Raw genomic sequence first — 56,347 nt, 5'->3', positions numbered from 1 at the left:
TGCCAGCAGTAAAGGAAGGGTAATGACCAGCAAGAAGAAAAGGTAAAGCAGCACAAAGTAACCGCCGCCAAACTGACTGGCCAGCCACGGGAAGTGCCAGAGATTACCCAGACCGATGGTTGCGGCCGCAGCTGCCCAGAAGAAGGTACTGCGCCCGGACCAGAGCCCCAGTGTTGTCTTTGGTGGTGTTGGCATTGGCATCCTTGTTGACTACGTCGACATCAGTCCTCTCTCCGGCCATCTGGACCTTGTCGCCGGAGAAGGCACAGGGGATTGTAGCTGAATTCCGCCGGCCGGGGCCCGGCTGGTGACCCCATATCGCCAACTGGGTTATCCACCACACCGTAAAGCCCGGTCATTCATGGCGGGGATATAAGGTGAGAGCGGCATCGCCGCTCCATGGGTCAATGTGGTGTTTGCTGTTGCTCGATGTACTGGCGAATGATCTCTATCGGCGCGCCACCACAACTGGATGCAAAGTAAGACGGCGACCAGAGGACGCCTTTGTAATAGAACCTCGACGCGATATCGGGTCGCTCCTTTCGTAGTACGCGACTGGAAGCGCCCTTTAAGCTGTTCACCAGAGATGATACCGCCACCTTGGGCGGATAATTCACCAGCAGGTGAACATGATCGGCCTCGCCATCCATTTCCTTTAGTTCTGCATCAAAACCGGCACAGATGTTTGTGAACAGCTCCCGCAAGCGATCTATGGCGTCCTTGTCGAAGACGGTTTTGCGGTATTTGGCCACAAAGACCAAGTGAACGTGCATCACAAAAATGCAGTGGCGACCTTTTCTTATATCGTTGCTTTGTTTCATAGACCAAACTATAGTGTGGTTATGCAACGTCTACAAGCCTTTAAATACGAACTCAGACCCAACGGCCGGCAACAGCGCCTTATGCGCCGTTTCGCTGGCTCCTGTCGGTTCGTGTTTAACAAGGCGTTGGCGTTGCAGAAAGAGCGTTACGAGCAAGGGGACAAAAAGCTGGGTTACGCCGGATTGTGCAAGCAGCTCACGCAATGGAAGCTGGACAGCAAAACCGAATGGTTAGGTGAAACGCCTTCGCAGGCTTTGCAGCAAAGCCTGAAGGACCTGGACCGCGCCTACGCCAACTTCTTTGCCCGGCGAGCCGAGTTTCCTTGCTTCAAGAAAAAGGGAATGTCTGACAGCTTTCGCTACCCACAAGGCACAAAACTGGAACAGGCCAACAGCCGTTTGTTTCTGCCAAAGCTCGGCTGGTTGCGGTACCGCAACAGCCGTGAGGTTCTGGGTACGGTGAAGAACATCACCGTCAGCCAGTCGTGTGGCAAGTGGTTTGTCTCGATCCAGACCGAGCGTGAAGTTGAACAGCCCGTGCCCAAGGGCGATGCCATTGGCATCGATATGGGCGTAGCCCGTTTCGCCTCATTTGACCGGCCCCTGCCAGCGTTTGAGGGCGATGACCACCTGAACCCCCTTAACAGCTTCAAGACGCATCAGGACCGGCTGCGCAAAGCGCAGCAGGCACTGAGCCGTAAGACCAAATTCAGCAACAACTGGAAAAGAGCCAAAGCCCGTGTCCAGCGCATTCACGCCCGGATCGGCCATGCCCGCCGCGACTATCTGCACAAAGCCACGACCACGATCAGCCAAAACCACGCGATGGTGTGTATCGAGGATTTAAAGGTGCGGAATATGTCGACGTCGGCGGCAGGCACGGTTGATCAGCCGGGAAGAAGCGTTCGACCCAAATCTGGATTAAACCGAAGTATTCTGGATCAGGGCTGGTTCGAGTTCCGCCGCCAGTTGGACTACAAGCTCCAATGGAACGGCGGTTGGCTGGTGGCCGTGCCACCACGCAACACCAGCCGCACCTGCCCGGCCTGCGGCCATGTGTCGGCGGACAACCGCCAGACACAAGCGCAGTTCCACTGCTTGGATTGCGGCTTTAAGGAAAACGCCGACACGGTTGGCGCGATCAATGTATTAAGGGCGGGGCACGCCCGGTTCGCCTGTGAAGTGAGCAATGCTACAAGGTCGCCAGCAGCAGGAACCCACCGAGGTGAGTCAGCCCTGTAGGCTGAACACGGTAGGAATCGCCTTCCTTTAGGTGGGCAAGGATGTCAAAATTCGCCACTTGTCTGCAGCCGGATCGATCCCACAGCCAGACACCGAATATCCAACGGAAAGACTTCATGAGCAAGAAAAAACCGGCAAACTCCGGGGGCACCATCGCCCTCAACAAGAAAGCCCGGCACGAGTACCACATTGAAGAGCGCATCGAAGCCGGTGTGCAGTTGCTGGGCTGGGAGGTCAAATCACTACGGGAAGGCAAGGGCCAGATCACCGAGGCCTACGTGCTGTTCCGTGAAGGCGAGGCGTTTCTTTTCAACGCCCAGATTACGCCCCTGAACACGGCTTCCACCCATGTGATTGCCGACCCGACCCGCACCCGCAAGCTGCTGCTGCACGCCAAGGAAATCGCACGACTGGTGGGCAAGGCGGAACAGGTCGGCCATACCTGCGTGCCCCTTGCCCTGTACTGGAAAAAGAACAAGGTGAAGTGCGAGATTGCCCTGGTAAAAGGCAAGAAGCTGTACGACAAGCGCGCTACCGAGAAAGAGCGGGACTGGAACCGCCAGAAGCAGCGCATCATGCGGGACCACACATAAATGGCGGGCAACACGGTTAGGGGTAACTACCAACGGGCTTTTGCGGAAAGAGCTTGAAGTCCGGCCAACCGGCCCCATATACTGATCACACAAGGGGGGCGACATGGCTTCGACGCTGGTAGCGAACCCTTGGGTGCATGTCGAGATGGCAGCCAATCTCGTTAATCCAAAGCTGCAAGCAATAGTCGCAAACGACGACAACTACGCACTGGCGGCGTAAGCCGCTGGTCGTCCTGACCCGGGTGCCTGTAAACGGGTATTTCAGGACGTCATAGCTAACAGGCTGCTCCTTTAACCAGAGCTCACTGGTTGAAGGCTAAGATTCAAAGAGCTCGCCTTTTGCACCCTGACCTTCGGGTCGCTCAAGGTTAAACGAATAGAAGGACACTAAACATGTAGATCTCAAGGCAGAGTACTGGCGGACGCGGGTTCAATTCCCGCCGCCTCCACCAAACAACCGCGAAAAGCCCCGGACCTCCGGGGCTTTTTTCGTTTCAGGCCTTCCCGATACCCACACTTACCCACTGGCCCCACACTTGCCCACTGGCAAGGGACCGCCACCTCACCTGGACAGAAACACTTCGTAACCAAACGGTGTCAAGAAATACACCCGCTTGCCGTTACGCTTCTCTATAGTGGTCATCACTGATAACAACAGAATCTGGAGTCCCCCTGTGAAGCGTTTCCTTTCCCTGTCGTGGCGACAGAAATTCGGGTTGTTGATTGCGGGCACCCTGATTGGGCTGGTCCTGGTGGCGCTGGCCGCCTTGCGAGGGCTGGACCAGGTCTCCGAGTCCTATGAAGACCGGTCATCGGCCAACCAGTATCAGAATGCCTCCCTTACCCTCTGGGGCGAATGGTTGCGGGTAGAAACACTGAGTAACGGGCTGGTCGCAGATGAGGTTGACCAGTACCAGGGACAGCTGGATGCACTGGAAAGCCAGGCCAGGCAACTGGTGGCCCAGGCAGAAGTCATCTCGGATGAGGGCATCCAGGCGACAGCCACCGAGATCCGCGAACAGGTGTCTGCCTATGTCGCTCTGCGCCGCCAGTGGCTGGAACAACGTCAGGCCCTGGGCCTTGACTCATCGTCGGGCATCCACGGCGAGCTGACCAAGGCCATGGATGAAGGGCTGCGCCAGATCAGTATCTCGATAATGAATGAGGATATCGAGCTGGCCATGACAACCTATTCCGATTACCTGAACAACTTTACCCCGGAATCCGCCGAGCAGACCCACCAGGCCATTGATGGCATGCAGGAAGTCATCACGAACATGGACTGGGAGGAGAATGATCTCGGCCTGGCGGTGAAGACGTTTGCGAAAGCCTTCGAGCGGGCAGAAAGCCAGATCAACGCCATCCAGGACACCCAGCAGCAGCTGGCGACCCTTGGCGGCGAGCTCGAAGCGGTGATTGAGCGCCAGAACCAGTCACTGGAGACCGGACTCGTAGCCAGCACCACCGCCCGTGCCGAGCAGGCAAGGGACGCCTCCGCCTGGCTGGTGATCATCGTCTCTGCCGTGGTGCTGGTTGTACTGATCGTCACCCTTACCCAGGCCTCCCGCACGCTGGTAGGCCGGCTCAAGGATGCGGCCAGGCTGCTGACCCGGGTCGCCGCCGGTGATCTGAGTGAGCGCCTGCGTGTAGGCCACAATACCAATGACGAGTTCAACGCCCTTGGGGGTGCATCCAATCAGATGGTAGAGGACGTTTCCGGTGTTATCCGGGAGGTACTCGACGGCAACCGGGACCTGGACCGACTGCAGGGCGAACTGCAGCAACTGGTCAGCCAGATGAGCGCCAACAGCGAACAGGTGGAAGCCCAGACCGAGCAGGCTGCCGCGGCCGTTCAGGAAATCTCCCATACCGCCTCCGACATCGCCAAGCTGACCAATACGGTGAACGAGTCCACCCAACAGGCCAACGAGGCCGCCAGTCATGGCGCCACGGTGGTTCGTAGCAATGGCGAAATCATGCAGGACCTTTCCGGCAAGATCCGCCAGACCCACGAGCAGGTGAAGAGCCTGAGCAAGACCGGCGAGAAGGTGAATACCATTGTTGACACCATCAACAGCCTGGCGGAACAGACCAACCTGCTGGCCCTGAACGCGGCCATCGAGGCCGCCCGTGCCGGCGAAGCTGGCCGGGGCTTCTCGGTCGTCGCCGATGAGGTGCGCTCCCTTGCGGAGAAGACCGTTTCCGCAACCGCAGGCATCGCCGACATCGTCGACGCCCTGAACCGTGAGACCCGGGAAATCGGCTCCCTGATGGAGCAGGGCCTGCAACAGGCCAACGCCGGTGAAGAGAGTGCGGGCGAAGCAGTGGCGGTCATCGAACGGATTACCCAGTCAATCCAGTCCCTGGCTGGCGACATGGAACAGGTAGTGTCCTCGGTCGAGGGCATTTCCACCACCACTGAAGAGATCGCCCAGAAGGTGGAACACATCCACGGCAGCGCCCTGGAATCCCGCACCATCCGCGGCCACCTGGAGGATCACGCCAGGGCCCTTGGTAACTGCTCGGAGTCCCTCAACCAGGCCTCCTCGGGCTTTCGCCTGACCTGAAGCCCATTGCCGCCGGGGCCCTCTGTTCCGGCGGCAATCCCCTTTTTACGGAAATTACTGCCCTTTCAAGTGATACAAAACCGGCTTTCTCCTCTATCCTTGCGGGTAATCCCAAAATTGACGGAAAGAGGAGCCTGACGTGATCAAATCCCGAGCCGCCGTAGCGTTCGAAGCGAACAAACCCCTGGAAATCGTTGAAGTGGATGTGGAGCCACCCAAAGAGGGTGAAGTCCTGGTGCGCATCGTCGCCACCGGCGTGTGCCACACCGACGCCTACACCCTTTCCGGTGCCGATCCGGAAGGTAACTTCCCCGCCATTCTTGGCCATGAAGGCGGTGGTATTGTCGAGCAGGTAGGGCCTGGCGTGACCGGCCTTGAGGTGGGCGACCATGTCATCCCGCTGTATACCGCCGAGTGCGGTCAGTGCAAGTTCTGCACCTCCGGCAAGACTAACCTGTGCGGCGCCGTGCGGGCGACCCAGGGCAAGGGCGTGATGCCTGACGGCACCTCCCGCTTCTCCTATCAGGGCAAGCCCATCTATCACTACATGGGCACTTCCACGTTCTCTGAATACACCGTGCTGCCTGAAATATCGCTGGCGAAGATCCCCAAGGAAGCACCGCTGGACAAGGTTTGCCTGCTGGGCTGTGGCGTAACCACCGGCATTGGCGCGGTGCTCAACACCGCCAAGGTCGAAGAAGGCGCCACCGTGGCGATCTTCGGGCTGGGCGGCATTGGCCTGGCCGCGATTATCGGCGCCACCATGGCGAAGGCGGGTCGCATTATCGCCATCGACATCAACCCGTCCAAGTTCGACCTTGCCAGGCAGCTGGGTGCGACGGACGTGGTCAACCCCAACGACTACGACAAGCCGTTGCAGGAGGTCATCATTGATATGACCGACGGCGGCGCCGACTACACCTTCGAGTGCGTCGGGAACGTCCAGCTGATGCGGGCCGCCCTGGAAGCCTGTCACAAGGGCTGGGGCGAAAGCACCATCATCGGCGTGGCCGGTGCTGGCGAGGAAATCAGCACCCGACCCTTCCAGCTGGTGACCGGCCGGGTATGGCGTGGTTCCGCCTTCGGTGGCGTGAAAGGTCGTACCGAGCTGCCCGGCTATGTCGCCAAGGCCCAGTCCGGGGAGATTCCGCTGGACGTGTTCATCACCCATGAAATGCAGCTGGAAGACATCAACAAGGCCTTTGAGTTGATGCACGAAGGCAAGAGCATTCGCTCAGTAATACATTTCTGATCGGGTGACCTGTCCTGCAGCGGCTCGGGTCAGCCCGGCCCGCTGTCCGCCTGCAGGGCAGCCCCTGGCACCCGGTCTGCACCCCAGCTGCGATAGACCATCTCGCTGATACCCTGGATGTCCTCCGCAGGGACAGCCTCCGGGTCGCCACGCTCCAGCGGGTCGAAGTGGAAGATGTACAGCCGCGAGGCGAACTCCCCGAACGGCAGGGAGGCCTCCCCGAAACGCTCCCCGTTACCCGACGTACTCACCACGATCTCGTCACCCCAGTTCTGACCACTGTCGTTATTGGGGTTGAAGAAGTACACCCGCATCTCATCCTGCTGATCCAGCCCGACCCGCAATATGGTAATGGCATGCCAGCCGATAAACCGGGCTGCACTGTCGGTGACGGCGATGCCTGCCGGCTGGGGGTGGATCAAGGGCTGGTTGCCGTTGTAATAGGGGTGGTAGCTGACGTAGAAGTGGCGGAGAAATCCGTCCAGGTCATCCAGCTGACCCGTCGCCACATCGACATTGATACGGAAGCCCCGGCCGGACCACCAGCCATGGAATTCAGGGTTTACCCAGCGATGGGGGTCCCCTTCCCGACCGATGCACATGCGCCCCATTTCTGCGTAGATACGGTCCAGGTGGGGCACCACCAGCAGGGACACCGGGTCCAGGTCGAGGGTGACTTCCGTCGCAACGCCGGACTCGCTCAGCCTTGAGGACACCGGCTGCCCTTCAAAATGCATGATGATTTCGTCATCCCTGGCGGCCCAGGCAACCATCTGCAGCAGGTAATCCGGGTCATTGTAGGCCCACATGGACAGGGCCCGCGCCGACTGGCAGGTGGGGTTATTCCCCTGCCCCACACCCAGCGGCTGGCCCAGCATCGACAACACACCCTGGATCAGCCAGGCCCGGGGCCCCGGTGCCGGGCCAAAGGCCATTCGCAAGCGCTCCTCGGAATAAGGCGATACCGGCAGCAGCACCTGGCGCCAGAGCGCCGGTGCGACGGGGGGCTGGTACAGGATGCCACGCTCAAGCATCAGCGCCAGGCCGTACACGCCCTGACAGGTTTCCGGATGAATGCCTTCGTGGATCAGGGCATGCACCAGGTCCTGGTAGCACAGCAGGCAGTCCCGCCCGGTACTGGACAGGCCAAGGGCCTCGCCCACCAGGCTGGGACTGGTGTTCAGCAGGTACCGTATAAGCACCGCATGATAGGGCGAAACCAGGCCAGTATCGTGCATGGCCCGGGCACAGCCCGTGGCTTCGCTTTGCAGGGCCACCGAGTCCATGGTGCGCAGGTGCTCCTGGTAAACCTCCACACCGGGGTCTTCCCGACAGGCCTGGGTCGGGCCAAACAGGCTGCTGATCAGCCGGTCCGCACCCTGGCCACTGCCGCCCAGGTCAATTTCGGGGTTGGCGCGGCAGACAGCAATCTGGGTAATCATCTGCCGGACATCACCCACCTGGATGGGACGCTGGTTGAGCATCCGCCAGATCTCGTCGATTAACTGATCGATGACGTGCTCATAGCCGATACGTTCGGCCAGGTGGCGAATGACGTTGCGGCTGATGGTGGCCAGTTTTCCCTGCTGCTCGCGCTCCGCTTCAGACGGGACACCAAACAGCAGCTCCAGGTTGATAGCCAGCACCTGCGCCAGGTAGTGGTGGGCCTGCTCCTTCGAGATATGGGGATGCAGGTAGAGCCCCTTGGCCACCGCAAGTAATCTCAGTTCACTGAGCGCCTCGACGACCACAGTCTCCATCTGCGGGCTGCGCAGGGAGTGGCTGGTCAGTGACGGAATCAGGATCTGCGGGTAGGCCCAGTCGGAACCCTCAAAAACGCCGCACTGCTCGATTGCCTCGGCCCGTGCCTCTGCCTCGGCGCACCCACCATCAACCATCAGCACCTGCCGGGCACTGTCCAGCAGGCGGGGTATCTTCGACAACCGGGTAAACTCGGGGCTTGCCGCTACCAGCTCAACAGCGTCATCCAGACGCTTGACCCTGACGGCGAGCTTCCTTGCCACGTCACCGGAAGCGGCCTGTTCGTTATTGTCAGTCAAACCCGAAATCCTCAGGGCGCGCAGCCCGTAGCCAGTTCAGGTTGATTATACATAGAAGTCCAGGTCTTCCTGATGTTTCAGCAGATCCCGCATGCGATAGGGATCATCACCAAAGAAGTAGATCAGCCCCCAGTGGGTACCAAAGGCGGTTCGCTTGGTGACGGTTTCTTCCATCGGCGGCGTCAGCTCGTGGGACTCGAAGTATTCGTGGTCTTCGGTCTCTTCCGGCATTTCCAGGCGGCTGACCACACGGCGGCGGGGATAGACGCCAAAGCACCCTGCGTAGCCCTTGGCATCCACCACTTCTTTCGGGAAGAAAGCGGTAATCTCTTCATCCGTGGTTTTCGGATCGAAGGCCAGGATCAGGCCCTGGTAGGCGTTGAAACCGTAGGCCCGCTCGAGCAGCTCGAACACCTTGAAGCCCGGTGGGCGATAGGCTACCTCGCCGAAATACATAGTGCCGTCGCTGGTCACAAAGTACTCGGGGTGCACAAAGCCAAAGTCGATATCGAAGGTCTTGATCAGTTTTTCGATCTCGGCCGTGATCTGTGAGCGGTACTTTTCAAGGTCCGGGGTCGCCGGCACAAACACCGAGTAGCCCAGAGTGACGTACTCGGAGATGTTCAGGAAACGGATCTTGCCGTTATGAATCCACGCTTCTACCGCAAACTCCCAGCCGTCCAGGTGGGACTCCATCAGCACCGGGAATTCTTCCTCGGGGATGGTATCCACCTCGTCAGGAGTCCGGATAACACGGTGACCAAGGCAGCCGGCCTTGTCGAAGGCCTTCAAGTGGATCGGGTCGTTGGGGTCGCCGTCCAGTTTCAGCAGGGTCTGGTTCACGCGCTTGAGAAAGCGGATGACGTCTTCCCGGTCGTGGGCTTCCTCGAAGATGCCCACCCGGATACCGCCCAGCTGGGCGCGACGCTTCATCAGCGCCTTGTCCCGCAACAGCATGGCCTGGCCGAACAGGCGGGGGTTATCCAGCAGCACCGAGTTGATGGCGCCGGCCCACTCCACGGTTTCCTCGAACAGGGGGATGGCCACATTGACACCCATGTCTTTCAGGGTCTGGGCAATCTCTACCGAGCGGTCATTGAGGCGCTCGAAGTTCCAGGGCACGTAGGGAATATCGTGTTCTTCGCAGTAGGGTTCCGCCCAGTCCGGCGCGACCACCACATACTGGCGATCAAAGGATTCAGCCGCTTCCACCGCGTTGAGGCTCCACCCCAGTAACGCCACATAGCCCTTGTCGGGATTAAACTTGCGTTCACGCTTTGCCATGATCACTCCTTGAGTGTGAGATATTTCACATTTCTAAAGAGTATACTCGTCAACGATCAGAGAAGTTCACCGCCTTGCACGGTGAGTTGACAGACAACTTGCTGGAATATAAAGAAATTATCGGGTGAGAACAGAGGCAGACCGATTAGGTCTTAAAACAACTGAAACAGATCGGAATCGAATATGCTGATGGGGGACGGGGTCCGGCGGAACCTGCGCAGCCTCGACCACGCAGATTCCGGGCGGATAACCCGTCAGGCTTGTTCTTTAAGGCCCAGGGTCGACAACGTCCGTTCACGCACCTTGTTGAGTAGCGCCTCATCATCCACCAGGGACTGCCCGTAGGACGGGATAATCTCCCTCAGGCGTTCCTGCCACTCGGCGCTTTGCGCCCGTTCGCCGAAGCACCGGTGAATCACATCCAGCATCGCGTGGGCCGCGGTGGAGGCGCCCGGGGAGGCACCCAGCAGGGCCGCCAGGGAGCCGTCCTTCGCGGCAACGATCTCGGTGCCGAACTCCAGTTTGCCGCCGCCTTCCTTGGTCTTCTTGATAATCTGCACCCGCTGACCAGCGTTCTGCAGCTTCCAGTCTTCCTCACGGACATCCGGGAAGAAGTTGCGCAGCGACGCTACCCGGTCACTGTGGGACTGGAACACTTCGCCAATCAGGTAACGAGTCAGGTCCATATTGGTGCGACTGACAGACAGCATGGGGCGCAGGTTGGTGGGGTTCACCGAACCGAACAAATCGAAGATGGAACCCTGTTTGAGGAACCGGGTGGTGAAGCCTGCAAAGGGGCCAAACAGCAGGGCCGGCTCGCCGTTGATGATACGTGTATCCAGGTGCGGCACGGACATGGGCGGTGCACCGATCGGCGCCTTGCCGTAGACCTTGGCATGGTGCTGGGTCACGATGTCCTGCTTCTGGCAAACCAGCCACTGGCCACTGACCGGGAAACCGCCGTAACCATGGGCCTCGTCAATATCGGACTTCTGCAGCATGGGTAGCGCACCGCCACCCGCACCCAGGAAGACAAAGTCCGACTGAATCTTCTGGACGGCACCGGTCTTCTGGTTCTTGACCCGGATCTTCCAGGGGCCCTTGCCTTCCTTGCGGCTCAGATCCTGTACCGGGCAGCTCAGCATCAGTTCAAAGTTGGGAGTGCCTTCCAGGTACTTGACCATGCTGCGGGTCAACGAGCCGAAATCCACATCGGCGCCGTGACCAATACGGGTGGCTGCCACTCGCTGCATGGGGTCACGGTTCTTGACCACCAGCGGCATCCACTCCTGCAGGGTTTCCGGGGACTCGGTATATTCCATCTCCCGGAACAGGTAGTGGGCCTTGAGCTTTTCGTAACGGCGCTTGAGGAAGGCCACGCCATCGTCACCCCAGACAAAGCTCATATGGGGCGTGCGGTTGATAAAGCTCCTGGGCTCCGGCAGCATGCCCTGCTCCACCAGCCACGACCACAGTTGCAGGGATATTTCGAAGGACGAGTTGATGGTCAGTGCGCGATCAATGCTCACGTCGCCATCGTCGGTTTCCGGGGTGTAGTTGAGTTCGCAGTAGCCGGCGTGGCCGGTACCGGCGTTATTCCATCCGTCAGTACTTTCATGGGCCACGTGATCGAGACGCTCCACCATGACGATGTCCAGGGACGGATCCAGCTGCCTGAGCATCATGCCGAGAGTGGCGCTCATGACGCCACCGCCGACCAGCACTACGTCTGCCTTTCTTACAGCCATTTGCTAGTCACCTTAGCGAGTTATTGAACCTGTCGGGCCCGCCACGATCAGCAGCACTGCCCGGAAAGTGTGACATTATCCCCGTTTTGGCGGGGATAATAAAATGCTGAGCATGCCAACTATTCAAACCTTGAAGTGGCAGACTCGCGGGAATTCTGATGGTATTTGCGGCATTATGATGCGCACTATCCCGTACGCAGTCACCGCAACTTTAGTCGGATATTGAGGTAAAAGCGCCGTCACAGCCATAGGGGATTACCGGGTGCTTACCTTTGAAACCGTTTTGCGGTAACGTCCACGCCCGCGTGGATACGAACGGGACGACGGCCCCGTTCAGTCATGGCCACTGTTGTTTTCCCTGCTGAGGAATATCGGATGTTGCTTGCCCTGCTCGCCATTGCTGCCGGCCTGGTCCTGCTGGTCTGGAGTGCTGACCGTTTCGTGGATGGCGCTGCGGCCACCGCCGCCCACCTGGGAATGTCGCCCCTGCTGATCGGTATGGTGGTGATCGGCTTTGGCACCTCGGCGCCAGAGCTCGCGGTGTCTGCCATTGCCGCGACCGACGGTAACCCCGGGTTGGCCCTGGGTAACGCCTACGGCTCCAACATTACCAACATTGCCCTGATTGTGGGCCTGGTGGCGCTGATCAGTCCGATCCAGGTTCACTCCCAGATCCTGCACAAGGAACTGCCGATCCTTATCGGCATTACCCTGCTGGCCGGCTGGCAGCTACTGGATGGCAACCTGTCCAGGCTGGATGGCTGGATACTGCTGGCCGTGTTCGCCGTAGTGATGGGCTGGTCCATCGTGCAGGGTATCCGGGGTAAGGGTGATGCACTCGGGGGCGAAACCGAGTCAGAGCTCGCTTCACATCCCATGCCCCTGAAACGGGCGCTGATGTGGCTGGTGATTGGCCTGGTGCTGCTGCTGGTCAGCTCCCGCATGCTGGTATGGGGCGCGGTCTACGTGGCCCAGGCGCTGGGCGTCAGCGACCTGATCATCGGGCTGACCATCGTGGCCATCGGCACGTCACTGCCGGAGCTGGCCGCGGGTATTGCCTCCGTTCGCAAGAACGAACACGACCTGATCCTCGGCAACATTCTTGGCTCAGGCATCTTCAATACCCTGGCCGTAGTCGGCATGGCCGCGGCTATCGAGCCGATGGCTGCTGAGAGCACCATCCTCTACCGGGACTGGTCCGTTATGGCGGCGGTTACCCTGGGCCTGTTCCTGATGGCCTTCGGCCTGTTTGGCGCCAAGCGGTTGATCCGGCGCTGGGAAGGTGCGGTGCTGGTGGCCGTTTACATCGGCTACACCGGTTACCTGGCCAGTACAGTGGTCAGTGCCGCAAGGGCCAGCGGCGTGCCAGGCCTGTAACCGGCTCGACGGTGAGGCCTGCCCCCTATCAGGCCTCACCGTCGCCCAGTAATTCTTCCAGCTGGCGTCGTACCTGCGTCATCAGCTCCGGTAACTGCTCCTTCGTCATACCGGATGTATCAATGGGCGTGCCCACCTGAACCTCGACCGGCTGGCCCAGGTTGATCTTCCAGCTTCGGGCCTGCAGCACATGGTGAACCCCGCGAATGGCCATGGGGACCACCACCGCCTCGGTATCCAGGGCCAGGTGAAAGCAGCCCTTCTTGAACGGTTGTAGGCGGGCATCACTGGAGCGGGTACCCTCCGGGGCTGCCCAGAGTACGATCCCGCTTTCCATCATTGCCCTGGCGCGGGCCAGGTCCTGCACTGCCCGGTTGCGGTTATGGCGGTCAATGGACGGGAATTCCGCCGCCTTCATGGCGCCACCCAGCAAGGGGATCCTGAACAGCTCCTTCTTGGCCAGCATGCGAATGGAACCGGGCATGGACACGAAGGTGATCGGGATATCGTAATGGCTGGCGTGCGTACTCACGATGATATAGCGCCGGCCATCACCAAAGTCCGGTACCTCACCCCTGACCGTCAAGTTGGCCCGGACCATCCGTAACAGGGTGGTGGACCAACCCCGGGTGTATGCGTCCACGGTGCTCCGGTCCAGTCGCCTCACTGCCGCCCTGCCAAGCACCAGCAGACTGTAGATCGCGGTCAGGCCGAAGGACCCCAGGATGACGGCAACTCGCCGCAACAGGGTCGCTGATTCGGTAAGTGGGTTGGCTCTGAGTCGAATCATGCAGGTCCGGGCTCCATCGGTTCAGTGGGACAAAGCGGCGGATTATAGCGCCCCGGGCCTGGCGCGACGCAAATTGCAGGTGCCGGAATGCGGACGGTACGCAGCAATCTGCGCCGCAGGGATACCCGGATTACCGGAACTGGAATGCCCGGGTATCAGCCGTTCTCATTCAGTGCGAAAGGTCAAGGCTACCGAGTTGAGGCAATAACGCTGGCCAGTGGGAGGCGGGCCGTCCGGGAATACGTGGCCCAGGTGGCTGTCACAGCGGGGGCACCGGACCTCGGTGCGGGTCATGCCGAGGCTGCTGTCTTCCAGGTAGCGGATATGGTCCTTGTCAAAAGGCTCGAAAAAGCTCGGCCACCCGGTGCCTGAATCAAACTTGGAAGACGAACTGAACAACGGCAGGTCACACAGGCGGCAGTGATAGACACCGTCCTGCTTGTTGTCCAGCAATGTGCCGCAAAAGGGGCGCTCCGTGCCATGGTCAAGCAATACCGTGCGCTCCTCAGGGCTCAGGTCGGCCGCGAGTCGGTCGATCTCCGCGGGAGAAAGTGGCGTCAGGTCGTAGCCTGCTTCAGATGTGGTCATGGACAAACCTCCGGAACGGGGCGGCGGCCGTGCTTAAAGGCTGAAGCCGGTCAGACCGGTTTCAGCCTGTCCGGATACACTTCCCTGACTTTCTTCAGCTTGGGCTCGGCGACCGCCATGATGTAGGGCTGCCGGGGATTCCTGCCGGCAAAGTTCTGATGATACTCCTCCGCCGCGTAGAAAGCCCGGAGCGGCTCGAGGCTGGTGACCACAGGGTCCGGGAAAACACCGGCTTCGTCAATCTGGCGGATATAGTCTTCTGCGACCTGCCTTTGCTCAGGTGTTGCATAGAAAATGGCCGAGCGGTATTGCGACCCCTGGTCGTTGCCCTGACGGTTCAGCTGTGTGGGGTCGTGGGCCACCGAGAAAAACACCCGCAGCAGCTCACCGTAACTGATGACCGCAGGGTCGTATTCGATTTCCACGGCCTCGGCGTGGCCGGTCTGACCGGTACATACCGCCTCGTAATTCGCGGTATCGGCATCGCCCCCGGCATAGCCCGAGATCACTTTATGAACACCGTCAAGCGTCAGAAAGACGGCCTCCACACACCAGAAACACCCACCCGCCAAGGTCACCTTCTGCAGGCCCTGGCCTTCTGGTGCGAGGTCATGCCCGGGGACCGGGAAGCGGTCACGGGGAATGTTCATTCCGGAAACACTGCAAGATGTGCTCATCGACGGCACCCTCCTTTCTCAGACATTATGGACAACGGGCCCGGAGTCTGCGCGGCCTTTTCAGAACAACAGGGCTCCCAGGATCGCACTGGCCGGCGCCAGTATCCAGACCGGCACGCGCACTACCGCCAGCGCCCACCAGGTGGCAAGCACAAAGGCCAGTCCCGCCGGAGAACCTACGGCAGACGTCCACACAGGATCATACAGGGCTGCCAGCAGCAAGCCTACGACTCCGGCATTGACCCCGGCAAGCACTGAGCGGGCCCGCTCATGGCGACGCAACCATTGCCACAGGGGCAGACCGGCAAACACCAGCAACACCCCCGGCAGGAACACGGCCAGCAAGGCCAGGGCTGCACCAGGCAAACCGCCTGAAACGCCCCCCAGGAACGCCGAAAAGGTGAACAGGGGACCGGGCACCGCCTGGGCGGCTCCGTACCCGGCCAGGAAGGTATCCGCTGACACCTGCCCGGAAGCCACGAACCCCTCCTCCAGCCAGGGCAGGACCACATGGCCACCGCCGAAGACCAGGGCGCCGGAGCGATACATCTCTGCCACCAGCCACCGCAGCGAGCCAGCGTCTGCAGGCAGGAACGACGCCAGCAACAGCAGTGCGAACACCACGGCGAACACCATTGGACGGCGACCCTGCACTGGCAATGATAATGATTCTGCGCCCTTGCCCGGGGGCACCCGCATTACGAACCCGACTAACCCGGCCAGGCTCAGGGCCGCCAGTTGCACCAGTGCAGAGCTGGCCAGTAACAAAATAACGGCAACCATCAGCGCAAGCCCCTGGCGCAGGGGGTCGGGGCAAAGATTACGCCCCATCTGCCACACCGCATGCCCCACCACGGCGACCACAAAGAGCTTCAGCCCGGTGACCCAGCCCCCTTGCGCCGCATCCGGCCACAGGGTCAACCCGAACGCGAACAGCGCCATGAGAATGGCTGACGGCAGGGTAAACGCCAGCCAGGCGGCCAGTGCCCCGGCATAGTGCCCACGCAGGAAGCCGATCGCCAGCCCGGTCTGGCTGGAAGCTGGCCCCGGCAGCAGCTGACAAAGGGCAACCACCTCGCCATAGGCGCTTTCGCTCAGCCAGCGACGACGACGGACAAATTCATCGTGGAAGTAGCCCAGGTGAGCCGCCGGACCGCCAAAGGAGGTCAGGCCCAGGCGCAGGAATACGGCAAAGACTTCCCTGAAGGATGCGTTCTCACTCACTCGGTATTTCCTCTTCTTGAAAACGACATGACACAGACATTAAGGATACGTCGTATTTACGGGTCGGGCCTGAGGGACCATACTGTTTCATGGCCCCTGACAACAATGGCTCGGACAACCAGACATGACCGCACAGGCTCCCATACCCAAGGATGATGACTGGCTGCGTTATCGACTCAGCCTCAGGCTGGGGGCAGTCCATGCCCGACAGCGACTCAGCATCGAACAGGAGTCGGAGCAGCGGGTCACCGGCCGTGACCACCGCTCGTTTCACCTGGAGAACCTGTATAGTGCCCACGGCTTCATCCGCACCTGCCTGAAACTGTCCGGCCTGCTGAAGCGGGGGCAAAGCAACAGCCGGCGCCTGCGCACGGTTGAGCACCGCTTCCCCCTCACCTCACTGCCCGCTGCCTTTGACGGCTTCCGCATCCTTCATTTGACGGACCTCCATGTGGACATGGACCCCGCCAACCTGGAAGCGGTTATTCGGCAGATCGCGCCCCTGGAGTATGACCTCTGTGTGTTGACCGGGGATTACAGAAAGCTGACCTGGGGCCCGGTGGACGCCGCGCTGGAAGGCATGGCGCGGCTCCGGGAAGCGATTCAGGGCGATGCGCTGACGGTTCTGGGCAACCATGACAGTATCCGCATGGTGCCGGCACTGGAGGATATGGGCTACCGGCTACTGCTGAACGAGCACCACGCCATCAAGCGGGGCGACCAGGCCATTTATATTGCTGGCGTGGATGATGCCCATTTCTACAAGGTCCACAATCTGCAAAGGGCCGGGGATGAGATTCCTGAGGGAGCCGTCTCCCTGTTGCTGAGCCATACCCCGGAGATCTGGCGGGAGGCGGCCCACGCCGGCTATGACCTGTTCCTGTGCGGGCACACCCATGGCGGCCAAATCTGCCTGCCGGGTGGGTTGCCCGTCACCCTGGATGCCGACTGCCCCCGGGCCCTTGGGCGCGGCTACTGGCGCCATAACGGCATGCAGGGTTATACCTCTCCGGGCGCGGGTACCTCGGTGGTCAATGTGCGCCTGAACTGTCCGCCGGAAGTCACCATCCACACCCTGACCCGGGGGCCGGATTAGCGTGTCGTCAGTGGGGTTGTTTGCGGATACCCAGCTGATACAGCAAGGGGGAAAACACCATATTGGCGGTCACGAACAGCAGCACGACGCCTGTGGCCTGCCAGAGCGGGAAGTCCCGTTGCCACCAGGCATACCCGACAGGGAGAACTGACTCCGGCAACTGGTCAAGCCCCGAGGCCCGGGCACTGGGCTCCAGCGCCATACGCCGTTTGATAAAACTGCTGAGCAGGTCACCGCCCAGTGCCAGGGCCGCGAAGGCAACGCCGAACAGGACGCCCAACCCCATCACCGGGGCAAGCACCGCACAGGCAAGCACCCCGGATACCAGGCCTCGCCAGGTCTTGCTGCGCCCGAACAGCGGCTGGCCATCACCAAGCCGCATCCCGCCGTCCAGCGGTGCCGAAAGGCGATCATGCAACAGCCTGGCCGCCACCACTGGAGCACCATTGGCCAGGACCAGCAAAAACAGCAGCCAGACTGTGATCATGGATCGGCCTATCTCCGCTATCAGTTGCCAATGCCGCCGCGGGTTAACGCGATCGGGTCCAGCAGTTGCTGCAGTCGCTCACGGCTCAGGCCACTCCTTTCCTCGGCCACGTCAATGATAGAGCGACCGCTGGCGTAGGCCTCCTTGGCGATTTCCGCCGCTTTGGCATAACCGATCTCGGGATTCAGCGCGGTGACCAGTACCGGGTTCCGGCCTACCGCCTCGTCCAGGGTGGCTTCGTTCACGGTGAAGCCTGCGATCGCCTTGTCGCCCAGCAAACGGGCGCTGTTGGCAAGCAGGTTCCCCATATCCAGCAGGTTGGCTCCCACCAGTGGCAGCATCACATTGAGCTGGAAATTCCCGGACTGGCCGGCAATCGCCACCGCGCTGTCCAACCCCATGACCTGGGCCGAGGCCATGGCAACGGACTCGGGAATCACCGGGTTGACCTTGCCAGGCATGATGGAGCTGCCCGGTTGCAACGCCGGCAGGCTGATTTCCGCCAGGCCGTGAATCGGACCGCTGTTCATCCAGCGCAGGTCGTTGGCGATTTTCATCAGCACGATAGCCATGCCCCGGAACTGGGCAGACAGGTTCACGGGGCCATCGATGGCGCTCTGGCTCACGAACTTGTGTTCCATCTCCCGGAAACGGAAGCCGGTGAGCTGATGCATGACCTTTGCGAACTCGCCGGCGAAGCGGGTATCAGCGTTGACGCCCGTGCCCACGGCGGTGCCGCCTTGCGGAATAGCCAGCAGCTCCTCGCTGCTGTGTTCCAGGCGCCGCCCGGCACCTTCAAGCTGCTCACGCCAGGTTCGCAGTTCCTGGCCAAGGGTGACCGGCATGGCATCCATCAGGTGGGTTCGACCGGTCTTGACCTGGCCGAGCAAAAGGTTCTCCCGCTCGTAGATGATGCCCTGCAAATGGGTCAACGCCGGCAGCACGGATGCCTGCAGCGACTTCACCGCACTCACATGGATAGCCGTTGGGATCACGTCGTTGGAGCTCTGGCTCATGTTGACGTGGTCGTTGGGGTTCACTTCCAGTTCTTCGGTACTGGCCAGCCTCGCCAGAACCTCGTTGACGTTCATGTTGGTGCTGGTGCCGGAGCCTGTCTGGTAGCGGTCCACCGGGAACTGGTCATCCAGTCCACCCTGTAGGACCCGGTCGCAGGCCGAGGTGATGGCAGTGTAGCGGTCACCATCCAGCAGGTTCAGGCGATGGTTGGCTTCCGCGGCGGCTTTCTTGACCAGCACCACGGCTTCGATAAAGCCCGGGGGCATGGGCTGGCCGCTCACCGGGAAATTGTCGACGGCCCTCTGGGTCTGGGCGCCCCACAGTGCGTTCGCGGGCACCCTTACCTCACCCAGACTGTCTTTTTCGATCCTGGTGTCGCTCATACCTTGCCTCCTGACGTGGTGTGCTTTTCATCCATACGCATACTTTTAGACATTGGGATCAGTGGAGGCAACCGCAACCCTGCAAACAAAAAAGGCCGATACCGGCCCCTGCGTTCATACAGGGGCCGGTCGGCCAGGGAGTACCACCGGACAGGCCATCGCGTCCTGCCCGAGGTGGTTCGTTAAATTGTCAGGCTGTCAGAAAAAGCCCAGCGGGTTGATGTCGTAGCTGACCAGCATGTTCTTGGTCTGCTGGTAGTGCTCCAGCACCATCTTGTGGGTTTCACGGCCGACACCGGACTTCTTGTAGCCACCGAAGGCCGCATGGGCGGGATAGGCGTGGTAGCAGTTCATCCACACCCGGCCTGCCTGGATGCCACGCCCCATGCGATAGGCCCGGTTGGTGTCCCGGGTCCAGACGCCGGCGCCTAGACCAAACTCGGTGTCGTTGGCAATGGCCAGCGCTTCCGCCTCATCCTTGAAGGTGGTGACACCCACCACTGGCCCGAAGATTTCCTCCTGGAACACCCGCATGCTGTTCTCACCCTTGAGCAGGGTGGGCTGGATATAGAAGCCGCTGTTGAACTCCACACCCAGGTCTTCCTTGTCACCGCCGATCAGCACCTGGGCGCCCTCTTCCCGGCCGATGGCCAGGTAGGACATGATCTTGTCGAACTGCTCCTTGCTGGCCTGGGCACCCACCTGCACGTCGGTGTCCAGGGGATTGCCGCGTTTGATGGTCTTGGTGCGTTCAATCACCCGGGCAATAAACTCATCATAGATGTCTTCCTGGATCAGCGCCCGGGAGGGACAGGTACATACTTCACCCTGGTTGAAGAACGCCAGCACCAGGCCTTCCGCCGCCTTGTCGATAAAGTCCGGCTCTGCCTGCATGATGTCGGAGAAGTAGATGTTCGGAGACTTGCCGCCCAGCTCTACGGTGGAGGGAATGATGTTCTCGGCGGCGCACTTCATGATGTGAGCACCCACCGGGGTGGAGCCGGTGAAGGCGATCTTGGCGATACGCTGGCTGGACGCCAGGGCCTGGCCCGCTTCGGCACCATAGCCGTTGACCACGTTGAGCACGCCCGGTGGCAGCAGGTCACCGATCAGCTCCATCAGCACCAGGATGGAGGCCGGGGTCTGCTCTGCCGGTTTGAGTACCGTGCAGTTACCGGCGGCCAGGCAGGGTGCCAGCTTCCAGGTGGCCATCAGCAGGGGGAAGTTCCAGGGGATAATCTGGCCCACCACACCCAGGGGTTCGTGGAAATGGTAGGCCACCGTGTTGGCGTCGATCTCACCCAGGTGACCTTCCTGGGCCCGGATGCAACCGGCGAAATACCGGAAGTGATCCACCGCCAGGGGAATATCGGCATTGAGGGTTTCCCGCACCGCCTTGCCGTTGTCCCAGGTCTCGGCCACGGCCAGTTTTTCCAGGTTCTGCTCCATGCGGTCGGCGATTTTCAGCAGGATGTTGGAGCGCTCCTGCACGGAAGTCTTGCCCCAGGCCGGCGCGGCCTTGTGGGCGGCGTCCAGCGCCAGGTCGATATCTTCTGCGGTAGAGCGGGGAATGCGGCAGAAAGCCTCACCAGTCACCGGGGTAATGTTGTCGAAGTACTGGCCCTTGACCGGGGCGACCCATTCACCGCCGATGTAATTCTCGTATTGCTGCTTGTAGGAGACGACAGAGCCGTCCTTGCCGGGTTGTGCGTAGATCATGGCTGTCACCTTGTTGTTGTGGCTTGATATGCCAGCAATCACCATAGTCCGGGTGAAGACGTCCGGGTATGGTGCCTTCGCCTTGTCCGGCCTCCTTCTTTGGTCGTAGACCCTTGGTCACATCCCACCTTGTGGGCTGCCAGGAACACAGGTTTCGAGGTATTCTCCCCGTGAGTGGTCGGTCAGGCCCGATATCCGACGACGCCAATAACGATAAAAACCACTGGAAGGGCGCTTTGATGAACCCGTCACCAAAGATCCTCATCGTGGATGACCATCCCCTGTTCCGGGAGGCCATGGCACTGGTCATCACCACCGAGCTCCCCGGCGCGCAGCTGAGCGAAGCCAGCACCCTCCCCGCTGCGGTAGAGTGCCTCACCAGCGGACCGGTGCCCGACCTGGTACTGCTGGACCTGAACCTGCCTGGCGTACACGGACTGGAAGGCCTGGCTCAGGTGAGCGCTACAGCGCCCGAAGCTCCGGTAGTCATCATCTCCGCCGAAGAAGACAAGCAACTTATCCTGCAGGCCATCAATGCGGGCGCGATGGGTTTTATCACCAAGTCTGCACCGCGGGAGCGGATGCGGCAGGCCCTGAGGCAGGTGCTTGACGGAAACATCTACCTGCCACCGGACATTATCCGGGGCAGTACCCCGGGCGGACCGGGATCCGGGCATACAACGCCGATCTCCGAAGACGCCCTGAACCGCCTGACAGAGCGCCAGTTGCGGGTACTGGAGCGAATGGCCCTGGGGGAAAGTAACAAACAGATCGCCTGGGCCCTGAACATCACCGAGACCACGGTAAAAACCCATGTTTCGGCGATCCTTGGCAAGCTGGGGGTGAACAACCGGGTGCAGGCCATACTGGCCGCCGGGGAATGGCTGGAAGACCGCAAGGCCCGGCACAGGGAGTAGCCGCCAGGTCTGCTCAGTCCGACGTTATCAGCGGTACAGCGATAGCGAAGCGGGAGCCCTTTCCGGGACGGGATACCACGGTCACCGGATGGTCAAGCAGGGTGGCGATGCGGTCCACGATGGCCAGGCCCAGCCCCAGGCCAGCATCCGGCGGGGCATCACCGGGCCGCACCCGGCGGAACTCCTGGAAAATGTCTGCCAGTTGATGGGCTTCGATGCCCGGCCCGGTATCCCACATCTGGATTTCCAGTTGCCGGTCACGGCGCCTGCAACCGAGCAGGATGCCGCCAGCATCCGTATAGCGCAGCGCATTGCTGAAAAAATTACGCAGCACCCGGGCCAGCAAGCGTGAATCCGTCCAGACCCGGCCATCCAGGGCCACGTACCGGAAATCCAGGCCCTTGTCTGCCGCCAGCTGGCTGAACTCCCGCGCCAGGTTGTCCAGCAGGTCGGTAAGGTCAAAGCTGGACGGATCAGGTTCGATGACCCCGGCATCCAGCCGTGATATGTCCACCAGGGTACCCAGCAGGTGATCCACCGCTTCCAGCGACGACCCCAGGGAGCGCACCAGCCCGGCGGCCCTGCCCTCCAGCCCCTCTTCGGTCAGTGCACCGGTAAACAGCCGGGCCGCGTTCAGGGGCTGCAGCAGGTCATGGCTGACCGCTGCGAGAAAGCGGGACTTGGAATGGTTCGCCTGTTCTGCCTCGGCCCGGGCCTGTTCCAGGGCACTGTTGCTCTCCCGCAGGTCATCCATCAGTTGGTTCAGGGCCTCGGTACGCTCCCGCACCTGCTCCGCCAGCATCACCGAGTGCTCGAACACGGCATAAGGGTCCGGCGCCCGGCTCGAGCCGGATTCCACGTGGGCAATCAGGGCATCGCGGATCTTGCGCAGGCGGGTGTTTTCCGCTTCCAGCTCACGGATTCTGGCCTCAGCCAAGGTCGTATCAGGCACGTGTGCTTCCGTCATGGCTGACCAATAACCACGCCGGTGAAGGTCTGGTTCAGGTGAACACCATCAAACTGCTCACCGTAGGTGCTGAAGCCCAGTACACGGTGCTGTTCAAGGAAGTCGGATATCCTGGCCACCTCACCGGCCTGCTCTGCTTCAAGTCGCCGGAGAAAACAGTCGCAGCCGATGGTTACCATCGGTTTGCCCACCGTCGCCTCGGCCTCTTCCAGGCGCCGGCGCAGGTCCTCCCGCAGCGAGCCCGGCGTCATGGGCGTCAGCACGATGCCAGTCTCGACGGCACAGTAAAAGGTGAGGCTCTGGTCGGCGTTCACCCGCTGCACGGACCGGGCGAAGTAGCGATCACCAATACGGACCGCCATGGGTTTGAGGGCAAAAACCTCCCGGCAAAGCTGCTCCGGTGAGACACCCACCGCCCGGGCGTAGGCCACGGCGGCCGGTTCGGCATTTAGCTCATGTACCGTACGGGTCTGGCAGTCCGCCGCTGTCACCACCAGCTTGCGGTCTGTGGGCACCAGGTGATGGGTGGTGAACACCTGGAAGTTCAGCGGGGTGTTGACCAACAGCACGGTGGCGGCTGAGGTATGGAAGCGACCGTCATGGAACACGTGGGTGTTCGCCAGGCGCTCATCGTCACCGGCGGAACCACCAAACTGGGGGATCGCTCCAAGCGCCGCGTTAAGGGACGAGAGCACCAGTTCCTCCCGGCTGGAAAGACCATCCAGCAGCGTCACCGCAAAGGTGTTATCCCGCACTGGCGCCAGGTCGGACTGACGGCAGCGATGGAGCAGGTCATCCACAAGGTGCTGGGCACGGGGCAGGTCAAAGTCCTCCAGGCCTTCAATCAGCGCGGCCTGGACCGAGAACCAGCGACGATCAAGGCCGATCGCCGCGATGGATCCCCGCTCGTATCCCCGGGGCGTGATCTCACCGGCGGACGTGCAGCCGGACAGGGTAATACCCTGAAATCCATCGGCCATGGCTTCGGCCAGTCGGTTCAGGTCATATTCTGCGGAACAGAAAAAGAGGACAGCCCCCAGCGTGGGCGACTGCAGGGCCTGTTTCAGCTCGGCAACGGCGATCACCGGGTCACGTGCAGAGGTACTGGCGGTGACCACGGGCGCACCGTCGGTGCGGGGCCTGGCGAAAGCGGTGGCATGCATGGAAATGCCTGTTTTGTTCTTATGGGTATCTTCGAATTACAGCAGAGCATCCCCCAGCTCGTCCAGTTCCCTGACGCACCGGGCCAGGAAGCGGTCGGGATCCGGCACAATGGCTTCGTCTGCCACCACCCCGAACTGAACATTGCCGGCGTAACTGACAATACTGACCCCCAGGCCGATCTCACCCGCCTGGGGCACCCAGAACATCTGCTCAGTAATCTGGTGGCCGGCCAGGTACCGGGGCTCACGGGTGCCGGGCACGTTGGAGACTACGGCGCTGGCCTTGCGGAAAAACAGGTCGGAAATGGGCTGCCGTAATGATGCCGGCAACAGCGACGCCAGGCCACTGAGCCCCCAGCCCATCAGCGGTTGCCAGCTGCGTTTGAGACGACGGGTTTCGTGCTTGATACGCCAGAGGCGCTCCAGGGCGAAGCCACCGTCCACCGGCATGGGCACAAAGATGGTGCCGAAATAATTACCGGGCATGTGTCTGACCGGACGCAGGGCCTCGGGCAATGCCCGGCGTATATCCACCGGCACGGCAGCATGCACCACCGATTGTTTAAGGGCACTGCCAGACACCCCCATGGCATCGCGCATGGCGGCGGCCACGCAACTGAGCAACACGTCATTGATACTGCAGCCGGAACGCCGGGCCAGGGTCAGGAAGCTGCGCACCGGTACCGGGCCCGACCAGCGGCAGTGGCGGCGACCGAGCAGTGGGCGTTTGAGGTGCGAGGGGGTGTCTTCCGGCTCGGTAACCATGCCGGTCATTTCGTTGATGGCCCGAAGGCTGGTCATCAGACTCTTTTCGAAACCACCGGCCTGGTGCTCCGGGATATCGTCAGTGCTTGCCGAGGCCGGGCCAGGACCGACCGTGCCCTCGCCACGGGGCACCTTACCGCCCTGCAGTCCTGCGCTGAAAGCCTCTCGGCAGGCCTGCATCACCTTTGGCCAGCGACGGGCGGTATAGCGTTCCTTGTTGCCATAACTTTGCGGATGCTCACCAGGCGAGCGGGTGCAAATGCTGTCGAACACATCCAGCAACGACATGCCATCGCCGTAACAGTGATGAATGCGGAACAACAGGGCGGTACCCCTCTCGGCGTTGGGCACCAGCCAGAACCCCCACCGGGGCCGGTCCTGCCTGAGGGGCTGGTTCAGGCGCGCAGAGACCCATTGCTGCAGGCGAACTTCATCCATGGCTTCCGGCACCTGGAACAGGTGGTTGGCCAGGTCGAACTTCCGGTCCCACTCCCAGCACCAGCCACAGCTTCGTTGTACCGGGCGCATACGGAAGCGCTCCCACGGCAGCCAGTAACGCTGGATAAAGGCACGCAGTTCCGACAGGGTAAGGCCTGAGACCCGCATCAGTACGGTGATGGTCAGTGGGTTCTGGGGACTTTCGAGGTTCAGCCATGCCGCATCCATCGGCAGCAATCGCAGCGGTTCCCTGTCGTTGGCAGCGTCACTCAAAGTGTTCGGCCCTGGCGGTCTGGATCGGTGTGATGGAGGTCTGATATTTCGCTACCGGCCCGGCACAAGGTCCCGGTTACCGATCCCCGGCATTGTGACAGAGGCAGGAAATCTGCTCCACTTTCTACAATACTCTGTTAGCAGCCCCTGCAGTACCCGCTATGGCGCCCGCCCTGACGCAAGGGTTAATGTACAGGCAGTATCAGGGTACAGGAGAGGCAAGTTCCGGACATTAACAAGGCATGCAGGCACTGCACATTCACAGCGACCCGGTCGTATACTCGGGTCAGGGGCATGTTTCGCCCGGAGGTAAAACCATGAAGGCCAGCCATGTTCGCAAGCTGATCAAACCCATCGAAATTGCCTACTCGGAGATGTTTTCCGGGCAGGTATACCGGGTGGGCAAGGGTGCGGTTTCCGTACGCAACCACAGCAGTGCGGCCACCCATACGGTGATTGGCGTGCATGGCTACCTGGAAAACCACTGCTACTTTACCCAGGCCTACGATGCCCCCACCACCGAACTGATCCTGCTGACCTGCAGCAACTATCACATTCCCGTGAACGGCGTGACGCCGGAAGACGCCCCATGGCAGTCTCCCATCGAGGAAACCGAAGGTACGATAGCCTACGACGCCGAGTTGCTGATCCAGGTGCTGGCCAACCTGCCGACCACCGAACAGGTGCGGATTCACGGCCACTCCCGTGGTGGCGCCGTCATCCTTGAGGCGGCCAGTCGCCGCCCGGACCTGTTCCGTGATGTGGAATTACTGCTGGAGGCCCCGGCACTGCCCCAGGGAAAGACCCATGCCCTGGTGGCCATGATGCTGGAGCCGGTGAGCCACGGCATGTGGCCCTGGCTGATCCGCCTGATCAACGGCGCACCGTCGTCGGTCTACGGGCAGACGTTCTTCGGACGCATGAATCCGCGCAAGAAAAAGCTGCTCGGCAAGCTGTTCTCTTCCACCCGCGACCAGCTCACCATCGTGCGCAACCTGGAAGACGTACTGGCATGGATGGAGCAGACCCCCACCGATATCTACCGGCACGTAAGCCACGGCTGTTTCCTGGTCCCCGGCACTGACCGCATCCTCGACAAGGAAGCCATGCTGGCCAGCGCCCGGGCCTGCAAGACCATGACCATCCTGGAAACAAACGCACCCAGCCACTTCATCGCCCTGGATGACCGCTCACTGATCCCGGGGCTGGATGACCCTGCCTGTTCCGGCGAACCCGGCGCCGCCGGAGCCTGACTCAGGCGATAATCTTGTCCAGCTGGGTGTGGATTTCTTCTTCAATGCGCCCCTTGAAGGGCCGCAGCATCATGCCGAGCTCCAGGTGCACGTGCAGTTCACTGGGCGAAATGTCCAGGTGCCCCTTGACGCCGGAACGGCGAAAACGCATCAGGTCGCCGTCCCACTCATAGTCCACATCGAACTTGCGGGACAGGTCCTGTGCCAGGGATTCCGCCGCCTCGCGGGCATGGGCCTGGTCCAGGGAATGAGCACGGCGAACATCGATGGATGACATGGCAGAAATACCTCCGGAAGTTGATTTGGTGCAAGTTTATGGCCCCGGGCGCCTGCAGACCAGTACCGGTTCGCCCATTGGCAGCCAAAAAACTTTAGACTTGCCCGGAGGTTCCCTAGAATAGGGGCCCGTACGACTCCCTTCCCCGCTGTTTGTGACGGCGTGGAAGCAGGCTACCAACGGCCCGATTTCACAGGATGCCCCATGAGCGAACAGCAGTCAGCCCCCACCTCTGCCCCGGAAACCCCCACCCGGGATAACGGCGTGCAGGATGAGAACACCCACTTCGGCTTCCGGCAGGTACCAAAAAGCCAGAAGGCCAGCCAGGTGGCCAACGTGTTTCATTCGGTGGCGGGCAAGTACGACCTGATGAACGACCTGATGTCCATGGGCATCCACCGGCTGTGGAAACGTTTCACCATCGAGCTCAGCGGCGTCCGGCCCGGCCAGCAGGTGCTGGACATCGCCGGCGGCACTGGCGATCTCACCATGAAGTTCTCCGACCTGGTGGGTCCGGCGGGCCGGGTGGTTCTGGCCGATATCAACGCCTCCATGCTCCAGGTGGGCCGCGACCGGCTCACCGATCGGGGCTACGCCGGTAATATCGAGTACGTCCAGGCAGACGCCGAACACCTGCCCTTCCCGGACAGTACCTTCAATGTGGTGAGCATCGCCTTCGGACTGCGCAACGTGACCGACAAGGACCAGGCCCTGCGGGACATGGCCCGGGTGCTCAAACCCGGCGGCAAGGTCATGGTGCTGGAGTTCTCCACACCGACCAACCCGCTGCTCAGCAAGGCCTATGACACCTACTCCTTCAGCGCCCTGCCACTCATGGGCCAGCTGTTTGCCGGCGATGCCGAGAGCTACCGTTACCTGGCCGAATCCATCCGCATGCACCCGGACCAGGAGACCCTCAAGGGCATGATGGAAGATGCCGGGCTGGTCAACTGCCGCTACTACAACATGACCGGCGGTATCGTGGCACTGCATGTGGGAACCAAGCCCTGATGTCACGGATTCCCACCGTTCACGCGGCCATCACCGGCACACTGGAACTGGCCCTGAACCGGGCGCTGGAGCTGGACCCGGCCGGCCGCCGTGACCTGCTGCGGGCGCTGACCGGACCGGTCTGCTTCCAGGTCAGTGAGCCGGTGAACATGGCGATCTGCCTGCGGGGTAGCGGTCGTGGTGTTACGGTTTCCGGCCTGGTGCCCGATGACCCGGTACTGGTCATTCGTGGCCGTCCACTGGCGCTCGCGGCCCTTGCCCTGGGGGACGAAGGGGCGATCCATGATGGCCGCCTGTCGGTGGAGGGCGATACCGGCCTTGCACAGCAGTTCCAACAAGTGCTGGCAAGGCTCGATCCGGACTGGGAGGCCGCCCTGGCCCGTTATACCGGCGATATCCCGGCCCATTTCCTTGGCCAGCGGATTCGCAGCGGGGTGCGCTGGAGCCGGCAGGCCATGGGTTCTATCAGTGCCAGCGTCGAGGAATACATCCACGAGGAAACCGGCGCCCTGCCCGGCCACCGGGAGCTGGAGCCTACCTTCGAGGCCATCGACCAGCTGAGCCTGGCCACCGAGCGCCTGGAAGCCCGCATCCGCCGACTGGAACAGCCCTCCCGAGCCACCCCTGACCCAACCGGAACGGAGACATCGTGATCCGACTGCAACGCCTGTTCCGCATCGCCTGGGTTTTCTGCAAGTACCGGCTGGATACCTTCCTGCCCATCGCCGAGCTGCCCGGCCCCCTCAAGCTGTTCTTCCTGTTCGCGCCCTGGCATTTCTTTCCCAAGGGCCAGCACAGCCGGGGTGACCGTTTGCGCCTGGCCCTGGAAGAACTCGGGCCGGTGTTCGTCAAGTTCGGGCAGATACTGTCGACCCGTCGCGACCTGCTGCCGGACGACATGGCGGAGTCCCTGCGGCGGCTGCAGGACAACGTCCCCCCATTCTCCAGCGATACCGCCCGGGCGATCATCGAGGACTCCCTCGGCCAGTCGGTGGATGCGCTGTTCGCCGAGTTTTCCCGGGACCCCATGGCCTCGGCCTCGGTGGCACAGGTACACGCCGCCACCATGCCGGACGGCCGCCGCGTGGTGGTCAAGGTCATCCGCCCGGACATCGACCGGGTGATCCACCAGGACCTGGCACTGATGTTCATGATGGCCCGGCTGCTGGAAAAATACTGGTCCGAAGGCCGTCGCCTGCACCCGGTGGATGTGGTGGAAGACTACAAGACCACCATCTATGACGAGCTGAACCTGCAGCGGGAGGCCGCCAACGCCAGCCAACTGCGCCGTAACTTCGAGGGCTCACCGCTGATCTACATTCCCACCATCGACTGGGACTACACCACCAAGCGGGTGCTGGTCATGGAACGTATCAGTGGTATCCCCATTGCCGACGTGGAGGCCCTACGCGCCGCCGGCGTGGATATGAAGGTACTGGCGGAAAAGGGTGTAGAAATCTTCTTTACCCAGGTCTTCCGGGACAGCTTCTTCCATGCCGATATGCACCCGGGCAATATATTCGTAGATGCGAGCAACCCTGCCGATCCCCGTTATATCGCCATCGACTTCGGTATTGTCGGCACCCTGGCACCGGATGACCTCAGCTACCTGGCCCGTAACCTGCTCGCCTTCTTCCGCCGGGACTACCGCCAGGTGGCAGAGCTGCACATCCAGTCCGGCTGGGTGCCGCCGGAAACCCGGGTCAACGAGTTCGAAGCGGCCATCCGCACCGTGTGTGAGCCCATTTTCGAGCGGCCACTGAAAGACATTTCCTTCGGCCACTTCCTGCTGCGCTTGTTCCAGACCGCCCGACGCTTCAATATGGAAGTCCAGCCCCAGCTGGTGTTGTTGCAGAAAACCCTGCTCAATGTGGAGGGCCTGGGGCGCCAGCTATACCCGGAACTGGACCTGTGGAGCACGGCGCAGCCCTTCCTGGAAAACTGGATGCGCAAGCGCATCGGACCCACCGGCCTGTTCCAGACCCTGCAGTCACGGCTGCCTTCCTGGCTCGAGCAGTCCCCGGAAATGCCGCAACTGGTGCATGACACGCTGGTACAGTTGCGTAATGCCGGCAGCGGCCAGCCGATCCGGCAGGAAATCCGCGCCGCCGAAAAGGCCCGCGCACGACGCAACGACCGACGCTGGCGACGGCTGGTAGCCGCTGCGTTACTGGTGGCCGGTGCCTGGCTGGGCGCCACGGGGCAACTGGAGCCAATGGCGCAGGACATGCCCTGGTACGGCTGGGCCATGGTGGCCGGTGCAACCTGGCTGGTGGCCAGGGGTGGCCGGCGCTGACCTGTCCCATCACGGTCAAACTTAACTTTACAGACGTCATGAAAATGCAAGATTCAACCAATAGCGTAACGGCATCCGACTGGCTTGATACCATCCGCTGGAACGATGACGGGCTGGCCCCTGCCATCGCACAGGACGCCGACACGGGTGATATCCTGATGATGGCCTGGATGAACCGGGAGTCCCTGGAACTGACCGCCCGGGAACAGCAGGCCATCTACTGGTCCCGCTCCCGGGGCAAGCTCTGGCGCAAGGGTGAGAGCTCGGGGCATGAACAACGGGTGCGGGAGATCCGCCTGGATTGCGACGAAGACGTGATCCTGCTGAAGGTAGAACAACGCGGCGGCATTGCCTGTCATACCGGGCGTCGCAGCTGCTTCTACCGGGTACTGGATGGCGGCCAGTGGGTCGCTACCGACCCGGTTCTGAAAGACCCGGACAGCATTTACGGAACAGGAGGCCACAACAACCATGAGTGATGTACTGGAACAACTGAGCCGGGTACTGGAAGCCCGCAAGGCTGCCGACCCGGACAGCTCCTACGTGGCCAGCCTCCACGCCAAGGGCCTCAACAAGATCCTCGAGAAGGTGGGCGAGGAATGTACCGAGACCCTGATCGCCGCCAAGGACGCCGAGCATTCCGGCAAGACCGACGACCTGGTCTACGAAACCACCGATCTGTGGTTCCATACACTGGTCATGCTGTCACGGTTTGGACTCGGAGCTGATGATATCCTTGGAGAATTGAGCCGACGCTTCGACCTGTCGGGGCTGGAAGAGAAAGCCAGCCGGGATCAGTAATCAAACAAGACACCGGAGTACTCCTTCTGGGGTGTTCGGATACCTGCGCCGTTGGCGTACAATTGAGTTCAGGCAAGTTAACCAAAGGGGTCCTGAGAGATGGGTATTAGTATCTGGCAACTTCTGATTGTTCTGGGCATTGTGATTCTGTTGTTCGGAACCAAGAAGCTGCGCAATATCGGCACTGACCTTGGTGGTGCCATCCGGGGCTTCAAGAAGTCCATGAACGATGACGACGACGGCCAGACAGAAAAGACTGACTCCCTTGAAAAAGGTGAGGAGTCCAAGGCCTACAGCGCCAGCGCCGAGAAATCTGACGAAAAAACCCATAGCTGAGTCGTCGCTGCATGTTCGATATCGGCTTTATTGAGCTGGTGATCTGCGCCATCATCGCCTTGCTGGTCCTGGGGCCGGAGCGTTTGCCCGTGGCTGCCCGCACCGCCGGTCGATGGGTTGGCAGTGCCCGTCGCATGGTCAGCCAGTTCACCACTGAACTGGACCGCCAGCTCAAGGCCGATGAACTGCGCAAGGAGCTCCGAAAGGCGGGTGATATTGGCCTGGAAGACGTGGAAAAAAGCGTGCGGGGTGCCCTGGACGAAGCGAAGGAATACGAGAAGATGATTCTCTCGGACAAGGACACCGGCAAGGCCCGCTCCGCACCGGCAAAACGCAGAATGGCCGACACGGCCGGAGATTCCAGCGAGATCACCGCAAAGGACGATGCTACCGCGGACGACCGTCAGCGCACACGTGACTGGCAGCCCCCTGAGGCAGGTCATGACCCCCACGCCGTGATCCGGAAAGACCAGCAGCCCCCGGCATCACCCTCCCACGGCTCTGACGACGGAAACGGGGAAACACCGAACGACAAACCGGAACGCCATTCATGAGTTCAGCCTCCCCGGGCCAGTTACCACCTGAAGAACAGCAGGAAATGCCCCTGATCGAGCACCTGCTGGAACTGCGTAACCGTCTGTTGAAGATGGTCCTCGCCGTGCTGCTGTGCTTTGCGGTGCTGTTTCCGTTCCGCAACGAGCTCTACCTGATTATGGCCGGCCCGTTGATGGAACTGCTGCCGGTGGGCCAGAGCATGATTGCCACCGACATTACCGCCACGTTCTTTGCGCCCATGAAGCTGGCGCTGGTGCTGGCCGTGTTTGTGGCCATCCCGGTCATTCTTTACCAGCTCTGGGCCTTTATTGCCCCCGGCTTGTACGCCCACGAGAAAAAGCTGGCGTTTCCCATCCTGTTCTCGTCGATACTGCTGTTCTATCTGGGCGCCGTGTTCGCCTACTACGTGGTGTTTCCGCTGGTGTTCAACTTCTTTACTGCCATCGGCCCGGAAGGCATTGTTGAGCTGCCGGATATCACCAGCTACCTGAATTTCGTGCTGAAGATGTTCTTTGCCTTTGGCGTCGCCTTCGAAATACCCATCGCGACCATCCTGATGATCCTGTCCGGTGCCACAACGCCCAGGGACCTCGCCGCCAAGCGTCCCTACGTGGTGGTCGGCTGTTTTATTATCGGCATGCTGCTGACACCACCGGACCTGATTTCCCAGACGCTGCTGGCGGTACCCATGTGGCTGCTGTTCGAGATTGGTATTCTGTTCGGCTACCTGGCCGTTCGTCACCGGCCGGATGACGGCTACCCTGACGACGTATGAACCTGGCCCTGCTGTCCGCCGGTGACCTGACCGGCGAGCATTCGGCGCGGCTGACCGGGCGGCGCCGTGACCACTTGGTAACTGTCCTCAAGGCCAGCGAAGGCGACACCCTGCCTGTCGGGCTGGAAGACGGGCCCATGGGAACCGGCACCATTACGCGGCTCACCGATGAGGCCGCTGAACTCGCCCTGAACCTCGACCAGTCTGCACCGACACCCCTGCCCCTGACCCTGGTACTGGCCATGCCCCGCCCCAAGATGTTCCGGCGGGTACTCCAGACCGTAGCGTCCCTCGGTATCAAGGATATCTGGCTGATCAACAGCTACAAGGTGGAAAAAAGCTTCTGGCAAACCCCCTGGCTGCAACCGGATCACCTGCGGGAGAATCTCACCCTGGGCCTTGAGCAGGCGATGGATACCGCGATGCCCCGGGTGCATATCCGCCAGCGCTTCAAGCCCTTTGTGGAGGACGAGTTACCTGCATTGCTCACCGGCCGCCCGGGGCTGGTCGCCCATCCGGGCACCCGCACACCCTGCCCGGTTAACCTGGACCGACCCGCTACTCTGTGTATCGGCCCGGAAGGCGGCTTCATTCCCTATGAAGTGGACAAGCTGATAGAGGCAGGCTGCGAGGGCATACACCTTGGCCCGCGGATCCTGCGGGTGGAAACTGCCGTGCCTGTACTGGTCAGCCGTTTGTACGACCCCTGCCAGTAATCCGGTCCCTGATAGCGCCCCCCCAAGCCTTCTACCTGTTGCCCTTCCGGTCATGGCAAACCGTCCGTTTCTCCTTCGACTCAAAGCCAATTGTATTGAATCTTTATGAGAATCATTTACACTTGCGCTTTATTTGCATAAGGAGAAACACGTAATGCCGGTACCAATGTTTGCACAACGAACCCTGCTGTCGCTGGCGGTCGCCGCCCCCCTGACACTGCATGCAGCTCCCCAGTCGCTGGACGAACTGGTCGTCGTCGGTAGCCGCTCGCCAGCGCAGATCAGCCAGGTACCCGGGACGGTCTGGGTACTGGAGGGTGAGGACCTGGAAGAACAACTCCGCTCAGGGCAGGACCTGAAAACCGTTGTCGGCAAGTTGGTACCCGGCATGGACCTGGCACCTGAAACCCGCACCAACTACGGCCAGAATATGCGGGGGCGCAGCGTACTGGTCATGATCGACGGCGTTTCCCTGAACGGCTCCCGGGGGCTGAGTCGTCAGTTTGACTCCATCGATCCGTTCAACGTGGAGCGGATTGAAGTGCTCTCCGGTGCCACGGCAATCTACGGTGGCGGCAGCACAGGCGGCATCGTCAACATCATCACCAAAAAGGGTGAGCAAGGCGATGCCCGTTTCAGCACCGAACTGGGCGCTGCCAGCGGCTTCAACAACACCGAGGATCGCAAGTTCCGGGTGGGTCAGTCCATCGCCGGGGGCAACGACACCATCAAGGGTCGGCTTGCCATCGCCGCCCAGGACAATGGTGCCATGTACGATGGAGACGGCGAACGCATCATGCCGGACATTTCCCAGACCGACCTGCAATACAACCGCAGCGTCGACGTGCTGGGCAGCACCCGGATCCGCCTCGATGACAACCAGAGCCTGGACCTGACGGCACAGCTTTACCGTTCCCGCTATGAGGGCGATGACGGTGTCTGGCTGGGGCCTTACCTGACCGAGATTAACAGCCCGGAGATCCGTGACGGCTTTTCCAGCGACCGGGACCCTGAGACAGATCGGTATATGTTCAACCTGTCGTACCAGCACCGGGACTTCCTGGGGCAGACCGCCTACCTGCAAGCTTCCATGCGTAACGAAGAGTCGGCATTCCATCCCTACCCCTACCAGCGGGCTACCCTGCCCCAGAGTTACTTCGGTGCGTCCAGCCAGGAGACTCGCCAGTATCTGATCAAGGGCTTGCTGGCCAAGGATTTCGGAAGCGCCAGGCTCAACTACGGCATCGACCTGGACCGGGAAGACTTCTCGGCATCACAGATGATTTTCGACAACAGCACCTCACTCCCCAGCGGGGGCCTGGTATTCGATGAAGAGTTCACCGTTGATCGCTATCCGGACTACCGGGTTGAGGGCATCGCCGCCTTCCTGCAGGGAGAGTGGGATGTCACCGACAAGCTCCAGCTCAATGCCGGCATTCGCCAGCGCTACGCCCGCCTTGAAATGGAAGACTTCGTAGGCACACAGCAGGCGGTGGAGGCCGAGCGTGGCCTGGTCACCGGCGCTGACGCCATCCCCGGTGGCGACAGCAACTATGATGTCACCCTCCTGAACGCCGGCGCCATCTATAACCTCAGCGATGACCACCAGGTCTGGGCCAATGTCAGCCAGGGCTTTGAAATCCCGGATCCGGGCAAGGTCGCTGGACGGGGCACCTATGAAGAACAGGGCGGTCGCTACGTACTGACCGACTCCCTCAATATCGACGACAACCCGATCCCGGGGCTGGAGACCAACCAGGTCGAACTCGGCTGGCGAACCTACCAGGCTCGCTGGGATGCCCAGGTTGCCGCCTACTACACCTGGTCTGACAAGGAAGCGGTGACCAACCGCACCACCCTGACGGTGGACGTGGAAGACAATAAGTCCCGGGATTATGGCGTGGAAGGTGCCGTGACCTGGCGAGCCACGGACAACTGGGCATTCGGAGGCACCGGTCACTATGTCCGTTCGGAAGTTGAGGACGAAGACGGTGACTGGGAGAAGAACGTGGTCACGGCGGCAAGCCTGCCCAACGCCACCGCCTTCGTTCGCTGGCGGGACGACCTCAACTCGGTGCGCCTGCAGGGCTCAAAAGCCTTCGATATTGATGACGACGCCGGTGACGAGATTGACGGTTACACCACCTTCGACCTGCTCGCGGCACGGCAACTGCCCCTTGGTCGCCTGAACTTCGCCGTCACCAACCTGCTGGATGAGCAGTACGACACCGTCTGGGGTCAGCGGGCGCAACTGTTCTACGGTTTCGAGGACCTGTTCGATTTCAAGGGCCAGGGCCGCACCTACTCCCTGACCTACTCCGTGGACTATTAATGGCATGCTGAAAGGCAAACACCCGGGGCCCGCCTTGTGGGCCCTGTTTCTGATGCTGTTCAGCCTCTCCGCCAGCGCCGGTGTCGTGGTCAAACACGACGCCGGCGAACTGCGTCTGGAGCAGACTCCGCAGCGGGTTGTGGCTCTGAACTGGTGGCTGGTGGAACATCTGCTGGCGCTTGGGGTGGAGCCTGTCGGCGTCGCCGAAGCCGAGGGTTACCAGAAGTGGGTGGCCGAGCCATCCCTGCCGGAGGGTGTAAAGTCCATCGGCCGACGGCAGTCCCCGAACCTGGAAGCGATCCGCGCCCTGGAGCCGGATCTGATCCTGGTGTCCGGTCACCTGATGGCGGCAGTGCCGGCTCTGGAAGCCATCGCCCCCACCCTGGTACAGACCACCTACGCGGCCGGTAGCAATCCGTGGGACCGGGCCCGGGAGCACCTGGTCACCCTTGGCAAGGTACTGGACCGGGAGGCAAAGGCCCGCCAGGTCATCACCGAGGCCGAACAGAATATAGCCCAAACCCGCCAGCGACTGGCCCACGCCGGACTGGTGGGTCAACCAGCCTTCCTGGTGCGTTTCCTGGACGACCGCCGGCTCCGTATCCACGGCGACACTTCCATGCTCAACCAGGCCCTGGAGCTGGCCGGACTGCGTAACGTCTGGAACCGCCCCACCAACCTTTGGGGCTTCACCCCCGGAACCCTGGCTGACCTGGGCGGCCACCCGGACGCCTGGCTGATCTATATCGAACCCTGGCCGGAAGCCGACCAGCAACGGGTACAGTCCAGCGATCTCTGGCCCTGGCTGCCCATGGCCCGTCACGAACGGGTCACCGGTGTCGGTCCGGTATGGACCTTTGGCGGCGTCGCCAGTGTGCCCCGCATGGCCAGGATGCTGGCCGACCAACTGATCCAGGCGAACGGGACGCAACACCCATGAGTACGACATTCGCAAAGAATCGCCCCTGGGCCAAGTTTGGTCTGACCGCCCTTTTACTGCTGGTCGCCGGGCTACTACTCTCCCCGGCTACCAGCCACGACAACCTTGACCGCTTGCCGGGGGCCTTGCTGTTGTCCGCCTCGGCCTCCTTCGACCAGGCCGTGCTTCACTTCACACTGCTACCAAGGCTTACCATGGCGCTGCTTGTCGGCGCCGCCCTGGGCTTTGCCGGCACCCTGGTGCAGCAGGTGCTCCGCAACCCACTGGCAGCCCCGACAACCCTCGGGGTGGCAGCCGGTGCCCAACTGGTGCTTGGCCTGGTCATGTTACTGGCACCGGGCCTGCTGTTATGGCGGGAAGCCTGGGCCATGGCGGGCGGCCTGGGGGCGCTGGGACTGGTACTGATGATGGGCGCAAGGCGCGGGTTTGACCCATTGACGCTGACACTGTGCGGCCTCATCGTCAGCCTGTACCTGGGCGCGATCAACACGGTCATCCTGCTGTTCAATCAGGAGCAGCTGGCGGGGCTGTTTATCTGGGGCGCCGGTGAACTCAGCCAGAACGATTGGGCCAGCACCCTCTCCCTGATTCCCCGCCTGCTGCTGGCCAGTGGTATTGTGCTGGTGCTCTGGCGCCCGTTACAGGCGCTGGACCTGGGTACGGAGGGTGTTCGCTCCCTTGGGTTGTCCCCCGGCACCATCCGCACCCTGGCCCTCGCGTTGGCGGTATACCTGACTGCACTGACGGTCAGTCACGTGGGGGTGGTGGGTTTTATTGGCCTGGCGGCACCGGCCATCGTCCGCATGCTGGGCGCCCGCACCCTCCGGCAGCGCCTGCTGGCCAGTGCCCTGACCGGCGCGCTGTTGTGTCTGGTGGCCGATGGACTGGCCCAACAATTGACACTCGCGTTTGGCCATCTGTTGTTCCCCACTGGCGCAGCAACGGCATTGATCGGCGGGCCGATACTGCTGTGGGTACTGACCCGTAACCGCTTGATGTCACCACCTTCCCGCCAGGATGTCGTCATGGCGTCCTCCCGCCGCAAGTTCTCACGGGCGGGCGTAGTCGGCCTGACCATTCTCACCCTCCTCAGCCTGGTCGTTACGCTGACGCTAGGTCCGACCTGGCAGGGCTGGCAATGGACCCTGCCCGGCGGAGAAACCGCCATCCTGGCCATGCGGGTACCACGGATGACGACGGCACTTCTGGCAGGAGCATTACTCGCCGGTGCCGGCGTGATCGTGCAGCGCCTGACCCGTAACCCCATGGCCAGTCCCGAATTGCTGGGCATCAGCACCGGCGCGGCCATGGGCATGGTGTTGCTGGTGCTCACCGTGGGCAATGGCAACCGCGCCCTGCAGATACTGGCCGGCGGGCTGGGAGGAACACTGGTGCTGCTGGCCCTGCTGGCCCTCAGCCGGCGCAGTGAATTTTCACCCCAGCGCCTGCTGCTGGGCGGTATTGCGGTCTCGGCGCTGCTGGACGCGGGTATTCGCATGGTGCTGGCGATGGGCGATGCCCAGGCGGTAACCCTGCTCAACTGGTTGTCTGGCTCCACCTGGCTGTCCGGCCAGACAGATGCCCTGGCGTTGATCATCCTGACACCGGTGCTGGCCCTGCTTGCATTGCTGGCGAGCCGGTGGCTGGACCTGATGCCCCTTGGTGACAGTGCGGCCAGGTCACTGGGCCTCCCGCTTGCCCCGGTACGGCTGCTGCTCCTGCTCCTGGCTGCGGTCATGACCGCAGCGGCCACCCTGGTGGTGGGACCGTTATCCTTCGTCGGCCTGATGGCACCTCACCTGGCCCGCCTACTGGGCTACCAGAAAGCGCTGCCGCAACTGCTGGCAGCCTTTATCATTGGCAGCCTGCTGATGCTCTGGGCCGACTGGCTGGCCCGCTCGCTGGTCTATCCCTACGAACTTCCTGCCGGACTGGTGGCCACACTGATTGGCGGTGGCTACTTCCTGTTCCGGATGTACCGGACGCCGGGCTGAGTGGACATCACTATGTTTTATAAATCGAAAAGAATTCGCTACCCTTCCCGACCCTCAGGCCAGACGGCACAAAGGAAGCCCACCATGACTTCAAGCGACCGGCACACCAGCAGCTTCGCCGCCCTCGGCCGGCTGCTTCGATACGCCCGCGGTTATCGCCGACAGATCATTGCGGCCACCACCTGCTCCATCATCAACAAGCTCTTCGACATTGCCCCCGAGATCCTTATCGGTGTTGCCATTGATGTGGTGGTGAACCAGGAAGAGAGCTTCGTTGCCGGACTGGGCTTTGAGACAGCGCAGGAACAGATCACAATCCTGGCGGTGCTGACGTTCTTTATCTGGGCCGGGGAATCGCTGTTCGAGTACCTGTTCCAGATTCTCTGGCGCAACCTGGCCCAGCGCCTGCAGTCGGACCTTCGCCAGGACGCCTACGAACACGCCCAGCGCCTGGATATGAGCTTCTTCGAAGCCAACAGCTCCGGTCAGCTGGTGGCCACCATGAACGATGACGTGAACCAGCTGGAGCGTTTTCTGGACGGCGGCGCCAACGCCATGATCCAGGTGGGTGTGACAGTGGTGGCAGTGGGCGCCGTGTTCTTCGTGCTGTCACCGCTCATTGCGTTACTGGCTTTTACGCCGATTCCCCTGATTATCTGGGGTGCCTTCTACTTCCAGCGCAAAGCCGGCCCACTCTACGCCGATGTGCGGAAGAAGGTGGGTGACCTGTCCAGCCGCCTGGCCAATAACCTGGGCGGCATCGCCACCATCAAGAGCTTCACCGCCGAGCAACGGGAAGCCCGGCGCCTGAAAGAGGCCAGCGAAGCCTACGTGGATGCCAACCGGCGCGCCATCCGCATCAGTTCGGCGTTTATTCCGGTCATTCGCATGGCGATCCTGGCCGGCTTCCTGGCCACTTTCACGGTCGGCGGCATGATGGCCCTGGAAGGCAACCTGAACGTCGGCGCCTATGGCGTGCTGGTATTCCTCACCCAGCGCCTGCTCTGGCCGCTGACCGGTCTGGCAGCGGTCATCGACCTGTTCGAGCGGGCCATGGCCAGCACCCGTCGGATTCTGGATTTGCTGGCAGAGCCGGTGACTATTCCTGACGTCGCGGGAACTCCCCTGAAACAGCCTGTGCGTGGCGAGGTCGCGTTCAATCGGGTGAGTTTCCATTACACCGGCAGTGGCGCTGGTGTTGAACACATTACCCTGCAGGTTCCCGCCGGCAACACACTGGCCCTGGTGGGCGCGACCGGGTCCGGCAAGTCCACATTGATCAAACTGCTGCTGCGCTTCTACGACCCGTCCCATGGCGACATCCGCATCGACGGCCAGCCGGTCCATGAAGTGAGCCTGAAATCGCTGCGGGATGCCATTGGCCTGGTCAGCCAGGATGTCTACCTGTTTGAGGGCAGCATCCGCGACAACCTGGCCTACGGCAAACCCGACGCCACCGAAGAGGAAATCATCGAGGCGGCACGGACAGCGGAAGCCTGGTCATTCATTTCGGCGCTGCCGGAAGGGCTGGACACACCGGTGGGTGAACGGGGCATTCGCCTCTCCGGTGGCCAGCGCCAGCGGTTATCCCTGGCCCGGGCGCTGCTGAAGAATCCGCCTGTCCTGGTGCTGGACGAGGCAACCAGTGCCGTGGATAACGAAACCGAGGCTGCCATCCAGCGCTCCCTCAGGCGTATTGGGCACAACCGTACGGTGATCATGATTGCCCACCGGCTTTCAACGATCGTAGATGCCGATACCATCGCCGTGGTCGAAAACGGACGGATTGTCGAGGAAGGCGACCACAACAGCCTCATCCATAAGAACGGCCCCTATGCCGCCCAATGGCGGGTGCAAACCGGCCAGGCCGGAGGCGCTGCCTCGCCTCCCGATATGAATTGATAGTTATTCGCATTTAGATTATGCTGCCTTCCACACGAACAGGGGAATCTGAATGCCTGCGTTTTTTGATGTCCGCAACCTTGCCGTCCGTATCGGTGATACCGCCATTCTCCACGGCATCGACCTGGCCTTTAACGAAGGCCAGGTAACCGCCCTGCTTGGACACAACGGCTCGGGCAAATCCACCTTACTCAAAGCGCTTGCCAGGCAAATCCCCGCCAGCGCCGGTGAGGTCCTGCTGGAAGGCCAGTCTGCCAAAGGCCTGGGCGCCCGCGCCTTTGCCCGGGTGGTGGGCTATCTGCCCCAGCACCCTCCTGGCACCGATGGCCTGACCGTTCGGGAACTCGTAGCCCTGGGCCGCTACCCCTGGCGCGGTCCTCTGGGCCGTTACAGCGAAGAGGACCATGCGCTGGTTGACCAGGCCATTACTGACACCGACCTCAAACCCTTCGCACACCGTTCTGTGGACACCCTGTCCGGCGGGGAACGCCAGCGCGCCTGGATCGCCATGCTGCTGGCCCAGCAGACCCGCTGCCTGCTGCTGGATGAACCCATCTCTGCCCTGGATGTAAAACACCAGGTGGAAACCCTGCGCCTGGTCCAGCGCCTGGCGAATCAGCGTGAACTGACGGTGATCGTGGTACTGCATGATGTCGATCTCGCTTCCCGCTTCTGTGACCGCCTGGTGGCCCTGAAGGCCGGTCAGGTAGTGGCCGATGGCGCACCGGCCCAGATCATGGACAGCCAGGTTCTGGAATCCATCTACAGCGTACCCATGGGCGTCATGGAGCGTGCGCCCGGGCAATGGATTTCCTATGTCCACTAGCTCCTGTGCCCTGGTGGTCGGGCTGTACGTTGCAGGAAGAGAGGCCCGTAATGGCCAGGGCTGAGGCAGGTACAGACCGGCTGGCGGATTACCACAACCTGCTCGCCCGTCATCACCTTGACCGTAACGCATTGCTGAAGCGCACTTTGTCGGCGGCCAACCGCCAGCAACCGGCACTGTTTTCCCTCGCCCAGCTACTGGCCAATCCATCGCTGCTGGCAAAGCAGGTACTGGAAGATTATCCGGAAACTGAGCACCCCCGACTGCACAGGGCAAGGGTCTCTGTACTGCACCAGAGCCTTGCCCTGCAGATTATCGGGCCGCTGGTCATCCAGCTGTTCCGCGATGGCTCCAGTATTGAGCTGAATCCGGAACGGATCCTCCTGTGCCGGGAAGATTCATCGGTTGAAGGGCATTCCCGCTGGCACCATGCTGCCGGTAGCCAGGAACGTCTGGAGCCCGACGAATTCATCAGGGTGCTGAGCAATCAAATGCAGCACTGGTACCCCGTTTTCCGACAGCATTTTGGTGTCAGTCCGGGGTCCTACTGGAGCAGTGTGGGTCTGGCCCTGGGTGCGCCCTATTCGCTGGTATGGAACCAGGTCGATGCAGATGAGCTGTGCCGGCAGGCCAGCGGCTGGCTGACCCGGTTCGAATGTGAGGCGAACCGGTATATCGACTGGATTCCGACTCACTTCAGCCAGCAGCGCTGCGCCATTCCGCAGCGCAGGGGTTGCTGCCTGAAATACCTTCTGCCGGAAGGTGGTTATTGCGGCACCTGCGGCGTTCATCGCAAAGAGCGGATGCGGTAGGTTACAAACAAGGGAAAAACACGAGTCAACTCGCCTGCCCCATCACCCCAAGACTAATTAGATGAACGCAGTCGTCCAATAATCGTGAAAACGGCGACCAGCACCGCACCCGCCAGCACACCGACGATGCCATCGGCCAGTATGGGCCCGATGGTGGCCATGACAGGCCCGAGCCCGTCAGTGAATCCGCGGATCCAGGCGTAAAGCGGATGTATACCGTGCACCAGGATACCACCGCCTACCAGGAACATGGCGGCGGTGCCTACCACTGAGAGGCCTTTCATCAACCATGGTGCGGCGGTCAGGATGCCCGACCCGATGGTCTGTGCGGCGGAGGAGGCTTTTTCAGACAGGTGCACCCCAAGGTCATCGAGCTTGACGATGCCTGCCACCAGTCCATATACCCCAACCGTAACCGCCACCGCGATGACCACCAGTACCGCCAGCTGCATGGTTATCGGCTGATCACTCACGGTACCCAGGGTGATGGCAATGATTTCGGCGGACAGGATAAAGTCCGTGCGAATCGCACCCTTGATCTTGTCCTTCTCCAGGGCTTTCAGGTCCTTACCCGGGTCGGCGACCGCTTCACGTAGCGCCTCCCGGTGCTCGGCCTCTTGCTTGCTGTGCAACCACTTGTGGACCAGCTTTTCGAAGCCTTCATAACAGAGGAAGGCCCCACCGAGCATCAGTAACGGCGTAATCAACCAGGGCAGGAAGAAACTGATAGCCAGCGCCAGGGGGACCAGGATGACCTTGTTGATGGCCGAACCCTTCGCCACGGCCCAGACCACCGGCAGTTCCCGGGCCGGCCTGACACCGGTCACCTGCTGGGCATTCAGCGCCAGGTCATCGCCCAGTACACCGGCGGTCTTCTTGGCAGCGACCTTGGTCATTACGCTGACGTCGTCGAGGACGGCAGCGACGTCATCAAGCAGGGTAAGCAGGCTGGCACCGGCCATGGCAGTGATCTCCTTTCAAAGCACCACATCCGGTGACGGACAGGGCGTGCATGTCAGTGAGTCGACCGGGACAAATCAATCCCGTGCGATCCGTTTGATCATCATAATCCCATTGCGCGGGCTGCAACCTGGTTTTTCAATGGCGCTGCCCTGTCCAGCCAGCGCATGCCAGTGCTGCGCAACCAGCGCAGGGGCAGTTCATTGCGGGCAAAGAGCTGTTTGAAACCCTCCATCGCCGCCATCATCGCCAGGTTCTCGCCCTTGCGGCGACGCTGATAGCGCTGCAGCAGCATCAGGTCGCCCGGCGATTCCTGCCGTTCCATGGCCCGTTGCAGCTCGGCCAGCAAGGCGATCACGTCACCATAGCCGAGGTTCGCCCCCTGCCCCGCCAGCGGATGGATGGTATGGGCAGCGTCACCGATCAGGGCAAGCCCGGGCCGGACATATTGTTTGCTGTGGCGCTGGCGCAGGGGAAAGGCATGGCGCTTTGAGACGGCTTCCACCGCACCCAGCCGCCCCTCGAGGGCCCGACCCAATGCTGTGCAGAAGGGTCCGTCCTCCAGGGACAGCAGTTCCCGGGCGCGGCCTGTATCCTGGGACCAGACGATGGAGCAGAAGTGTCCGCTATCGTTAGCGTCATCACTTCGCAGGGGCAGGAACGCCAGTGGACCCGTAGCGGTGAAGCGCTGCCAGGCGGTATTCTCATGGGACCGTTCGGTCCGCACCGTGCAGACGATGGCTTCCTGGTCGTAGTCCCACTCCCGGGTGGGCAGCCCGGCCCATTGGCGGATTCTGGAATGGGCACCGTCAGCCCCCACGACCAGGGCTGCGGTCAATTGCTCACCGCCGGACAGCTTCAGCTGCCATCCCTGCTCACAGCTTGCCATGCCGGTCACCGACTGGCCGTCGAAACAGTTTAGCTCAGATGCTTCCACCTGCAGGAACAGCCCCCTGACCAGGTTACGATTCTCGATAATGGTACCCAGTGAGGGAGCGCCCAGTTCATCTGCCTCGAAGCGGATACGCCCAATGGCCTCGCCATCCCACACATCCATGGCGGTGTAGGGACAATGGCGGGTTTCGGAGGCCCTTTGCCAGGCGCCCAGCTGCTCCAGCAGGCGCTGACTGGCCTGGGAGATAGCGCTGACCCTCGGCTCAAAGTCATCCACGCCTGCTGCTTCGGCCGGTGTTGCGGTCAGGGATGACAGTGGCGCAGTTTCCACCAGTGCCACCCGCCAGCCCTGGGCCGCTGCACCCAGGGCCAGGGCGCTACCGGTCATGCCGCCGCCGACCACGACGATGTCGAAATGGCTCATTGCCAGTGCTCCTCCCTGCGATCAGCCGCTTTGCCACTCACCCCCAGGCCCATGGCCTGGCGGGCAAACCAGCGCTTGGCGCCAGGCACGATATCCAGCCCGGCCAGGCCGGCACTGCGGGCAATGCCAGGGGCCGGATACTCGCCACCGAACAGGCGCACCAGGGTGTCCGAGAAGCCAACCGTCTGACGCTGGTCAGCCGTATGGGCCTGCTGGTAACGGGCCAGGACCTGAAGGTCGCCGGGGGAGCGGCCAGTCTGCCGGGCAAACCGGAAAGCCTCCACCAGGGCCATCAACCCCCGCAATGCCAGGTTGAAACCCTGGCCGGCCACCGGGTGCAGGGAATGGGCGGCGTTACCCACAAGCGCCACACCGGGGCGAATGGTCTCGCGGGCCAGGGTCAGCGACAGGGGATAATGGTGAGGCTCGCCAAAGCGGGTGAAACGCCCCAGCCGCCAGCCGAAGGCCGCCTGCAGGCGCTGGCAACGTGTGGCATCGTCCAGCGCAAGAATGTCTTCCAGCTCCACCGGTGACAGCGTCCACACCAGCGCCGAACGGTGACCGGGCTCAGGGCCGCCCACCTGGGGCAGGAGTGCCATGGGCCCCCGGTCGGTAAAGCGCTCCCAGGCGGTGCCCTGGTGAGGGAGTTCGGTGCTGACGTTGGCGATCAGGGCAACCTGGTCGTAGTCTTCCCGGGTTGTCTCAATACCCAGGGCTTCACGCAGGCCGGAGCGGCCGCCATCAGCGACCACCAGGCAGCGGGCGTTGAGGGTTTCCTCCTGCCCGTCGTCGCCTTGGTTTCCCTGCCTTACGCTGACCTGGACACCGCCCTCCCGGGTAGTCACCGAGGTAGCCCGGGCCGGCGCCAGCCATCGGATCGCCGGCTCCGCGCGCAGGGCATCCATCAGGCAGAGGCCAAGCCAGCGGTTGTCCGCTACATAGCCCAACGCAGGCTGGTGATGTTCCTCGGCCGCCAGTCGGGTAACCCCCAGGCGCCCACGCTCGGACACGTGGATATGACGAATGGCTGCGGCCTGTTTCTCGATGGCCGACCACAGGCCGAGATGTTCGAAGATCTGACGGGAGCCCCAGGAAAGTGCCGTGGAGCGGGCGTCGTAACTGGGCTGGTAATCCGTCGGGGCAGGTTGCTCTGACAGTGGAAATGCTTCCACCACCGTCACCCGGTACTCCGGAATCAGGCGGGCAACTGCCAGCGCCAGGGTGGCACCGGCCAGCCCGCCACCGGCAATCAGTATGTCAGTATCAAAGGTCTGCATGGGGTTCCGGTCCGGCTCCAGTCACTGTGCTATTAAACCGACGCCATCAGGCCTCTGCCATCAGGGCTTCCACTTCGGCGATATTCTTGGGTACCGCATCCGTGAGCACACGACAGCCCTCCCTGGTGACAGCCACGTCGTCTTCGATACGGATACCGATACCACGCCATTGGGGGTCTACCTCCATATTGTCCGGGGCGACATACAGCCCTGGCTCCACGGTAAGTACCATGCCCGGCTCCAGTACCCGCCAGGCGTCGCCGACTTTGTAATCGCCCACATCATGCACGTCCATACCCAGCCAGTGGCCGGTACGGTGCATGAAAAAGGGACGGTAGGCTTCCTTATCCAGGGCTTCGGCCAGCGGCCCCTGAATCAGGCCGAGGTCGATCAGGCCCTGGGTCAGGACCTCCAGTGCCGCCTCGTGGGGCATGTTCCAGTGGTTGCCCGGGCGAACCGCATCAATGGCGGCATACTGGGCTTCCAGCACCACTTCGTACAGAGCACGCTGGGGCTCGCTGAAGGTGCCACTCACCGGGAAGGTGCGGGTGATATCCGAGGCATAGCAGTCCAGCTCACAACCGGCATCGATCAGTACCAGGTCCCCCTCATTCAGGGGAGCGCTGTTCTCGATGTAGTGAAGCACACACCCGTTGGCACCGCTGCCGACAATGGACGGATAGGCGGTGTTGCGGGCGCCGTGTTCCATAAAGGTATGGATCAGTTCCGCTTCCAGCTGGTATTCATAACCGCCCTTGCGGGCGCGTTTCATGGCCCTGCAGTGGGCCTCGGCACTGATCTGGCCGGCCCTGGCCATGACCTTGATCTCATTGGCGCTCTTGTAGAGGCGCAGATCGTGGAGCAGGTGTTCCAGGGCCACGAATTCCCCAGGGGGCTGGGCCCCTGCCCGCACCTTGCTGCGGATCAGCTTGACCCAGTCCATGACCCGGGCATCAAATGCCTGGTCCCGCCCCAGGGGGTAATAGACCCGGCTGCGACCCTCGATCATGCCCGGCAGGATGTCATCGATATCGGCGATCGGGAAGGCGTCGTCCAGGCCGTAGTGTTCGATAGCGCCGTCGGGACCGGTAATGGAGCCATCCCATTGCTCCTTCTCCGGATTGCGCTCCCGACAGAAGAGAACCGACTCGCCGTGCTCACGCCCGGGAATCAGCACCACTACAGCCTCGGGCTCACCAAAGCCGGTCAGGTACTGGAAATCGCTGTCCTGGCGGAACGGGAAGAGCACGTCCCGGTTGCGGGTACACTCCGGGGCAGCTGGCAGGATGGCAATGCTGTCCTTCGCCATCAGCTCCATCAGCCGGCGCCGGCGCTCGGCGTGTTCACTCATCGGAATCCACGGACTCATAGGGTCTCCTGGTACGGGCTGTCAGTGCAGGGTCTGGCCTGCGGAAGGCGGTGTCTGCTCCGGGGGATTGAACTCGGTAAATACGGAAATCACTCCCAGGCGGACGTACTCGGTGATGTCGTTGAGCTGGACTTCGGAGGCCTCGTCACCATCGTCGGCATCTTCTACCTGACTGATAGCCACCAGGTCCTCGATCAGCTCACGGATTTCCTCGGGGGCTTCGCCAAGGCGCTGACCGGCGGCGAGGGCCATCCCTTCGAGAAAGCCCCGCACCCACGCGGAAAGGGCCTGAAGGCGCTGGTCAAACGCATAGTCATCTTCCGGCAGCAGCGGCTGGAACGCCATGTCCGTAGCACGCAAATGATCCAGGGTCTGGCGATAGGCCTCGTCCATAAAGGCCGGCAACTCCGGCGGCAGGTCATCATCGCTGGTCAGTGCATCCGGGGCGATACCCACGTGCTCACAAACCACTTCCAGCCATTGCTGCTCACTGAGCCGGGCACCAGCCGCCAGCCGGCCGCAGAGGCCGCCGTGAAGTTCAGAGGGGTGGCTGAACGCCCGGCAACGGGTGAACAGATTCGCCCAGCCTTCGAAATCGTCGGTACGGGAGCCCGGGGCTGTGTTATCAGTCATTAAAGCGCTTTACCTGTTCGCTGAGTGGGTTTCCAATCCTACCATTTCCGCCGGGACTGCGGCACATCCGGGCAAAATTCCTTGACCCGAATCCATACATCAGTAAATTACGTTATAACATTTCAATTCGGAACCGGTTCCATGGCCATGCCTACCGTCAGAAAGCTCGTCCTTACCTTCACGCTGTCCTCCCTGCTGCTACCGGTTACCGGCTATGGGCAGGATGGCCAGAGAGCCCATGTCCACGGGGCAGCCGAGCTGCAGGTGGCTATCGAAGGCAAGACCGCCGAGCTGATCCTGCGCTCACCGGCGGCCAACCTGCTTGGCTTCGATCACGTACCCCGGGACTCCGGGCAGGAGGCGATTCGACACGAGGTCGTTCAATGGCTGGAAACCAGTGCAGTGATCCAGACGCCAGCCAATGACTGCACGGTCAGTGCCGGCACCATCCACCAGATGGGGGGAGTGGACCATGACCATGGGCACGACCACGATCACGGCCACAGTGACAGCAATGCCCCGAAAGAAAACGGTCACAGCGACTTCGAGGTCACCCAGAGGCTCGACTGCGACAGTGAATTGTCGGGAACCTTGTCAGTACCGCTGATGGAACGCTTTCCCGGCATCGACAGTCTGTCAGTGGACTGGATTACATCCACCGGTCAGGGGCACAGCGAGCTGGAAGCGGGTGAAACCGGTCTTACCCTGTCACGATAAAGCCCCCATCCGGCGCAGGAGCCGGCCGGGACACAGGACCGGCCTATAACATACTGTCAGCGTCGTCCATTTCGTACAGCTCTACCTCTTCGCTGACCAGCGTGTAGGATGCGGCGGCAATATCGTTTTCCACGGACTCGGTCTTGAGGGTGCCCTGAACCCAGACTGGCTCATAGAGCGCACCAAGGGTAAAACCGGGCTTGTAGGTGACATGGATAATCTGGTTCGGCGGTGGAGGTGGCACGTGGATACAGGCACCGTAGTAGGGCACCAGGAAGAACTCCACGATACGCTGGTCGCTCCCCACGGTTTTGAGAGGTACTACGAAACCCGGGATGCGGGCTTCAACGCCGTCCATTTCAGGCACCACCCGACCGGTCATGATCTCGTCCGGGAGCTCCACCGGGCCATCACCCTCGTGCTCGATTTCCGGCAGGCTTTCCAGCAGCCGGAGGTCCTCCTCAGGCATCAGCTCGAGCCAGTCCAGCTCTCGCCATTCGGCATGTGCTGCGCCCGTGCCAGCCAGCAGCGCCAGGGCGACAACCCAGGGCAGCCAGGCGTTTTTGAACGACCCCTGCATGAAAAATCTCCTGCTATTAACGGAAAACAGCCGGGCGATCTCAACCGCCGGCCAGCCGGGGTATCATGCCACGGCGACACCATGCTTCCCATGACCATTGAACGGAAAACAGGTTCCCGACACCGATGATCATCAAGACCACCAACCTTGGCTGGCAGTGGCCGGGGCAGTCCGCCCAGCTCCGGTTTCCGGATATCTCGCTGCCGGCCGGCGAGCATCTGTTTATTCACGGGCCCAGCGGCAGCGGCAAGACCACCCTGCTGAGTCTGCTCAGTGGTCTGAACCGGGCCACCCTGGGCAGCATCCGGGTTCATGGTCAGGACCTGGCCCGACTGTCCGGCGGCGGCCGCGACCGGCTGCGGGCGGACCGCACCGGTGTCATCTTCCAGCAGTTTAACCTGGTGCCCTACCTGTCCGCCCTGGACAACGCCACCCTGCCCTGTCGGCTGTCCGGACGCCGCCGGCAACAGGCGGGCGATCCCGCAGTGGCAGCCCGTCAGCTGATGACCGCTCTCGGACTCCCCGGGGAAACCTTCAACCGCAAGGCTCCGGAACTGAGTACCGGTCAGCAACAGCGGGTCGCCGCAGCCCGGGCCCTGATCGGGGCGCCACCACTGATCCTCGCCGATGAGCCCACCTCGGCGCTGGACGTGGTAAACCGTGACCGGTTCGTGGCGCTGTTGCTGGAGCAGGCCGCCGGCACCGGTTCCAGTGTTGTATTCGTCAGTCACGACCCCGCCCTGGCCAGCCACTTCGGCAACCACCTGGAGTTGCTGACCGACACGGAGGCGAACCCATGAAGCTCTCCCTGGCCCTGTCACTGGCCATGGCCAGCCTATGGCATCGCCGTCGCATTCTGTTACTGGTCACACTGACACTGACCCTCAGCGTTTCACTCCTCCTCGGCGTCCAGTACCTGCGCACAGAGGTTCGCCAGTCCTTCAACAGTGCGGTGTCCGGCACCGACCTGATTATCGGGGCCCGCAGTGGTGAGCTGAACCTGCTGCTGTATAGCGTGTTCCATATCGGCCATGCCACCAACAACCTGGGCTGGAACTCGTTCCAGGAGCTGCAGAAAGACGGGCGCATCGACTGGTTGATCCCGCTGTCCCTGGGGGACAGTTACCGGGGCCATCGCGTGGTGGGCACGGATAGTCGCTTCCTGGAGCACTACCAGTACGGCGACGACCAGCCGCTGCAACTGGCGAAAGGCCGGTGGTTCAGCGACGTATTCGACGTTGTACTGGGCGCCCAGGTAGCGCGTACCCTCGGTCACCGGACCGGCGACGAGATCGTCCTGTCCCATGGAGGGGGACGCACCAGCTTCGTGAAACATGATCAGCATCCATTCCGGGTGAGCGGCATCCTTGCCGCTACCGGGACCCCGGTGGACCGGGGCGTCTATGTGAGCCTGGAGGGGCTGGAAGCCATTCACATCGGCTGGGAAGCCGGAGTACCCGCCCCCGGGCGCACGCTTTCGGCGGACGCCGCACGCAACCGGGAACTGACGCCGGACACCATTACCGCCGCCCTGACCGGAATCAAGCGGCAAATACTCACCTTCCAGGTGCAGCGGGACATTAACCAGTATGGCGGGGAGCCATTGTCCGCCATTCTTCCGGGGGTTGCGCTGGCCCAGCTGTGGCAGGTGCTCGAGCAGTTCGAACTGCTTCTGCTGGGCATAACGACTTTCGTGGTTGTGATCAGCCTGGCAGGCCTGGTGACGGTATTACTGACCCTGCAAACCCACCGCCACCAGGAAATCGCGGTGCTGAGAGCCAATGGCGCATCGCCTTCCCTGATCGGCAGCCTCTACCTGCTGGAGTGTACCGGGCTTGCCGTCACCGCCACCGTGCTGGCCACCGGTCTCTGGTACCTGTTGCTGCTGGCCGTCGCGCCCTGGCTACTGGATGTCTGGGGCATCGCCATCAACCTGCGCCGCCTGACAGTCGCGGAAGGCCTGTTGCTGGCCTCGGTACCCCTCGCTGGCCTTGCCGTGGGTGCCATACCCGCCTTCAAGGCCTGGCAACTTGGCAACAGGGCGTCCGGCTGGGGGGCCCAATAGGCGATCCAGGCATCAGGGATGGGACAGGTGTCACACCATGATGACAGATTGGCAAATTGACCCGTTTCGATAGCCCACTTATAGTTGGCCAAGGGTGGTGCAACGGCACCACCTGATGAACGGCCAGACCGAAAGGGGCCACCGGTGACCAAATGCCCCCTCACGTAGCGGAATGTCTATGGAACAGTCAGATTTGCAGGCCATGGCGGACAAGCTGGACCGCCTTATTGAGCGCTGTCGCAAGCTGGAGCAGGATAACGCAGCCATGCGTGAGCTTCAGGATGAATGGCACCGGGAACGCGCCCAGCTCATCCAGCGCAATGACCTCGCCAAGAACCGCATCGAAGCCATGATCGGCCGCCTTCGGGCCCTGGAGCACCACTGATGTCGAAGTCTCCCACCACGGTCGAAGTCAGTATTCTCGACAAGGATTACCTGGTCGCCTGCCCCGAAGACCAGCAGGACGCCCTGCGCCGCGCCGCCCGTCACCTGGACAGCAAGATGCGGGAAATCCGCACCACCGGAAAGGTGCTGGGCACCGAGCGCATCGCGGTTATGGCTGCTCTCAACATTACCCATGAATTACTGGAAGACGCCAGCATGTCCGGCGCCGCCGACAGCCTGCTAAGGTCCATGGACGAAAAGCTGGACAACGCACTTGGCGGCAGCCAGCCTGCAACAGATTCCGACAATAGCGCTGATAACAGAAATTAAACCGTTAACGGTTGCATCCGCCCCGGTTTGTACCCGTATAATGGGTCCAACTTCCTGGGCTGTTCGCTGGTCGGATACGTCCTCGAGCCGATGCGCAATACCCAGGTGGCTACTTCAGGGCATTGTGAGCAAGTCCCCCGCGAAGGGGAAAGCCTAATATGTCACAGCGGCCACCACCTTGAACTCTGGGTTCAAGGGCCACATCCGATAACGGCAGCTCGGGAAGCTTATTTCATTCAAACCTGCCGTTAACGTGACGCACTCCCTCCAGAATCTTTCAGATTTCGAGCCAGACACTGCCCGGGACCGCAAGGCCCTGAGACGGCAACTGCGTCAGGCCCGCCGCCAACTGAACCCGCAGCAGCAACAAGAGGCCGCCATTGGCCTGGCCAACGCATTGCGCAAGCACCCCCGGGTGATGGGCGCCCGGCACATTGCCCTTTACCTGCCCAACGACGGCGAGATTGACCCCGGCCTGTTCATGGCCCAGAGCCAGCGGCGGGGCATGCACTTCTACCTGCCGGTACTGCACCCCATACATTCGGGGCAGCTGGCTTTCTGTCGTTACGACGCGAACACCCCCATGGCACCCAACCGATTCGGAATCCCCGAGCCCGTGTTCCATAGCCGCCGCATTCGCCCGGCCTGGTCGCTGGATGTGGTGCTGATGCCGCTGGTGGGGTTTGATGAGGAAGGCGGCCGCCTGGGGATGGGGGGCGGGTTCTACGACCGCAGCTTTGCCTTTACCCGGATACGCCCACGGTTACGCCCTGCCCTGATCGGGCTGGCCCATGAACTTCAGAAGGTGGAAAAGCTATCGGTGGAACCCTGGGATATACCGCTGGATGCGGTGGTGACAGATCGGAAGGTCTACAGGACGGGGTAGATCTGGAAGCGCTTCAGCCTTCGCTGCGCTGCCCATTGAACCATTGCCCCTGGGAGCTTATCTCAGCGGGAATGGCACGGGGCTCTTCGTCAGAGCTCCCGAAAGACGTCAGCCCGGTCGCGGCCAGCCCTATTACGAATAACAGAACCACCGTACGAATCATGTCCGGCTTGCGCCTCATTGCGTATCCCCCACTCATGAGCTGACTGCCCAATACAGCTACTGTTATTGTTGTTTTAAACGCCCGCTTTCTCCACAAAAACAGGCGCCTGCTGACAACTTCGAGAATTGACGAAAGGGTAACACTTATGCAGCGATTTACAATTCCTGAAAATTACAATTTGTAAATATCGCAACTCAACGTGTTTCAGCGGGTAACAAGCGCGCTTTTTAACCGTTACCGAGACCCCGCCCCGAGACCGCTAGTGACCGTTGCCTGCACCCAGGAACAGGCTGTATGCCTCGTTGTTGGTTTCATTGGTATAACGGAAGCCGACGCGATCCAGCATGGCCTCGAAATCGCCCAGCTCGCTGTCCATGACCTGAGCCCCCATCAGCACCCGGCTGTAGGCGGCACCGTGATTACGATAGTGGAACATGGAGATGTTCCAGCGAGTGCCCAGCGACATCAGGAATTTCAGCAGGGCACCGGGGCGCTCCGGGAATTCGAACTGGAACACTTTCTCGTTGGCGACAGATGGCGCATGGCCGCCCACCATGTGGCGAATATGCTGCTTGGCCAGGTCACTGTCGGTCAGATCCGCTACCTGGTAGCCGTCTTCCCGCAGGCTTTGCACCAGCTCTTCCCGTCCATGGCCACCGGCCTGTACCTGGATGCCTACGAAGATCCGGGCCGCCTCGGCATCGGAATACCGGTAGTTGAACTCGGTGATGCTGCGCTTGTGCAACGCGTTGATAAAGGTCTTGAACGCACCGGGGCGCTCCGGAATGGTGACTGCCAGGATGGCCTCACGCTTCTCACCTACCTCGGTGCGCTCCGAAATATAGCGCAGGCGGTCAAAGTTCATGTTGGCGCCACTGAGGATACCGGCCAGCGTCTCGCCTTCCAGCTGCTCCCGCTCCACATACTTTTTCATACCCGCCACGGATAGTGCACCGGCGGGTTCGCTGATGGAGCGGGTATCCTCGAAAATGTCCTTGATGGCCGCACAGATTTCATCCGTGGATACGGTGATGACTTCGTCCACGTTGTCCTTGCAGATTTCCCAGGGTGCCTCACCGATCTGTTTCACGGCCACACCGTCGGCAAAGATACCCACTTCGTCGAGGACGACCCGTTCACCAGCGGCCAGGGCGGCCTGCAGGCAGTTGGAATCTTCCGGCTCCACGCCGATGACCCTGATCTCCGGGCGCAGGTACTTGATGTAGGCCGCCATACCCGCTACCAGGCCTCCACCACCCACCGGGATAAACACCGCGTGCAGGTTGTGGGAGTACTGCCACATCATCTCCATGGCCACGGTGCCCTGCCCGGCAATCACATCGGGATCATCGTAGGGTGGGATATAGGTGTAACCGTGCTTTGCGATCAGCTCCTGGGCATGGGCCGCAGCCTCGTCAAAGGCGTCACCTTTGAGTACCACCTTTGCGCCCCGGTCACGTACCGACTTCACTTTGATGTCAGGCGTGGTCTGGGGCATCACAATAACCGCCCTGATACCCAGCTTCTTTGCCGCCAGGGCCACACCCTGGGCATGGTTTCCCGCCGACGCACAGATGACCCCCTTGTCCTTCTGGGTATCGGACAACTGGGCAATCCGGTTATAGGCACCACGAATCTTGAAAGAAAATACCGGTTGCAGGTCTTCACGCTTGAGCAGAATCTGGTTGCCCAGGCGCTTGCTGAGACTGCGGGCTTCGGTCAGCGGGGTTTCGATGGCCACATCGTAAACCCGCGCATCAAGAATCTTTTTGATGTAGCGTTGCGGCATGGTGCGTTATGTCCGGTCTGATTGGGAGGCGAAAAAAGAGCTACCCCGGTGGCGGGGCAAACGTACAGTGTAGGAACTTTGCACCGCCCGCGTCTATAACCCGGCGCCTTCACAGGGCTATAATAATGCCCCTGCGCCTGCCCGGCGCTGCGCCAACTCAGACACTCTCTCCCTTCCGGAGGCCAAGATGACACAGGACGAACTCAAGCAAGCCGTGGCCAGGGCCGCACTGGACCACGTCGCACCACGACTGGACCGGGACAGCGTGATCGGCGTGGGCACCGGCAGTACCGCCAACTACTTCATCGATTACCTGGCCGAAGTACGAAACGACTTTGACGGCGCCGTCGCCAGCTCGGAAGCGACCGCCGAGCGGCTGAGGCAGCACGGGATCCCGGTTTACGACCTCAACGCCGTGGCCGAACTGGAGTTTTACGTCGACGGCGCCGATGAAACCAACGACAACCTGGAGCTGATCAAGGGTGGCGGCGCAGCGCTGACCCGGGAAAAAATTGTCGCAGCCGTGGCCAGGACCTTCGTCTGCATTGCTGACGAGTCCAAGCGCGTGGATATCCTTGGCGCCTTCCCGCTGCCAGTGGAAGTCATCCCCATGGCTCGCAGCCACGTTGGTCGCCAGATCGTGAAGCTGGGCGGTGACCCGGTCTACCGGGAAGGGGTGACCACCGATAACGGCAACATTATTATCGATATTCACAACATGGATCTGTCTCGCCCCATTGACGTCGAGGAGCGGCTGAACCAGATAGTCGGCGTAGTCACCAACGGGTTGTTCGCGCGACGCCCTGCGGACGTATTACTGCTGGGCACCGCCGACGGGGTCAGAACCATTGAACGGGACGGTGCCTGATATCCGCCCTACCGACTCTGGTTGTATTTCGGTTGCGCCGCGATATCCGTATAATGTCGCGCACTTTTTCACCGCAATGTCTTAATTTCACTTTCCCAGAAAAGGACCCGACATGAACTTTGATCACATCCCCGCCGGCAAGAACCCGCCCGAAGACATCTACGTGGCGATCGAGATTCCGGCCAATGGCTCTCCGGTCAAATATGAAATCGACAAGGACATGGGCGCCGTCATGGTCGACCGCTTCATGGTTGCCCCGATGTTCTATCCGGCGAACTATGGCTTCATCCCGCACACCTTGGCTGATGACGGCGATCCGCTGGATGTGCTGGTCATCACCCCCTACCCGGTCCAGCCAGGCTCTGTCATCCGCTGTCGTCCGGTAGGCGTTCTGAACATGGAAGACGAAGCCGGCGGTGATGCCAAGCTGGTAGCAGTACCCCATGACAAGCTTACCAAGGCGTACACCGAGGTTAAGGACATCGAAGACGTTCCCCAGCTGCTGCGGGACCAGATCCGGCACTTCTTCGAGAACTACAAGACCCTCGAGCCCGGCAAGTGGGTCAAGGTACAGAACTGGGAGAATGCCGAGGCCGCTCGCAAGGCCGTCAAGGCGGCAGTGGACGCCTACCAGGGCAACTAATTCCACCCTGCCACAACGAGTAGGGTGAGGCGTCACCGCCTCATCCCTCTCACAGAACCGTACATACGGACCACGTATACGGCTCATGCCA

General features: G+C 61.5%; 55 protein-coding genes and 2 other RNA genes (1 of these 57 cut by a window edge). 33 read left to right on the top strand and 24 right to left on the bottom strand.

The annotated features are described in order from the left end of the window. Positions 1-195 carry the beginning of a sodium-dependent transporter gene (locus MLC59_RS07465; RefSeq protein WP_248232899.1) on the bottom strand. It extends 1,281 nt beyond the left edge of the window, so the window shows 195 of its 1,476 coding nt (coding positions 1-195); the start codon lies at positions 193-195; its stop codon lies beyond the left edge, outside the window. Positions 196-404: 209 nt separating this feature from the next. Further along, positions 405-821 (bottom strand): IS200/IS605 family transposase, encoded by a 417-nt coding sequence (gene tnpA, locus MLC59_RS07460; protein WP_248232897.1) that lies wholly within the window; start codon positions 819-821, stop codon positions 405-407. A gap of 21 nt (positions 822-842) precedes the next feature. Here tnpA and MLC59_RS07455 point away from each other — a divergent pair, with 21 nt between their 5' ends. The 5 genes from MLC59_RS07455 (at position 843) to MLC59_RS07435 (ending at position 6,475) form a co-directional block, all read left to right on the top strand. Beyond that, positions 843-2,063, top strand: coding sequence for an RNA-guided endonuclease InsQ/TnpB family protein (locus MLC59_RS07455; protein WP_248232895.1), 1,221 nt, complete (start codon positions 843-845; stop codon positions 2,061-2,063). Between the two features lie 116 nt (positions 2,064-2,179). Then, positions 2,180-2,656 (top strand): SsrA-binding protein SmpB, encoded by a 477-nt coding sequence (gene smpB, locus MLC59_RS07450; RefSeq protein ID WP_248232892.1) that lies wholly within the window; start codon positions 2,180-2,182, stop codon positions 2,654-2,656. A gap of 94 nt (positions 2,657-2,750) precedes the next feature. Further along, positions 2,751-3,108, top strand: a transfer-messenger RNA (tmRNA) gene (ssrA, locus tag MLC59_RS07445). A gap of 222 nt (positions 3,109-3,330) precedes the next feature. After that, positions 3,331-5,223: a methyl-accepting chemotaxis protein gene (locus MLC59_RS20020; protein ID WP_248232890.1), complete on the top strand. Its 1,893-nt coding sequence runs from the start codon at positions 3,331-3,333 to the stop codon at positions 5,221-5,223. A gap of 139 nt (positions 5,224-5,362) precedes the next feature. After that, positions 5,363-6,475, top strand: a complete 1,113-nt coding sequence (locus MLC59_RS07435) for an S-(hydroxymethyl)glutathione dehydrogenase/class III alcohol dehydrogenase (protein ID WP_248232887.1) — start codon at positions 5,363-5,365, stop codon at positions 6,473-6,475. 29 nt (positions 6,476-6,504) lie between these two features. On the opposite strand, the gene MLC59_RS07430 is transcribed toward MLC59_RS07435, so the two are convergent. The 3 genes from MLC59_RS07430 to mqo all read right to left on the bottom strand — a co-directional run bounded on the left by MLC59_RS07430 (position 6,505) and on the right by mqo (position 11,567). Next, positions 6,505-8,535: a hypothetical protein gene (locus tag MLC59_RS07430; RefSeq protein ID WP_427901707.1), complete on the bottom strand. Its 2,031-nt coding sequence runs from the start codon at positions 8,533-8,535 to the stop codon at positions 6,505-6,507. A 45-nt stretch (positions 8,536-8,580) separates the two neighbouring features. Next, entirely contained in the window at positions 8,581-9,819 is a 1,239-nt protein-coding gene (locus tag MLC59_RS07425; protein ID WP_248232884.1) for an ATP-grasp domain-containing protein, read from the bottom strand. A 254-nt stretch (positions 9,820-10,073) separates the two neighbouring features. After that, positions 10,074-11,567, bottom strand: a complete 1,494-nt coding sequence (gene mqo / locus MLC59_RS07420; protein WP_248232882.1) for a malate dehydrogenase (quinone) — start codon at positions 11,565-11,567, stop codon at positions 10,074-10,076. Positions 11,568-11,942: 375 nt separating this feature from the next. On the opposite strand from mqo, the gene MLC59_RS07415 reads away from it, so the two are divergent. Continuing rightward, the gene (locus MLC59_RS07415) at positions 11,943-12,944 is read left to right on the top strand and encodes a calcium/sodium antiporter (RefSeq protein ID WP_248232878.1); all 1,002 of its coding nucleotides are present in this window, start codon (positions 11,943-11,945) and stop codon (positions 12,942-12,944) included. Between the two features lie 28 nt (positions 12,945-12,972). Here the strand turns inward: MLC59_RS07415 and MLC59_RS07410 are convergent, their stop codons facing one another. The 4 genes from MLC59_RS07410 to chrA all read right to left on the bottom strand — a co-directional run bounded on the left by MLC59_RS07410 (position 12,973) and on the right by chrA (position 16,223). Continuing rightward, positions 12,973-13,734, bottom strand: a complete 762-nt coding sequence (locus tag MLC59_RS07410) for a lysophospholipid acyltransferase family protein (protein ID WP_248232875.1) — start codon at positions 13,732-13,734, stop codon at positions 12,973-12,975. A gap of 165 nt (positions 13,735-13,899) precedes the next feature. Then, complete coding sequence (gene msrB / locus MLC59_RS07405; protein ID WP_248232873.1) at positions 13,900-14,322, bottom strand: peptide-methionine (R)-S-oxide reductase MsrB; 423 nt, start codon at positions 14,320-14,322, stop codon at positions 13,900-13,902. 50 nt (positions 14,323-14,372) lie between these two features. After that, the gene (msrA, locus tag MLC59_RS07400) at positions 14,373-14,999 is read right to left on the bottom strand and encodes a peptide-methionine (S)-S-oxide reductase MsrA (protein WP_248232872.1); all 627 of its coding nucleotides are present in this window, start codon (positions 14,997-14,999) and stop codon (positions 14,373-14,375) included. A 60-nt stretch (positions 15,000-15,059) separates the two neighbouring features. Further along, positions 15,060-16,223, bottom strand: coding sequence for a chromate efflux transporter (gene chrA, locus MLC59_RS07395; protein WP_248232870.1), 1,164 nt, complete (start codon positions 16,221-16,223; stop codon positions 15,060-15,062). A gap of 124 nt (positions 16,224-16,347) precedes the next feature. Here chrA and MLC59_RS07390 point away from each other — a divergent pair, with 124 nt between their 5' ends. Continuing rightward, positions 16,348-17,319, top strand: a complete 972-nt coding sequence (locus MLC59_RS07390) for a metallophosphoesterase (protein ID WP_248232868.1) — start codon at positions 16,348-16,350, stop codon at positions 17,317-17,319. A gap of 7 nt (positions 17,320-17,326) precedes the next feature. Here the strand turns inward: MLC59_RS07390 and MLC59_RS07385 are convergent, their stop codons facing one another. The 3 genes from MLC59_RS07385 to exaC all read right to left on the bottom strand — a co-directional run bounded on the left by MLC59_RS07385 (position 17,327) and on the right by exaC (position 20,925). After that, entirely contained in the window at positions 17,327-17,806 is a 480-nt protein-coding gene (locus MLC59_RS07385; RefSeq protein ID WP_248232866.1) for a CDP-archaeol synthase, read from the bottom strand. Positions 17,807-17,826: 20 nt separating this feature from the next. Beyond that, complete coding sequence (locus MLC59_RS07380; protein ID WP_248232864.1) at positions 17,827-19,206, bottom strand: class II fumarate hydratase; 1,380 nt, start codon at positions 19,204-19,206, stop codon at positions 17,827-17,829. A 198-nt stretch (positions 19,207-19,404) separates the two neighbouring features. Beyond that, positions 19,405-20,925, bottom strand: coding sequence for an acetaldehyde dehydrogenase ExaC (gene exaC / locus MLC59_RS07375; protein WP_248232862.1), 1,521 nt, complete (start codon positions 20,923-20,925; stop codon positions 19,405-19,407). 239 nt (positions 20,926-21,164) lie between these two features. Between exaC and MLC59_RS07370 the strand changes: the two genes are divergently transcribed. Then, positions 21,165-21,842, top strand: coding sequence for a response regulator (locus tag MLC59_RS07370; RefSeq protein WP_248232861.1), 678 nt, complete (start codon positions 21,165-21,167; stop codon positions 21,840-21,842). 13 nt (positions 21,843-21,855) lie between these two features. Here MLC59_RS07370 and MLC59_RS07365 read toward each other — a convergent pair whose 3' ends face one another. Genes MLC59_RS07365 through MLC59_RS07355 form a run of 3 tightly spaced genes read right to left on the bottom strand, consistent with a single transcriptional unit; the run spans position 21,856 to position 25,448 of the window. After that, the gene (locus tag MLC59_RS07365; RefSeq protein WP_248232859.1) at positions 21,856-22,794 is read right to left on the bottom strand and encodes a sensor histidine kinase; all 939 of its coding nucleotides are present in this window, start codon (positions 22,792-22,794) and stop codon (positions 21,856-21,858) included. A gap of 11 nt (positions 22,795-22,805) precedes the next feature. Then, on the bottom strand, positions 22,806-23,972 hold the full coding sequence (gene nosP / locus MLC59_RS07360) for a nitric oxide-sensing protein NosP (protein WP_248232857.1): 1,167 nt from the start codon (positions 23,970-23,972) through the stop codon (positions 22,806-22,808). Between the two features lie 36 nt (positions 23,973-24,008). Then, positions 24,009-25,448 (bottom strand): WSD1 family O-acyltransferase, encoded by a 1,440-nt coding sequence (locus tag MLC59_RS07355; RefSeq protein WP_248232855.1) that lies wholly within the window; start codon positions 25,446-25,448, stop codon positions 24,009-24,011. Between the two features lie 317 nt (positions 25,449-25,765). On the opposite strand from MLC59_RS07355, the gene MLC59_RS07350 reads away from it, so the two are divergent. Next, entirely contained in the window at positions 25,766-26,701 is a 936-nt protein-coding gene (locus tag MLC59_RS07350; protein ID WP_248232854.1) for an alpha/beta hydrolase, read from the top strand. 1 nt (position 26,702) lies between these two features. Here MLC59_RS07350 and MLC59_RS07345 read toward each other — a convergent pair whose 3' ends face one another. Continuing rightward, positions 26,703-26,978, bottom strand: a complete 276-nt coding sequence (locus tag MLC59_RS07345; RefSeq protein ID WP_248232851.1) for a polyhydroxyalkanoic acid system family protein — start codon at positions 26,976-26,978, stop codon at positions 26,703-26,705. Between the two features lie 204 nt (positions 26,979-27,182). Between MLC59_RS07345 and ubiE the strand changes: the two genes are divergently transcribed. From ubiE to MLC59_RS07270, 15 genes are all read left to right on the top strand, one after another. Then, positions 27,183-27,989 carry a bifunctional demethylmenaquinone methyltransferase/2-methoxy-6-polyprenyl-1,4-benzoquinol methylase UbiE gene (gene ubiE / locus MLC59_RS07340; protein WP_248232850.1) on the top strand — a complete coding sequence of 269 codons (807 nt, stop codon included), beginning with the start codon at positions 27,183-27,185 and terminating at the stop codon, positions 27,987-27,989. Further along, entirely contained in the window at positions 27,989-28,642 is a 654-nt protein-coding gene (locus MLC59_RS07335; protein ID WP_248232846.1) for a ubiquinone biosynthesis accessory factor UbiJ, read from the top strand. The genes ubiE and MLC59_RS07335 overlap by 1 nt, the downstream gene beginning before the upstream one ends. Next, positions 28,639-30,285, top strand: coding sequence for a ubiquinone biosynthesis regulatory protein kinase UbiB (gene ubiB / locus MLC59_RS07330; RefSeq protein WP_248232844.1), 1,647 nt, complete (start codon positions 28,639-28,641; stop codon positions 30,283-30,285). The genes MLC59_RS07335 and ubiB overlap by 4 nt, the downstream gene beginning before the upstream one ends. A gap of 44 nt (positions 30,286-30,329) precedes the next feature. After that, entirely contained in the window at positions 30,330-30,764 is a 435-nt protein-coding gene (hisI, locus tag MLC59_RS07325; protein ID WP_248232842.1) for a phosphoribosyl-AMP cyclohydrolase, read from the top strand. Then, positions 30,757-31,086 (top strand): phosphoribosyl-ATP diphosphatase, encoded by a 330-nt coding sequence (locus MLC59_RS07320; RefSeq protein WP_248232832.1) that lies wholly within the window; start codon positions 30,757-30,759, stop codon positions 31,084-31,086. Before hisI ends, MLC59_RS07320 begins: the two co-directional genes overlap by 8 nt. A 99-nt stretch (positions 31,087-31,185) precedes the next feature. Then, positions 31,186-31,422: a Sec-independent protein translocase subunit TatA gene (gene tatA, locus MLC59_RS07315; RefSeq protein WP_248232829.1), complete on the top strand. Its 237-nt coding sequence runs from the start codon at positions 31,186-31,188 to the stop codon at positions 31,420-31,422. Between the two features lie 11 nt (positions 31,423-31,433). Further along, positions 31,434-31,976, top strand: a complete 543-nt coding sequence (tatB, locus tag MLC59_RS07310; protein ID WP_248232812.1) for a Sec-independent protein translocase protein TatB — start codon at positions 31,434-31,436, stop codon at positions 31,974-31,976. After that, positions 31,973-32,752: a twin-arginine translocase subunit TatC gene (tatC, locus tag MLC59_RS07305; RefSeq protein WP_248232793.1), complete on the top strand. Its 780-nt coding sequence runs from the start codon at positions 31,973-31,975 to the stop codon at positions 32,750-32,752. Before tatB ends, tatC begins: the two co-directional genes overlap by 4 nt. Beyond that, positions 32,749-33,468, top strand: coding sequence for a 16S rRNA (uracil(1498)-N(3))-methyltransferase (locus MLC59_RS07300; protein ID WP_248232784.1), 720 nt, complete (start codon positions 32,749-32,751; stop codon positions 33,466-33,468). Before tatC ends, MLC59_RS07300 begins: the two co-directional genes overlap by 4 nt. 154 nt (positions 33,469-33,622) lie before the next feature. Further along, positions 33,623-35,800, top strand: a complete 2,178-nt coding sequence (locus MLC59_RS07295; protein WP_248232745.1) for a TonB-dependent receptor — start codon at positions 33,623-33,625, stop codon at positions 35,798-35,800. Between the two features lie 4 nt (positions 35,801-35,804). After that, positions 35,805-36,740 (top strand): ABC transporter substrate-binding protein, encoded by a 936-nt coding sequence (locus tag MLC59_RS07290; protein WP_248232744.1) that lies wholly within the window; start codon positions 35,805-35,807, stop codon positions 36,738-36,740. Continuing rightward, positions 36,737-38,734 carry a Fe(3+)-hydroxamate ABC transporter permease FhuB gene (gene fhuB, locus MLC59_RS07285; RefSeq protein ID WP_248232742.1) on the top strand — a complete coding sequence of 666 codons (1,998 nt, stop codon included), beginning with the start codon at positions 36,737-36,739 and terminating at the stop codon, positions 38,732-38,734. Before MLC59_RS07290 ends, fhuB begins: the two co-directional genes overlap by 4 nt. Before the next feature lie 84 nt (positions 38,735-38,818). Then, a complete protein-coding gene (locus MLC59_RS07280; RefSeq protein WP_248232741.1) occupies positions 38,819-40,636 on the top strand; it encodes an ABC transporter ATP-binding protein in 1,818 nt (605 codons plus the stop codon). A 52-nt stretch (positions 40,637-40,688) separates the two neighbouring features. Then, positions 40,689-41,462: an ABC transporter ATP-binding protein gene (locus MLC59_RS07275; protein ID WP_248232739.1), complete on the top strand. Its 774-nt coding sequence runs from the start codon at positions 40,689-40,691 to the stop codon at positions 41,460-41,462. Between the two features lie 50 nt (positions 41,463-41,512). Continuing rightward, positions 41,513-42,274 (top strand): (2Fe-2S)-binding protein, encoded by a 762-nt coding sequence (locus MLC59_RS07270; protein WP_248232723.1) that lies wholly within the window; start codon positions 41,513-41,515, stop codon positions 42,272-42,274. Between the two features lie 53 nt (positions 42,275-42,327). On the opposite strand, the gene MLC59_RS07265 is transcribed toward MLC59_RS07270, so the two are convergent. The 5 genes from MLC59_RS07265 to MLC59_RS07245 form a co-directional block, all read right to left on the bottom strand. After that, on the bottom strand, positions 42,328-43,236 hold the full coding sequence (locus MLC59_RS07265) for a DUF808 domain-containing protein (RefSeq protein WP_248232721.1): 909 nt from the start codon (positions 43,234-43,236) through the stop codon (positions 42,328-42,330). A gap of 101 nt (positions 43,237-43,337) precedes the next feature. Then, complete coding sequence (locus MLC59_RS07260; RefSeq protein ID WP_248232719.1) at positions 43,338-44,552, bottom strand: UbiH/UbiF/VisC/COQ6 family ubiquinone biosynthesis hydroxylase; 1,215 nt, start codon at positions 44,550-44,552, stop codon at positions 43,338-43,340. Continuing rightward, positions 44,549-45,829: a 2-octaprenyl-6-methoxyphenyl hydroxylase gene (ubiH, locus tag MLC59_RS07255; protein ID WP_248232718.1), complete on the bottom strand. Its 1,281-nt coding sequence runs from the start codon at positions 45,827-45,829 to the stop codon at positions 44,549-44,551. Before ubiH ends, MLC59_RS07260 begins: the two co-directional genes overlap by 4 nt. A 46-nt stretch (positions 45,830-45,875) precedes the next feature. Beyond that, positions 45,876-47,198 carry a Xaa-Pro aminopeptidase gene (gene pepP, locus MLC59_RS07250; RefSeq protein ID WP_248232716.1) on the bottom strand — a complete coding sequence of 441 codons (1,323 nt, stop codon included), beginning with the start codon at positions 47,196-47,198 and terminating at the stop codon, positions 45,876-45,878. Positions 47,199-47,219: 21 nt separating this feature from the next. Then, on the bottom strand, positions 47,220-47,831 hold the full coding sequence (locus MLC59_RS07245; RefSeq protein ID WP_248232710.1) for a UPF0149 family protein: 612 nt from the start codon (positions 47,829-47,831) through the stop codon (positions 47,220-47,222). A 141-nt stretch (positions 47,832-47,972) separates the two neighbouring features. Here MLC59_RS07245 and MLC59_RS07240 point away from each other — a divergent pair, with 141 nt between their 5' ends. Beyond that, positions 47,973-48,548: a ZrgA family zinc uptake protein gene (locus MLC59_RS07240; protein WP_248232704.1), complete on the top strand. Its 576-nt coding sequence runs from the start codon at positions 47,973-47,975 to the stop codon at positions 48,546-48,548. A 43-nt stretch (positions 48,549-48,591) separates the two neighbouring features. Here MLC59_RS07240 and MLC59_RS07235 read toward each other — a convergent pair whose 3' ends face one another. Continuing rightward, positions 48,592-49,128 (bottom strand): DUF3299 domain-containing protein, encoded by a 537-nt coding sequence (locus MLC59_RS07235; protein WP_248232702.1) that lies wholly within the window; start codon positions 49,126-49,128, stop codon positions 48,592-48,594. A gap of 125 nt (positions 49,129-49,253) precedes the next feature. Between MLC59_RS07235 and MLC59_RS07230 the strand changes: the two genes are divergently transcribed. From MLC59_RS07230 to MLC59_RS07205, 6 genes are all read left to right on the top strand, one after another. Then, positions 49,254-49,928, top strand: a complete 675-nt coding sequence (locus MLC59_RS07230; RefSeq protein ID WP_248232697.1) for an ATP-binding cassette domain-containing protein — start codon at positions 49,254-49,256, stop codon at positions 49,926-49,928. Further along, the gene (locus tag MLC59_RS07225) at positions 49,925-51,193 is read left to right on the top strand and encodes an ABC transporter permease (RefSeq protein ID WP_248232695.1); all 1,269 of its coding nucleotides are present in this window, start codon (positions 49,925-49,927) and stop codon (positions 51,191-51,193) included. The genes MLC59_RS07230 and MLC59_RS07225 overlap by 4 nt, the downstream gene beginning before the upstream one ends. A 178-nt stretch (positions 51,194-51,371) precedes the next feature. Beyond that, on the top strand, positions 51,372-51,578 hold the full coding sequence (locus MLC59_RS07220) for a TIGR02449 family protein (RefSeq protein ID WP_248232693.1): 207 nt from the start codon (positions 51,372-51,374) through the stop codon (positions 51,576-51,578). Next, positions 51,578-51,907, top strand: coding sequence for a cell division protein ZapA (locus MLC59_RS07215; protein WP_248232691.1), 330 nt, complete (start codon positions 51,578-51,580; stop codon positions 51,905-51,907). The genes MLC59_RS07220 and MLC59_RS07215 overlap by 1 nt, the downstream gene beginning before the upstream one ends. Before the next feature lie 48 nt (positions 51,908-51,955). Next, positions 51,956-52,136, top strand: a non-coding RNA gene (ssrS, locus tag MLC59_RS07210) — 6S RNA. 24 nt (positions 52,137-52,160) lie between these two features. Continuing rightward, complete coding sequence (locus MLC59_RS07205) at positions 52,161-52,793, top strand: 5-formyltetrahydrofolate cyclo-ligase (RefSeq protein WP_248232690.1); 633 nt, start codon at positions 52,161-52,163, stop codon at positions 52,791-52,793. A 13-nt stretch (positions 52,794-52,806) separates the two neighbouring features. Here MLC59_RS07205 and MLC59_RS07200 read toward each other — a convergent pair whose 3' ends face one another. Further along, complete coding sequence (locus MLC59_RS07200; protein ID WP_248232687.1) at positions 52,807-52,974, bottom strand: hypothetical protein; 168 nt, start codon at positions 52,972-52,974, stop codon at positions 52,807-52,809. Positions 52,975-53,215: 241 nt separating this feature from the next. Beyond that, positions 53,216-54,745: a threonine ammonia-lyase, biosynthetic gene (gene ilvA / locus MLC59_RS07195; RefSeq protein WP_248232686.1), complete on the bottom strand. Its 1,530-nt coding sequence runs from the start codon at positions 54,743-54,745 to the stop codon at positions 53,216-53,218. Between the two features lie 187 nt (positions 54,746-54,932). Between ilvA and rpiA the strand changes: the two genes are divergently transcribed. Then, entirely contained in the window at positions 54,933-55,613 is a 681-nt protein-coding gene (gene rpiA / locus MLC59_RS07190) for a ribose-5-phosphate isomerase RpiA (protein ID WP_248232681.1), read from the top strand. 112 nt (positions 55,614-55,725) lie between these two features. Further along, entirely contained in the window at positions 55,726-56,256 is a 531-nt protein-coding gene (gene ppa, locus MLC59_RS07185) for an inorganic diphosphatase (RefSeq protein ID WP_248232678.1), read from the top strand. Positions 56,257-56,347: the final 91 nt, after the last annotated feature.

The organism is Marinobacter bryozoorum (genome assembly GCF_023156245.1).
Lineage (GTDB): Bacteria > Pseudomonadota > Gammaproteobacteria > Pseudomonadales > Oleiphilaceae > Marinobacter > Marinobacter bryozoorum.
This window is presented reverse-complemented; position numbering and strand designations above follow the sequence as displayed.

What these genes read in the sequence shown, in the direction of transcription:
- tnpA (WP_248232897.1), bottom strand. Translation starts at nt 821, where the DNA reads ATGAAACAAAGCAACGATATAAGAAAAGGTCGCCACTGCATTTTTGTG.
- MLC59_RS07455 (WP_248232895.1), top strand. Translation starts at nt 843, where the DNA reads ATGCAACGTCTACAAGCCTTTAAATACGAACTCAGACCCAACGGCCGG.
- smpB (WP_248232892.1), top strand. Translation starts at nt 2,180, where the DNA reads ATGAGCAAGAAAAAACCGGCAAACTCCGGGGGCACCATCGCCCTCAAC.
- MLC59_RS07425 (WP_248232884.1), bottom strand. Translation starts at nt 9,819, where the DNA reads ATGGCAAAGCGTGAACGCAAGTTTAATCCCGACAAGGGCTATGTGGCG.
- mqo (WP_248232882.1), bottom strand. Translation starts at nt 11,567, where the DNA reads ATGGCTGTAAGAAAGGCAGACGTAGTGCTGGTCGGCGGTGGCGTCATG.
- MLC59_RS07415 (WP_248232878.1), top strand. Translation starts at nt 11,943, where the DNA reads ATGTTGCTTGCCCTGCTCGCCATTGCTGCCGGCCTGGTCCTGCTGGTC.
- MLC59_RS07410 (WP_248232875.1), bottom strand. Translation starts at nt 13,734, where the DNA reads ATGATTCGACTCAGAGCCAACCCACTTACCGAATCAGCGACCCTGTTG.
- msrB (WP_248232873.1), bottom strand. Translation starts at nt 14,322, where the DNA reads ATGACCACATCTGAAGCAGGCTACGACCTGACGCCACTTTCTCCCGCG.
- msrA (WP_248232872.1), bottom strand. Translation starts at nt 14,999, where the DNA reads ATGAGCACATCTTGCAGTGTTTCCGGAATGAACATTCCCCGTGACCGC.
- MLC59_RS07390 (WP_248232868.1), top strand. Translation starts at nt 16,348, where the DNA reads ATGACCGCACAGGCTCCCATACCCAAGGATGATGACTGGCTGCGTTAT.
- MLC59_RS07385 (WP_248232866.1), bottom strand. Translation starts at nt 17,806, where the DNA reads ATGATCACAGTCTGGCTGCTGTTTTTGCTGGTCCTGGCCAATGGTGCT.
- MLC59_RS07380 (WP_248232864.1), bottom strand. Translation starts at nt 19,206, where the DNA reads ATGAGCGACACCAGGATCGAAAAAGACAGTCTGGGTGAGGTAAGGGTG.
- exaC (WP_248232862.1), bottom strand. Translation starts at nt 20,925, where the DNA reads ATGATCTACGCACAACCCGGCAAGGACGGCTCTGTCGTCTCCTACAAG.
- MLC59_RS07370 (WP_248232861.1), top strand. Translation starts at nt 21,165, where the DNA reads ATGAACCCGTCACCAAAGATCCTCATCGTGGATGACCATCCCCTGTTC.
- nosP (WP_248232857.1), bottom strand. Translation starts at nt 23,972, where the DNA reads ATGCATGCCACCGCTTTCGCCAGGCCCCGCACCGACGGTGCGCCCGTG.
- MLC59_RS07350 (WP_248232854.1), top strand. Translation starts at nt 25,766, where the DNA reads ATGAAGGCCAGCCATGTTCGCAAGCTGATCAAACCCATCGAAATTGCC.
- MLC59_RS07345 (WP_248232851.1), bottom strand. Translation starts at nt 26,978, where the DNA reads ATGTCATCCATCGATGTTCGCCGTGCTCATTCCCTGGACCAGGCCCAT.
- ubiE (WP_248232850.1), top strand. Translation starts at nt 27,183, where the DNA reads ATGAGCGAACAGCAGTCAGCCCCCACCTCTGCCCCGGAAACCCCCACC.
- MLC59_RS07335 (WP_248232846.1), top strand. Translation starts at nt 27,989, where the DNA reads ATGTCACGGATTCCCACCGTTCACGCGGCCATCACCGGCACACTGGAA.
- hisI (WP_248232842.1), top strand. Translation starts at nt 30,330, where the DNA reads ATGCAAGATTCAACCAATAGCGTAACGGCATCCGACTGGCTTGATACC.
- MLC59_RS07320 (WP_248232832.1), top strand. Translation starts at nt 30,757, where the DNA reads ATGAGTGATGTACTGGAACAACTGAGCCGGGTACTGGAAGCCCGCAAG.
- tatA (WP_248232829.1), top strand. Translation starts at nt 31,186, where the DNA reads ATGGGTATTAGTATCTGGCAACTTCTGATTGTTCTGGGCATTGTGATT.
- tatB (WP_248232812.1), top strand. Translation starts at nt 31,434, where the DNA reads ATGTTCGATATCGGCTTTATTGAGCTGGTGATCTGCGCCATCATCGCC.
- tatC (WP_248232793.1), top strand. Translation starts at nt 31,973, where the DNA reads ATGAGTTCAGCCTCCCCGGGCCAGTTACCACCTGAAGAACAGCAGGAA.
- MLC59_RS07300 (WP_248232784.1), top strand. Translation starts at nt 32,749, where the DNA reads ATGAACCTGGCCCTGCTGTCCGCCGGTGACCTGACCGGCGAGCATTCG.
- MLC59_RS07295 (WP_248232745.1), top strand. Translation starts at nt 33,623, where the DNA reads ATGCCGGTACCAATGTTTGCACAACGAACCCTGCTGTCGCTGGCGGTC.
- MLC59_RS07290 (WP_248232744.1), top strand. Translation starts at nt 35,805, where the DNA reads ATGCTGAAAGGCAAACACCCGGGGCCCGCCTTGTGGGCCCTGTTTCTG.
- fhuB (WP_248232742.1), top strand. Translation starts at nt 36,737, where the DNA reads ATGAGTACGACATTCGCAAAGAATCGCCCCTGGGCCAAGTTTGGTCTG.
- MLC59_RS07280 (WP_248232741.1), top strand. Translation starts at nt 38,819, where the DNA reads ATGACTTCAAGCGACCGGCACACCAGCAGCTTCGCCGCCCTCGGCCGG.
- MLC59_RS07275 (WP_248232739.1), top strand. Translation starts at nt 40,689, where the DNA reads ATGCCTGCGTTTTTTGATGTCCGCAACCTTGCCGTCCGTATCGGTGAT.
- MLC59_RS07270 (WP_248232723.1), top strand. Translation starts at nt 41,513, where the DNA reads ATGGCCAGGGCTGAGGCAGGTACAGACCGGCTGGCGGATTACCACAAC.
- MLC59_RS07265 (WP_248232721.1), bottom strand. Translation starts at nt 43,236, where the DNA reads ATGGCCGGTGCCAGCCTGCTTACCCTGCTTGATGACGTCGCTGCCGTC.
- MLC59_RS07260 (WP_248232719.1), bottom strand. Translation starts at nt 44,552, where the DNA reads ATGAGCCATTTCGACATCGTCGTGGTCGGCGGCGGCATGACCGGTAGC.
- ubiH (WP_248232718.1), bottom strand. Translation starts at nt 45,829, where the DNA reads ATGCAGACCTTTGATACTGACATACTGATTGCCGGTGGCGGGCTGGCC.
- pepP (WP_248232716.1), bottom strand. Translation starts at nt 47,198, where the DNA reads ATGAGTCCGTGGATTCCGATGAGTGAACACGCCGAGCGCCGGCGCCGG.
- MLC59_RS07245 (WP_248232710.1), bottom strand. Translation starts at nt 47,831, where the DNA reads ATGACTGATAACACAGCCCCGGGCTCCCGTACCGACGATTTCGAAGGC.
- MLC59_RS07240 (WP_248232704.1), top strand. Translation starts at nt 47,973, where the DNA reads ATGGCCATGCCTACCGTCAGAAAGCTCGTCCTTACCTTCACGCTGTCC.
- MLC59_RS07235 (WP_248232702.1), bottom strand. Translation starts at nt 49,128, where the DNA reads ATGCAGGGGTCGTTCAAAAACGCCTGGCTGCCCTGGGTTGTCGCCCTG.
- MLC59_RS07230 (WP_248232697.1), top strand. Translation starts at nt 49,254, where the DNA reads ATGATCATCAAGACCACCAACCTTGGCTGGCAGTGGCCGGGGCAGTCC.
- MLC59_RS07225 (WP_248232695.1), top strand. Translation starts at nt 49,925, where the DNA reads ATGAAGCTCTCCCTGGCCCTGTCACTGGCCATGGCCAGCCTATGGCAT.
- MLC59_RS07220 (WP_248232693.1), top strand. Translation starts at nt 51,372, where the DNA reads ATGGAACAGTCAGATTTGCAGGCCATGGCGGACAAGCTGGACCGCCTT.
- MLC59_RS07215 (WP_248232691.1), top strand. Translation starts at nt 51,578, where the DNA reads ATGTCGAAGTCTCCCACCACGGTCGAAGTCAGTATTCTCGACAAGGAT.
- MLC59_RS07200 (WP_248232687.1), bottom strand. Translation starts at nt 52,974, where the DNA reads ATGAGGCGCAAGCCGGACATGATTCGTACGGTGGTTCTGTTATTCGTA.
- ilvA (WP_248232686.1), bottom strand. Translation starts at nt 54,745, where the DNA reads ATGCCGCAACGCTACATCAAAAAGATTCTTGATGCGCGGGTTTACGAT.
- rpiA (WP_248232681.1), top strand. Translation starts at nt 54,933, where the DNA reads ATGACACAGGACGAACTCAAGCAAGCCGTGGCCAGGGCCGCACTGGAC.
- ppa (WP_248232678.1), top strand. Translation starts at nt 55,726, where the DNA reads ATGAACTTTGATCACATCCCCGCCGGCAAGAACCCGCCCGAAGACATC.